A 54,450-nucleotide genomic window follows, 5' to 3' on the forward strand; every position below is an offset into this window, starting at 1 on the left:
CCTCTACGAGGTCTATATCGCGCCGGGACTGATGGCGATGATCCAGCTCTTCAACGGCATGCAGTCCTCGCTCTCGATGGTCTATGACCGCGAGATGGGAAACATGCGCACGCTCCTGGTGAGCCCGCTGCCGCGGGGGTTCCTGTTGTTCTGCAAGCTGCTCGCGGGCACCGCGGTATCGCTGCTCCAGGTCTATGCGTTCCTGCTGATCGCCTGGCTCTGGGACATCACCCCGCCGCCCCAGGGCTATCTCACCGTGCTGCCGGCGCTGATCCTGTCGGGGCTGATGCTGGGCTCGCTCGGCATGCTGATCTCGTCGGGCATCAAGCAGCTGGAGAACTTCGCCGGTGTCATGAACTTCGTGATCTTCCCGATGTTCTTCGCCTCCTCCGCGCTCTACCCGCTCTGGCGCGTGCAGGAGGGCAACCCCTATCTCTATTATCTGTGCGAGGCCAATCCGTTCACCCATGCGGTCGAGCTGATCCGTTTCGCGCTGTATGGCCAGATCAACTGGATCTCGCTGGCGGTGGTCGCGGTTTGCACAATCGTCTTCATGATCGGTGCGATCCTGGCCTATGATCCCTCGCGCGGGTTGGCGCGACGCGGGCCTGCGGGAGGCGAAGGATGATTGTTCGGGTTCTGGTCACCTCTGTACTGGTGCTCGCTGTCGCGAGCACGACGGCGCACGCCGCCGATCCGCGCTATCCGGACTGGCCGTGCACCCAGGCGAAGGTGCCCGAGATCTCGCTGGCGGCCGTGTGGGGCGGTCCGCCGCTCGACGACGTCCAGAACAAATGGAAGGACGACGCCAAGATCAGCGCGCTCGTTGCGAAACTGGCGGCGCGCAAGACGCCACTGGATGATGTGGAAAAGCTGGTGAAGGAGTTTCTCGCGGGTTCCGCTGCCGACAAGACCGCGAACGCAAAGCTGCTGTTCGCCGGCCTGTTCGACACGCTCAACGCCCAGCGCTCCCAGGTCATGAACGGACTCGAGCGCGTCAGCCGCAAGCAGCGCGATGCCGCCGACAAGATCCGCGAGGAGGCAATTCAGCTCCAGGCCCTGCAAGGGGCCACACCGCGTGACGAGGCCAAGGTCCAGGCGCTCAGCAACGAGCTGATCTGGAAGACCCGGATCTTCGAGGACCGTAACAAGGTGGTGCGCTTCGTCTGCGAGGTTCCAACGTCGCTCGACCAGCGCCTGTTCGCGCTCGGACGCGTCATCCAGCAGGAAATGGAATAGCGTCAGTTACGCTGACCGCTCACGAAAAGTTCCCGCAATCGCTCCGGCAACGTTAACCTTTCGCCGCGCTATGTGCCGGAACCAAATCGATTTATGATGGCTTGTCGACGTGAACTCAAGACGTCGGGAGGCCTCGATGGGAACCACAAGAATCATGTTTGCGGGCGCTGCGGTCCTCAGCATGCTCGCAACCAGCGCCTTTGCTGACGACATGACCGGGATGATCACGCGGATCGATCGGCTCAACGGCACGATTTCGATCCAGCAGACCCAGAAGGGCACGGTCGGCGCCAGCACAGGCAGCGCCGGCGCGCTCCAGGAGTACAAGGCCAAGGATGCGGCGATGCTGGATGCCGTCCATGCCGGCGACAGGGTGAGCTATTCTGCGACCGAGACCAACGGTACGGGCACCTTGACGAAGCTGCAGAAGCAGAAGTAACGGCGCTGGCGCCTGATCTCTCCTGCTTGCATCAATGTTGCTCCGGCCGCGGCTCCGGCTGCGCCTCTTCCGTCGGCAGCTTCGCGCCCTCCCAGCCGTCGGTGCCGTCAGGATACCAGGCGATGTTGGCATAGCCGTAAGCGAGTGCACGCTTCGCCGCGTTCCAGGACATCCAGCAATCGGCGAGGCAATAGATCACCAGCAGCGCGGCCTTGTCGCCGCGTGAGGCGCGCGCGAGGCCACGCTGAAGATAATCGTCCATGGCGGGCGGCAAGTTGCCGTAGCCGGTGTCCGGCAGCCAGAAGCTGCCCGGAATGTTCCTGCGCGGCGCGTCACGCCACACCGTGCTCACAGGAAGGTTCTTTGGTTTCGGCGCGCGCGGCATCACGTCAACGAAGGTGCCGCTGTTCGCACGCCAGATCGCCTCCGCCTCGCCGGTCGTGAGCACGCGCGCGCCAGCGAGCGTCGCCGGCACCGGCGCGCGATAATTGTCGGTACGATATCCCTCGGGCTCGAACGGCTCCTGCTGCTGCGCCGACGCCGGGGCCACGAGCAAGGCAACGACGAACGCAGCGGCAAGCGGCCGGCTCATGGCGCCTTCTTGGCCGTCTCCGCGCCGAGCGGCCGGTTGTTCTCGTCCAGCAGCGGCACGCCGAAATCGAGCAGGATCTTGTTGATCTCGCCCTGGTTCTCCTGGATCACCCGGTTGAGCTGCCGCTTCCAGTTCTGGTCGGCGGGTCGCACGCCCATGCCGATGCGATAGACCAGCTTGGACCCGGTGGTCTCCTTGACCAGCGGCATGACGTGCAGCGAGGGGCCGGCTTTCTTCGCATAATAGCCGGCCATGGGTCCCCAGAGCACGCCGGCGTCGATCTTGCCGGCAGCGAGGTCGTCGATCATCGCCTGCGCGGAATTGTCGAAGCGCGTGTCGATCATCAGCTGATAGGGCTTTGCATCGCCCATCAGGCCTGCCAACGCCATATTGGTCGCCGGCGGCGTGCCGGCGACGATGCCGATATGCTTACCTTTCAGGCGTGCGTCCTGCAGCGTGTCGACGTCCTCGAGCCCGCTGCCAGTCTTCGCAACCAGTGCATAGGTCGTGCGGTAGTAGGGATTGGTGCCCTGCACGAGGTCGTCGCCCTGCGGGTAGCCCATGATGACGTCGCAGCGATGCGCACCCAGCGTCATGCGCACGAAGCCGGCGGCCTGCGGGAAGAACACGTAGTCCAGCTTCTTCTGCAGCTTGTCCGCCAGAAACTCGGCGAGCTTGTTCTCGAAGCCCTCGCCCTTCTCGTTCGAGAACGGCAGGTTGCGCGGGTCGGCGCAGACGCGCAGCACCTTCGGGTCGACCAGCTCGAATGAGAGATCTCCGGTCTCGTTGGTCTGCGCGATGGCGAGATCGCCATAGGCACACGATGCGATCACGATCCAGAGTAAAAAGCACCAGCGACGATGTCGTCCGGCCTGCGTCATCGCGCTTCCTCCTCGTTTTGTTTGAATGTTATCCATGCAACGCATGACGCGCCACGTGTGCCAACTTTTGCCGGCTTTGCTTTGTTGCAGTGCAATGAGGCCAATCCTTTGAACTGAGGCGGAAAAGTGTCTCGCATCGCTCTCGTGATCGCAGCCTTGTCCCTGGTAGCAGCCACGCTAGCACGCGCCGGGGCGGCCGAATTGCCTGTGAGCGAAGTCGCGCCGGGAATCTTCGTACACTCCGGGGCCATCGCGCTGATGAGCCGCGAGAACGAAGGCGGCATCGCCAATGTCGGCTTCATCATCGGAGGTGACGCGGTGGCCGTGATCGACACTGGCGGCAGCCTGCGCGAAGGCGAGGCGCTGCTGGCGGCGGTACGAGCGCGCACGCAAAAGCCGATCCGCTATGTCATCAACACCCATGGCCATCCCGACCATGTCTTCGGCAATGCTGCCTTCATGGGGGAGGGAACCAGCTTCGTCGGCCACAGCAAGCTGCCGCAGGCGCTGGCGAGCCGCGGGCCCTTCTATCTCGACAATTTTAGGCGCCTCATGGGCCCCGAGCTGATCGATCCCGTGAAGATCGTACCGCCGACCCTGCTCGTAACGGACACGCTCACGCTCGATCTGGGCTCGCGCCGCTTGACCTTGCGCGCTTGGCCGGCCGGGCACAGCGACAACGATCTGACCGTGTTCGACGAGAGCACCAACACCCTGCTTGCCGGCGATCTCGTCTTTCTCGGCCACATTCCGGTGATGGACGGCAGCATTCGCGGCTGGCTCGCCACGCTGAAAGAGTTGGAGACGATCCCGGCGCTGCGCGTTGTTCCCGGTCACGGTCCTGTGAGCGACTGGCCAGCGGCGCTGAGCGATCAACGACGTTACCTGTCAACGCTGCTGTCCGACGTCCGCGCCCTGAACAAGAGGGGCGCGCCGATCCGCGCCGCTGCGGACAAGGCGGCGGCGGACGAGCGGCCGCACTGGCAGCTGTTCGAGGACTACAACGCCCGCAACGCAACTGCAGCATTTTCGGAAATTGAATGGGAATAGCGGGCGCGCTACGCTGGCAGAAGATCAGCTTCACCTAAACCGAGGAGCATGACCATGACGGCATGCACACGCCGCCTACCCCTGATTGCCCTGCTCCTCGGCATCGCCTTTGCCGTGCCGGCGCAGGCGGACGAGGCCTCCGATCCCTGGCCGGGCCTGGTGCAGGACATCTTCAGCAACCGGCCGATGAACGACGGCGCCGAGGTCATCGGCATCGAGATGCCCTATCGCGCCGAGGATCCCGCCATCGTGCCGGTGACGCTGCGCAGCAAGCTGTCGCCCGGCGACAGCAGACGCATCCGTTCGATCACGCTGGTGATCGACCGCAATCCCGCGCCGATGGCCGCGAAGTTCGAACTCGGCCCGGACGCCAATGTCACGGAAATCTCGACCCGTGTGCGCGTCAACAACTACACCGACGTGCACGCGGTCGCCGAGCTCAGCGACGGCCAGCTCTACGTCTCGAAAGTCTATGTGAAGGCCTCTGGCGGCTGCTCGGCGCCGGCTGCAAAGAACGTGGAGGAAGCCAAGAACCGGCTCGGCCAGATGCGCTACCGGCAATTCGCCCGTGAAGAAGGTCCGGCAAGCCGGTTGCGCGAAGCGCAGATCATGATCGGCCATCCTAACAATTCCGGCCTGCAGATGGACCAGGTCACGCAGCTCTATATCCCCGCCTTCTTCATCAACCAGCTCAGATTGACGCAGGACGATAGCCCCGTGCTGTCGATGGAAGGCGGCATCTCGATCTCGGAAGATCCCAACCTGCGCTTCACCTATCTCTCCAACGGCGCCAAGCGCTTCCGCGCCGAGGCCCGGGATACGGACGGGCACGTGTTCCGCAACGAATGGGACATGGAGAAGCCGGGGACGTGAGCGAGGGGCACCACCCTCCCCTGGAGGGGGAGGGTCGGCTCACATTGAGCGCAGCGAAATGTGAGACGGGGTGGGGTGACGGTCTCTCCGCATCCGACACTGCCCGAGTGGAGAGATCACCCCACCCCGCTCGCGCTGCGCGCGATCGACCCTCCCCCTCCAGGGGAGGGTGAGACACCGCGGCACAATTCAGAAACACCTCACCTCGGCTTCCGCCTGCGCGCGCCTTAAGTCGTTCACCGCCGAATTGGCCTGCTCCGAGGTGCGAAACTGCACGCCGAGATTACTGCGCACCTGCGACATGCTGAGCGCGGTCTCGGCGGTAACATAACGCTCGTAGGGCACGATCGAGGCGACCACGTCGATCGAGCAGGAACATTGCTCGATCGCGGAGCGTGTCTCGCCATTGGCCTTCATGCAGCCATAGACATATTCCGCGCGCGCCGCGGTGGGATAATCATTGGCCTCTTCGGCCCCCGCCACGCATGCGCTCGCAGCAAGCGCCGTCAATGCGGCGACAATCGGTCGTAGCCGTCCGGTCAGATTCATGCGCGTCCTCCCGCTGGTTGCGACCAAGGCTATGCTATGCGTATTGTGCTGAAAAGCACTCTGTCAGAGGAAACGGCTCACAAGGTGATGACAGTTTTGGCGCGAATATGGGCGCTCGCAACGGTCCTGGCGCTCGCCGCACCGGCCGGTGCCGCGGACACGATCCGCCTTGCGGTGCAGAAGACCGGAACATTCTCGTGGGAGCTGGCCGCGATCCGCAGCGCCGGCCTCGACAAGGAGGCCGGCCTGGCGCTGGAGGTCACCGAGCTGGCGAGCACCGAGGCCGGCAAGATCGCGATGCGCGCCGGCAGCGCCGACATCATCCTGTCGGACTGGCTTTGGGTGTCACGCGAGCGCACGCTCGGTGCCAAGCTCACCTTCTATCCCTATTCCAGCGCGCTCGGCGCCGTGATGGTGCCGGCCTCATCGCCGATCAAGAGTCTCGCCGACCTCAAGGGCCGCAAGCTCGCGGTCGCCGGCGGGGCGATCGACAAGAGCTGGCTGCTGCTGCAGGCGCGGATGAAGCAGGACGGCATCGACCTGAAGTCGGACGCAACCATCGTCTACGGCGCCCCGCCCCTGATCGCCGCCAAGGCGCTGGACGGCGAGATGGATGCGAGCCTCAACTTCTGGAATTTCTGCGCACAGCTCGAGGCCAAGGGTTTCAGGCGCCTGACCGGCATCGAGGACATCTTGCCGAAGCTGGGCGCCAAAGGCGCGGTCGCCGCGGTCGGCTATGTCTTCGACGAGAGCTGGGCCGCGAGCCATAAGGAGGCCGTCGCGCGCTTCATTGCGATGACCCGCAAGGCCAAGGAGCTGTTGGTGACCTCGGATGCGGCCTGGGACAAGGTCGCGCCGCTCACCGGCACGACCGATCCTGCCCTGCTCAAGACTTACCGCGACCGCTACCGCGACGGCATTCCGCGCCGGAGCATCGATGACGAGGAAAAGGACGCGCGCGTGCTCTACCGCGTGCTGGCCGAGATCGGCGGCCGCGATCTCGTCGGCCCCGCAGCCGAGCTGGACCCCGGTACCTTCTATCACGCAGTCCCCGGAGACTGAGGTGCTGCGCCTGCTGTCGTTCGTCCTGTTCCTTGCGATCTGGTGGATTGCCGCGCTCCTCGTCGGAGGCGCAAAGCTGCCCTCCCCGCCGGCGGTGCTTCAGGTGATGATCGCGGAAGCATCAAGCGGCGCGCTGTTCCTGCATCTCGGCGCCACGCTGGCGCGCGTCGCGCTCGCCTTCACCCTCGCGATGTCGCTCGGCAGCGCGATCGGCTACCTCATGGGCCGGGTCAAGCTCGCCGACCGGCTCGGCGATCCCTGGCTCATCCTGCTGCTTAACCTGCCCGCATTGGTCGTGATCGTGCTGGCCTATATCTGGGCTGGCCTCACCGAGGCCGCCGCGATCGCGGCGATCGCCATCAACAAGCTGCCGACCGCGATCGTCACCTTGCGCGAGGGCACGCGCGCACTCGACCGCTCGCTCGACGAGATGGCGAGCGTGTTCGCGATGCCGCGCTGGCGGGCCTTCCGCCACGTCGTGCTGCCACAGCTGGCGCCCTATATTGCGGCCTCGGCCCGCTCCGGCCTGTCGCTGGTGTGGAAGATCGTGCTGGTCGCCGAGCTGCTGGGGCGACCGAACGGCGTCGGCTTCGAGATCGGCGTCGCCTTTCAGCTGTTCGACACGCCGCGGCTGCTGGCCTATTCCCTGACCTTCGCCGCCGTCGTGCTCGTCATCGAAACCTTGCTGGTGCAGCCGTTCGAAGCCCGCGCAAACAGGTGGCGGCCCCGTGCGGCTTGAGGTCGATATCACGGGCAAGACTTTCAGGAGTGCGGCGGGCGGAACGCACGAGGTGCTGGCGCCCGTCAAGTTCGCGCTGCAATCCGGCGAGGTCGGCGTGCTGATCGGCCCCTCCGGCTGCGGCAAGAGCACGATGCTGCGTATCATCCTGGGACTGGACCACGACTTTGCAGGCCATATCGCGCGGCCGCCGGAGGCGCGGATCGGCATGGTGTTCCAGGAGCCGCGCCTGCTGCCGTGGCGTTCGGTCGAGCAGAATGTACGGCTGGCTGCGCCCGATGTCGCTGATGCCAAGCTCGCCGAGCTCTTCAGGATTTTGGAGCTGGAAGCGCATCGCGACCACTATCCCGGCGAGCTCTCGCTGGGTTTGGCCCGGCGCGTGGCGCTCGCCCGCGCCTTTGCCGTCGAGCCGGATATTCTGGTGCTCGACGAACCGCTGGCATCGCTCGATGACGCTCTCGCCGGACGCTTGCGCGATGAGATTGCAACGCTCGTCGCGAGCCGGCCGGTGATGACGCTTTTGGTGACACACAGCCTGGACGATGCAGTGCGCCTGGGCGACCGGCTGTTCTTCTTGTCGCCGCGACCAGCGCGGATCGTGGCCGAGATGCCTATCGGCATCCCGCGCGCCACACGCGGCGAAGCCGAGATTGCGGCGATCAAGGCCAGCCTCGCGCAACGAACTCAAGGCGACCGCACCGAGCGAGATGCCTCGTAGCCGGTCGCCTGGCGGACGTGCTATATTCAGGCCGGCGACGGAGCTGATGATGACACGGACAGTCGCCTTCGCAACGCGTGGTCTTGCAGCGCTCAGCCTCGCACTCGTTGCGATGCCGGCGGGCGCGCAGGACATGATGCGTGGCGTCGACCTCACCTCCCCCGCGATGGTCTCGGCCGAAATGACGAGGCCGGAGGTCGAGGCCATGTTGGCCAAAGCGAGCCCAAAGCAGCCTGCCGATTTCACCGGCAAACGCTTGTCCGGTCTCGATCTCTCGGGGCTGGACCTGTCCAATACGGTTCTCCGCGCCGCCCGGCTCAACAAGACGATACTTCGAGAGGCCAGGCTGGACGGTGCGATCCTCGATCAGGCGTGGCTGCTGGATGCGGATCTTACCGGCGCAAGCCTGAAGGGCGCCAATCTGTTCGCCTCGCAAATGGCCCGCGCGCGTCTCGACGGTGCGAACCTGTCAGGAGCGCGGATCGCTGCCGACCTCACCGGCGCAAGCCTGGTCGGCGCCTCGATCGCGGACGCGAATCTTGGCGCCGATATGCGCAACCAGTCGATGGGGCTGATGCGCGCGGTGCTGAGATCCGCCAAGCTGGAACGGCTGAACGCGCGCAACGCCGATTTGTCGCGCGTCGACCTCGAATTCGCAGTCCTCAGGGACGCCGATCTGAGCGGCGCATCACTGAAAAACGCCCAACTCGGCGGAGCCGATCTGACCGGCGCCATCGTCATCGACGCCGATTTCGACGGCGCCGATCTCGTCTCGGCGAAGCTGATCGCACCGAACGGCCTTGACCGCGCCAAGAATTTCGACAAGGCAAAGAACCGCGAGCGCCTGATCAGGGAATAACGGCGCCCTTTGGGAGGACTGGCTGATGCGTGGGGTTCTTGCTTTGACCGCGTTGTTGACGCTTGCCGGCGAAGCCGCCGCGCAGACCAAGGGCAAGGGCATAAGGCTTTGGAATCTCACGACGGAGACGATCTCCGGCTTCCAGCTCGCACCCGCAGGCAAGACCGACTGGGGTCCGAACCAGTGCTTGAATGACAAGGACAAGGAGGTCGACCACGACGAGCGGCTGCGCATCACCGGCGTCGAACCCGGCCGCTACGATGCCAAGGTCAGTTACCCCAATGCGCGGCAGTGCATCGTCCGCGATATCGAGATCAAGCCGGATGCAGTGTTCTCGATTGCGGACAAGGATCTGAAGGACTGCACCAAGTAACGTTCGAATGGTTTCTTGCAGCTCACGCCTTGTCGTTCGGGTGCGGATATTCGCAGCGCCACCGCACCGCCTGCCATTTCGGATGCTCGCCGACCCATTGCGCGATATAGGGCGGCGCGGCCATCACGCATTGGCGGGGCGATCCCGTGTAGTTGAACATCAGATGCCGCTCTTCGCAGGTCGCAGGCGAGAGCACCGCGCACACAGTCACCACCAGGTCAATCGGGTTCATGCCGGGATCCTCTCGCAAAGCGCTGGATGTTAGCACGTGGAGCTACGCTCCGAGGAGGGGGAAGTTTCAAGCGCCCGCGAGGATATGGAACTGCCGGGGCTAGAAATTCACGCCGAACACCAATCGCGCCTGATGCCGCTCGAAATTGACGAGGTCGAGATTGCCGGCTGAGCCGGCCGGACGCCCCCAGGCCTGCATGCTCCAGCTCATGGTGAGCCGGGAGCGCTCGGAGAGCTGGAAATAGGCGGTGGGGCCGACGAACAAGGCCTGGCCTGAGAACTCGCTGAGGCCGATGCCCTCATATTGCCGGAAGTAGCGCATCTCGCCGCCGAGCAGCACATTGGGCCGCACGCGCAACAGGCCGGCAAACGCAGCCCCGATCGTCGAGCTCTTCTCGGAGGCCCCTCCAATCTCGAAGCGCGCCCATTCCGGCTGGTAGATCAGATTGAGGGCGCCGATCGCGAAGTTCGGAATGAGCTCGCGGTCGAAGGCGAGCGTGAACTCCGTGCCGTACATCCGCCCTTTCGCGCCGCTGGTCTCGTCGATGCGGTCGCCGTGGAGCTCGGCCGCAATCGTGAAGCCGAATGGCGCGCGCTCGCGGTCGAGCAGGCGATAGCGCAGGTCAAGCGAGAGGCCCTGGAAGTTGAACTGGCGGCGATCGTCGATGTCAGGGACGCCGGTGATGTCGTGCAAGCTGGCGGTGCCGCCGACCTCGACACGAAAATTCGGCAGCGGCACCACCTCGATCTCGACTTCGTGCTCGAGGGCACGATAGGCGCCCCGCCTTTGCCGAAGCGCCCCGTCGTCTGAGTCTGGAATTCGCGCTCGCCGACATTGCCGATATCGGTGCCGATCATGAAACCGAAGATGTGCTCGGTATCAAAGCCTGCCTCGGCGCTGGTGCGCGCCGGCGCCAGCACGATCGCGCACACGATCACCGTCCAGAACTTGCAGGCTCTGCCGCCCATCCCGTGCCCCAAAGGCGCGCGCCGCTGTGATGCGGCAGCAGCGCTGACCGGGCGTCAGCGTAACACACTGCCGCAGAGCACGGTCGAAATTTTGCGGGGAAAGAATTGAAGCCCCTCCACGTGCGGCTTTCGCGCGATCCGCAAAGCATGGAGCACGGCGAGGCGCAGATCCGACACTGCCACGGCTCCGACGGCGTTTGCCATCGAAGCCGCGGCAGGTCGTCGGTCTTACTTGCGCGAGGCGCAGGCGTACATGTTGATTTCCATGCCGACCGGCACTTCCACGATCTTCGGAGCTTTCCAAGCCATTCGGGTCTCCCAAGGTATTGAGCGCGACATCGCGCGGCGAAAAACCTAGGGCTGCGTCGAGTGCAGTTCAAGCCTCGATTCGACTGCCGTCACGTCTGTGCCGATACTTCGCGGCCGCAATTTCTCTCTCGGACAAAGCAAGTTCCCTCCTGGTCAAACACGACCAGCGAGACACCGCCTTGTGCAATGCACCGCGCGTCCAATCGACAACGGTGCCGTCAGCAGTCCTTGTCGGCCATTTCGGCATTCGGCTTGGCGCCCGCGGCGCGCTGAGCCGCCGTCGGCTCGCTCTGCATTTGCCGCTGCGCATCCTCGGACGACGCCGGCGATTCACCGCTGGCCCGGTTCATCGTGCTGGTCGGCGGATGCTGGCTGCTATCGCTCGCCGAACCGGACGTGTGCGATTGCGCGGAGCCCACGGTGACAGGGCCAGAACCGGCATCCTTGTCGGTCTTGTCGGTGCTGGCGCTGCCGGTGTTGCAGGGACCGGCGACCGCAACCCCGGCGCTCAGCGTCAGGATTGCGCAGGCAGCAAGAAGGGAACGCTTCGTATTCATTTGCATCTCCTTTTCTCCCGCAGCGCAGCCCCGGCGCCGGCAGGACATGCGGAGAAACAGGCCGAGCAGCCCGATGTTCCCGAGCGTCAGGCCGGAATGATCGCAAACGTTACGCCCGTCATGCCCGTTCCGCTTGCGGCGCTTCACCGGAGCAATCGTACGAGCGCGCGCCCGGCACGCGAATTCAGCTCCTTCGCATCCAGCGTTCCATCCTTGTCGGGATTGGCTGCGTTGAAACGCTGCTCGACCACCGACAGATATTCGTCGAGGGTGAGGGTCCCGTCGCGGTCGGGATCTGCCGCGGCGAGTTCTTTCGCGCTCAACCGTCCACGCAATTCGCGCGCATCGAGCGTGCCGTCGCGATCGGGATCGAGCTTTGCGAACGAGGCGGCGGCCACCTTCTTCACCTCGGCAAGATCGAGCGTGCCGTCATTGTCGGTGTCGAACAACTTGACCGCATTGCCGGAGGCTGACCACGCCGGACCGGCCGAAAGTGCAATCACAAGTGCAAGGGCAATCGAGCGAGCCGAAATCATCGAGACCTCCCTGACATAGCCCCCAGATCAATGGGGCAGAGCCGAGATAAACCCGCAAGCGGCCCTCGGTTCAAGTCCGGACCTGCAACTTGCGCGCGCCACAACCGGTAGAGATGCATTGCCCTGCTCCCAATAGTGCTTCGCGTCGCGGAATTTCTCAGCGTCTGCGCACAAGTTGGAGTTGCCTTTGTCAGGTTTCCGTCAGGTGACCGCCGACGATATCGGCACGGCAGTTACGACTTTCGTATTGACGCGTTTTGGTTTCCGACGGAGTGTTGCAGCCGCAGCGTCAAAAGGCGCGCATTTTGGGAGGAACGGATGAAACGCTTTGCGATGGCCGCGAGCCTCGTCATGCTTGCGTCAACCTGTGCAAATGCACAAACCACCGAGCAGCTGGTCAAGGGTGCGACCGACACATCGAACGTTCTCAATTACGGAATGGGCTACAATCTCCAGCGCTTCTCGACGCTGAAGCAGATCAACAAGGATACGGTCAAGAATCTCGTCCCAATCTGGAATTACAGCTTCAATGACGATCGGAGCGAGGAATCACAGCCAATCGTCTATCAGGGCGTCATCTACGTCACCTCGCACAATGCCACGATGGCGGTCGATGCCAAGACCGGCAAGCAGATCTGGAAGAGCAAGATCGAATATCCGGCGGAGACGCCGCGAATCGTCTGCTGCGGCATCATTAACCGCGGCGTCGCGATTCACGAGGGCAAGCTGTTCCGTACGACGCTCGATGCCCACGTGGTTGCCATCGACGCCAAGAACGGCAAGGAGCTGTGGCGGCAGAAGGCAGCCGACATCAAGGAAGGCTATTCGATGACGGTGGCCCCGCTCGTTGCCGACGGCGTCGTCATCACCGGCATTTCCGGCGCCGAATTCGGCACCCGCGGCTTCATCGACGGCTGGGATCTGGCGACTGGCAAGCATCTCTGGCGAACCCACTCGATCCCCTCGCCGGACGAGCCCGGCGGCGACACCTGGAAGGGCGACACCTGGAAGCTCGGCGGCGGCTCGACCTGGATCACCGGCTCTTATGACCCCGAGCTGAACACGATCTATTGGGGCACCGGCAATCCCGGCCCGTTCAACTCGGCGGTGCGCCCCGGCGACAATCTCTACACCTGCTCCGTCCTGGCGTTGGATCCCAAGACCGGCAAGATCAAGTGGCACTACCAGTTCTCGCCGAACAATCCGTTCGACTACGACGCCGTGGCCGAGATGGTGCTCGCCGACGTGAACATCGAGGGCAAGCCGACCAAGACGCTGATGAATGCCAACCGCAACGGCTTCTTCTACGTGCTCGACCGCACCAACGGGAAGCTGCTCGCGGCTAATCCTTACGTGAAGGTGAATTGGGCGACCGGCATCGACATGAAGACCGGACGTCCGATCGAGACCGACATCTCGAAGGACGCACGCGAGGGCAAGAAGGTGACGGTCTATCCCTCGATCCTCGGCGGCAAGAACTGGGAGCCGATGTCGTTCAATCCGCAGACCGGCCTTGCCTATGCCAACACGCTCGCGTTCGGCGGCAGGTACAAGACCGAGCCCGTCACCTACAAGCAGGGCGAATGGTACCTCGGCATGGACCTGACCGACCTCTGGGAATACGGCGACGGGCCGCGCGGCCATCTCAAGGCTATCGATCCCATGACCGGCAAATCGAAATGGGAAGCGCCGAGCGACATTCCGCGCTTCTCCGGCGTGCTCTCGACGGCCGGAGGCGTCGTATTCTCTGGCGCGCTGACCGGCGAGTTCGAGGCCTTCGACGCCGACACCGGCAAGAAGCTCTGGCAGTTCCAGACCGGCTCCGGCATCGAGGGACAGCCGGTGACCTGGCAGCAGGACGGCGTGCAGTATGTCGCCGTGACGAGCGGCTATGGCGGCGTCTACTCGCTGTTCTCCGGCGACGAGCGGCTTGCCAACGTGCCGCCCGGCGGCTCGCTGTGGGTCTTTGCGGTCAAGCAGTAAACACGGGTACGATGCTGAAAGTGATCTCTCACAAGACGGCGGCGATGATCGCCGCCGTCGCGGTGCTCTCGGTCGCGCATGCGGCGACCGTCCGCGCCGATGACACCACCGGCAATTCCATGCAGGCGCAGATCGACCATGGTAAGTCGACCTACGCCTCGAAATGCTCCCACTGCCACGGCCCCAATCTGATGAATTCCGGCACCGTCACGCCGGATCTGCGTGCCATTCCCGACGACAAGACGCGCTTCGTCACCACGGTGAAGAACGGCAAGAACAACAAGATGCCACCCTGGGCCGACATTCTCAGCGACGACGAGATCGGAAACCTCTGGGCGTTCGTCTCCAGCCGGAGGAAGCCATGAGGGGCCGGCGCGTTGCCTGGAGCGTTGCGGCCGTTCTGTCCGCGATGGCGTCGGTCGCTCTCGCAGCCGACGATCCTCTGAAGGTCTGTCTCGACGAGGACAGGCCGCCGCTCTCGGTGCATCGCCGCGACAAGCCGGATGCCGGCTTCGACGTGCTGCTGGCGCAGGCGATCGCCGAGCGGATGGGACGCCCGCTGAAGATCCAGTGGTTCGAGAGCAGGCTAGATGAGGATTCGAGCCCGCAGCTCGAGGCCAATGCGTTGCTCTCGGACGGGCGCTGCTCGCTGGTCGGCGGCTACGCGCTGACGCAGGATTCGCTTGTCGCACCCGGGATGAAGACGGCGCGCTTGCCGGGTTTCGCCGGCGCCACGCGCGACGATCGGCGGCGCCGCGTCCCGCTCGGCGTGCTCGCGCCGAGCCAGCCCTACATCTATTCGCCGATGACGGTGGTGCTGGGGCCAAAGGCCCGCGGGCGCAAGGTCGGCGACATCGGCGATCTCGCCGGCCTTCGTCTCGCCATCGAAAGCGGATCGCTCGGCGACGCCATCCTGATGACCTTCGACAAGGGGCGCCTGATCGACAACATCACCCATCTCGTCCCCGGCCGCGACGATCTCCTCGGCGGACTCGAGCGCGGCGACCATGACGCGACGCTGATCGATCTTGCCCGCTTCGACGCCCATCGCGCCGCGCACCCGGACACGGCGATCACGGCGTCCGGCTACTATTATCCGATCGGAGCCAATCGCGGCTATGTCGGGCTCGCCAGCGATGGCGCGCTGATCGCGGCCGTCAACAAGGCGCTGACTGAGCTCACGGCTTCGGGCAAGATCGCCGAATTCGGCAAGCAGGCCGGCCTCACCTATCTGCCGCCGCGCGAGCCCGCGATCCTCGGCGATGTCTGGACGAAGATCATCCAGCGGTGAGGCTCCCGCGGCCCGAACGCAGTGCGAGCCAATGCGCCAATCTGTCTCGCCTGCGGCCCATGGCAGCGACGGCCTGATGCAGTAGGTTCGGCAAAAATCAGGGAGAGAATCATGTCCGCCAAGCTCGATCGCCGCCACTTCATCGCCGCCGGTACCGGTGCACTGGCGATGCCGTTCGTCGCGCGCGGCGCATCGGCGCAGGGTGGCTGGCCGGCGCGGCAGATTCGCATGATCTGCAGCTATCCCGCCGGCGGCCAGACCGACCTGCTCGCGCGCGCTTATGGCGAGTTCATCTCCAAGCAGGTCGGCAAGACCGTCGTCATCGAGAACAAGCCCGGCGCCTCCGGCGCGATCGGGACGGCGGAAGTCGCCCGCGCCGAGCCCGACGGCCACACCATCCTGTGCTCGATCTCGACCACCTACATCATGAACCGGGTGGTGATGAAAAATCCCGGCTACGACATGGACAAGGATCTGACGCTCGTCAGCGTCATTCCCGGCGCGGGCCTGTTGCTGGTCGCGAACCCGAAAACCGGGGTCAAGACGCTGGAGGATTTCGTCGCCTTCGCGCGCAAGAGCGGCAAGGTGAATTTCGGCACCTACAGCGCGGGCTCGGCCCCGCACATGACCGTCAACGAGCTCAACAAGCAGTATGGCCTCAACATCGAGCCGGTGCATTATCGCGGCGAGGCGCCGATGTGGACGGGAATGCTGGAAGGCACCCTCGATGCCGCGATGGGCAGCTACACGGCCGCACAGTCGGTCCTGCAAAGCGACCGCGGCACGGTGTTCGCCGTGCATTCGAAGAAGGTCGATGCGATCCCCGCGATCAAGACCCTTCCCGAGCAGGGCGCCACGTCGAAATTCTTCACCGTGAGCGGATTCACCGGCTGGGCCGTGCCCAAGGCGACGCCGCAAGCCGTGGTCGACCGCCTGGCCGAGCTCTGCGTCGCCGCCAACACCGATCCGAAAGTGAAGGAGGTTCTCTCGACTTTCGTGCTCGAGCCCGCGATCGGCTTCAAGGAGACTAATGCGCTGTACCAGCGCGAGCTGCCGATCTGGATCGAGAGCGCGAAGTCGTTGGGCCTCGAGCCGGCCTGATCAGAAAGTTGGGCGCATCAGGAGGACGGCCTCGCCGCTTCTGGAAAAACCGCGTCTAATGCTCGCCCGAGCTCGCCGCGCCCTGCTGTGCCTTGTGGATCGAGGACGGCACCACGCCGAAGTATTTTCGGAACACCCGGCTGAAATGCGATGAGCTGGAGAACCCCCAGGAGAAGGCGACGTCGGTAATGGTCTTGCCGGCGTGGGCCTCGAGCTCCTGGCGGCAGTTCTGCAACCGCGCCTGCCAGATGTAGTCGCTCACTGTGGTGCCGCGCTCCGAGAACAGCATGTGCAGATAGCGCTTGGAGCAACCGAGCTCGGCCGAGATCTGGTCGATGCACAGATCCGGGTCGCGCAAGTGCTCCCGGATGAAGAACTGCGCGCGCACATACATCGCTTCGGGCCCGACACGATCGAACATCGTGTCGGCTTCGCGCAGCGGCAGCAGCAACAGGTCGATCAGCGAATCGGCGACGCCGACCGCGCTGTTGGCCGACAGCTTTGCCGCCTCGTCGAAGGTGGCATGGACGAAATCGTGGGCGATCCGCCCGGTCCCCGTCTTCGCCGTCAATTTGCACGCCGGCATCCGCTGCGACGGGAATCCGCGGTCGCGCAGCAGCGCCTTCGGCACGATCACCACGTCGTGACGGGTAAAGGCGGGACTGATGATCGAATGTGGACAGGAGACGTCATAGGCGATGATGTCGCCCGGATTGATCTCGATGTGACGGCCTTCTTGTTCGAAATAAGACACGCCGTAGGTCTGGAAGTGGATTTTTATGTACGGGTGTTCATTGGCCTTGGCGCGCGCCAGCGTGTGCGCGATGCGATGCTGGCTGACCTCGATCTGGCAGAGCTTCAGGCGCGAGACCGTGGTGTAATCGATGCGACCTTCGAGCGAGGACGCTTCCAGCGGATCGACGTCGAAATGCCCGCACAGGCTCGTGAGCCCGTCGATCCAGCTCTGGATCTGCCGCTTCGGCGTCATTCCGGTCGTCGAGAGCGTGTGAATGGTGTCGGACATTAATCCAGCCACTGATTTGATCCGGAGGTTCGGCGCGAATCGCAACCAGCGCTGCCGGAGCCCTCAGCCGTGATTGCGTGACGTTTACCTCGCATTTGAGCGGTCTCTTGCAACGAGCGCCATCGTTCCATTGCCACTCTTGAAACTTAATCCTCCGCCTTAGTTGCAGCGCCGTCAAGGGGAACCTGAGCGCCGAGGCCGGCCTCGAGGGCGCACCGAAGCCGCTGAATTCGCTACTGCAAAATCAAAATCTTCACCTCCGTGCGCTGTCGAGCAAACCGCCTTCGCTCTTGGGCAAGTTTCCCGATGGCGAAGCCGTTAGGGATTGCGGCAGGAACAACAAGAACGGGCCGCTCCTGCACGTGGACCCGTGGCTCTCATCAGGAGGAGGAAACAGCACAGCATCGTTTCTGGTCCCCATCGTGACCGCCCTGCACGAGCAGACGCCGGACGAGAAGCCCGGCGATTGAGCAATGCTTCGGAAATAATAAACGAGACCAACGGAGGAATGACTATGCGCAAGGTGCTTCTGGCGACCTGTCTTGGTTCGGCGGCGGCTCTCGCCGTCGGCAGCGCTTCAGCAAATGACGAGCTGATCAAGATGTCGCAAAACCCGAAAGACTGGGTGATGCCGGCGGGCGACTACGCCAATACCCGCTATTCGAAGCTAAACCAGATCAACGCACAGAATGTCGGGAAACTCCAAGTTGCCTGGACCTTCTCGACTGGCGTACTGCGTGGCCACGAAGGCGGCCCGCTGATCATCGGCAACATGATGTACGTCCATACGCCGTTCCCGAACAAGGTCTACGCCATTGACCTTTCGCAAGAGAACAAGATCGTTTGGAAATACGAGCCGAAGCAGGATCCCAACGTCATCCCCGTTATGTGCTGCGACACCGTCAACCGCGGCCTGTCCTATGGCGACGGCAAGATCATTCTGCATCAGGCCGACACCAACCTCGTCGCGCTCGACGCCAAGACCGGCCAGGTGGCCTGGTCGGCGACCAACGGCAATCCCGCGAAGGGCGAGACCGGCACGTCGTCTGCGCTGGTCGTCAAGGACAAGGTCCTGGTCGGCATCTCCGGCGGCGAGTTCGGCGTGCAGTGCCATGTCACCGCATACGACCTCAAATCCGGCAAGCAGGTCTGGCGCGCCTATTCCACAGGCCCGGATGATCAGATCAAGGTCGATCCGGCGAAGACGACCTCGCTCGGCAAGCCGGTCGGCCCGGACTCTTCGCTGAAGAGCTGGCAGGGCGATCAGTGGAAGATCGGCGGCGGCTGCACCTGGGGCTGGATCTCCTACGATCCCGCTCTGAACCTCGTCTATTACGGGTCGGGCAATCCCTCGACCTGGAACCCGAAGCAGCGTCCCGGCGACAACAAATGGTCGATGGCGATCTTCGCCCGCGATGCCGACACCGGCATGGCGAAGTGGGTCTACCAGATGACGCCCCACGACGAATGGGACTATGACGGCGTCAACGAAATGATCCTCAGCGATCAGCAGATCAACGGTCAGAACCGCAAGCTGCTGACGCACTTCGACCGCAACGGCCTCGCCTACACGATGGACCGCGAGAGCGGCGAACTGCTGGTCGCCGAGAAGTACGACCCGAAGGTGAACTGGACCAGCGGCGTCGACATGGACAAGAACTCGCCGACCTACGGCCGTCCCAAGGTCGTCGCACAATACTCGACCGAGCACGGCGGAGAGGACAAGAACACAAAGGGCATCTGCCCGGCCGCGCTCGGCACCAAGGACCAGCAGCCGGCAGCCTACTCGCCGGACACGCAGCTGTTCTACGTTCCGACCAACCACGTCTGCATGGACTATGAGCCGTTCAAGGTGAGCTACACCGCGGGTCAGCCCTATGTGGGTGCGACGCTCTCGATGTATCCGCCGCAGGGCGAAAGCCACATGGGCAACTTCATCGCCTGGGACAACAAGACCGGCAAGATCGTCTGGTCGAACAAGGAGCAGTTCTCGGTCTGGTCGGGTGCGCTCGCAACCGCCGGGGGCGTGGTGTTCTACGGCACGCTCGAAGGCTACCTGAAGGCGGTCGACGCCAAGACCGGCAAGGAGCTCTACAAGTTCAAGACTCCCTCGGGCATCATCGGCAACGTCACCACCTATGAGAACAATGGCAAGCAATACATTGCCATTCTCTCCGGCGTGGGCGGCTGGGCCGGCATCGGACTGGCGGCAGGCCTGACCGACCCGACCGCAGGCCTCGGTGCGGTCGGCGGCTACGCGGCCCTCAGCAACTACACGGCGCTCGGCGGTACCCTGACCGTGTTCTCGCTGCCGAACTAAACCCGTCAGCATCGCTCCGGCGCGTGGATCGCTTCACGCGCCGGCTCGTCTCCACCGAATGCCGACCGAGGAACAATCTCTTGCGTCAAATCTGCTCTGTCATTGCTGTGATGATGATCTTCGTTGTGTCCGGAGGAAGCGCGGTCGCAGAGGGTCCGGGCGACCCGACCGCCGTGAAGAAGGAAGACGACGGAAAGTGGCTCGATAAGGACGGAAACCCGACCTACAAGATTTCGGCCGACGGCACCGTGGACTGGTTCACCTATTCCGGATACCGCCGCTATCATTCGGACTGTCACGTGTGTCACGGCCCCGACGGCATGGGATCGACATACGCGCCGGCGCTGAGGGATTCCGTGAAGTCGATGAGCTACGGCGACTTCCTCGGCGTGGTCGCCTCCGGCCGCAAGAACATCTCGGCCGCGCAGGAGAACGTCATGCCGGCCTTCGGCGACAACCCGAACGTCGCCTGCTACATGGACGATCTCTACGTCTATCTCCGCGCGCGCTCCACCGACGCCTTGGGCCGGCAGCGTCCTGCGAAAAAGGAGGAGAAGACGGAGGCCTATACCCAGGCTGAAGACGCCTGCATGGGCAAGAAATGAACGTTACGAGGGCTGCCAGGACTACTTCTTGGCGCCTGATGAGAATTTGAGGAGCTACCCATGAAGACACGTGCCGCCGTTGCTTTCGAAGCCAAGAAGCCGCTCGAGATCGTCGAGGTCGATCTGGAAGGCCCGAAGGCCGGCGAAGTCCTGGTCGAGATCAAGGCGACGGGCATCTGCCATACCGACGCCTACACGCTCGACGGCTTCGACAGCGAGGGAATCTTCCCGTCGATCCTGGGACATGAGGGAGCCGGCATCATCCGCGAGATCGGCCCCGGCGTGACCTCGGTGAAACCGGGCGATCACGTCATCCCGCTCTACACGCCGGAATGCCGGCAGTGCAAAAGCTGCCTCAGCCAGAAAACCAATCTCTGCACCGCGATCCGCGCGACGCAGGGCAAGGGCGTGATGCCCGACGGCACCAGCCGTTTCTCCTACAAGGGCAAGCCGATCTACCACTACATGGGTTGCTCGACCTTCTCGAACTTCACCGTGCTGCCCGAGATCGCGGTCGCCAAGATCCGCGAGGACGCGCCGTTCGACAAGAGCTGCTACATCGGCTGCGGCGTCACCACCGGCGTCGGCGCCGTCGTCAACACCGCCAAGGTGACGCCGGGCTCCAACGTGGTCGTGTTCGGCCTCGGCGGCATCGGCCTCAACGTCATCCAGGGTGCCAAGATGGCCGGCGCCGACAAGATCATCGGCGTCGACATCAACGATTCCAAGGAGGAATGGGGTCGCAGGTTCGGCATGACCGACTTCGTCAACCCGAAGAAGATCACCGGCGACATCGTTCAGCACCTCGTCGGCCTCACCGACGGCGGCGCCGACTACACCTTCGACTGCACCGGCAACACCACCGTGATGCGCCAGGCACTGGAGGCCTGCCATCGCGGCTGGGGCACCTCGATCATCATCGGCGTCGCCGAGGCCGGCAAGGAGATCGCCACCCGCCCGTTCCAGCTCGTCACCGGCCGCAACTGGCGCGGCACGGCCTTCGGCGGCGCGCGCGGGCGAACCGACGTGCCGAAGATCGTCGACTGGTACATGAACGGAAAGATCCAGATCGATCCGATGATCACCCACGTGCTCAAGCTCGAGGAGATCAACAAGGGCTTTGACCTCATGCACGAGGGCAAATCCATCCGTTCAGTCGTCGTGTTCTAGCTCGAAAACGTCACACCAAGGAGGATCGACCATGACTGTTGCACTCCATCCCTCGATCGACAACGGCATCAAGCAAGGCAGCGGCAGCTTCGCCGGCGGCACGCTGGCCTGCAAATGCAGCGACCACCCGGTGAAGGTCGGCATCAAGGGCGACGTCGCCCACAATCACGCCTGTGGCTGCACCAAGTGCTGGAAGCCGCAGGGCGCGACCTTCTCCGTCGTCGCCGTCGTGCCGCGCCAGAACGTCACCGTGCTCGAGAACGGCGACAAGCTCCAAATCGTCGACCCCTCCGCGGTGATCCAGCGTTACGCCTGCAAGGCCTGCGGCACGCACATGTACGGCCGGATCGAGAACAAGAACCATCCGTTCTACGGCCTCGACTTCATCCATCCCGAACTGTTCCAGGAGCAGGGCTCGCAGGCGCCGCAATTCGCCGCCTTCGTTTCCTCCGTGATCGAATCGGGTGTGAAGCCCGAGCAGATGGCCGGCATCCGTTCGCGGCTGAAGGAGATCGGCCTCGAGCCCTATGACTGCCTGTCCCCGCCCCTGATGGACGCGATCGCGACCCATGTCGCGAAGGCCAAAGCCGCTTAGGAAGACTGCCTGGACGCCCGCCTGAACTGGCCGGCCGCCGGATCTTGGCTACACCATCTGCAACTCGCTGGCGTTCGTTGCCGCCAGCGAGCCTCACGGGTCCCCGCTGCCGGGACCACCGCGGCGCGATGCCGCCGCTTCTGCACCACGCGTGGGTGAGGACCATCGGCTCCTCAGTCCTGGTCTCTGAATGACTGCGCAGGACCGTCCGCTTCCTGCTTGAAGTTCGCGGTGCTCTGCGTTCTCCCTCCCTCGACTGAGGCCTACTGCTTCGTCCGTTCGGTGCAGCCGGCGGACGAAGCTTTTTTCGTTGCGTCCATTTGATAGGCAACGTGGCGGATGACGCGCCCTGCTTTTGACAAACCGTCGATGCAATCTTTTCCCGGTGAGAACACTCGGCTGTGAACGCCGGGTCGGCGCGATCTCTGCTAGGGTCGCGCCGTCACGATGCCGCACGACGTACAATCAATTAAGAAGAAAACGGGAGGTATCGAGCACATCCAGACATCGCTACCTGCGTTCCTGCCTCCTTCCGGGATTTGCCCGCGCGGGACTACGGCGGGATGTGGCGAGACGACGCACGAGCGGTCGCCGACCGGCGTCGGCGGACTTTGAATTTGGCATGCTTATGAAGAGCGAGGCACGATCATGATCAAGGTGAAGATCAACGGCCAGGAACAGAGCTGGGACGGTGACCCGGATCTCCCGCTACTCTGGTTCCTGCGTGACGAGGCCGGTCTCACCGGCACCAAATACGGCTGCGGCCAGGCCCTGTGCGGCTCCTGCACGGTCATCGTCGACAAGCAAGCGGTGCGCGCCTGCATCACGTCCGTCAACGACGTCGCCGGACGCGAGGTCACCACGATCGAAGGCCTGCATCCGAACGGCGATCACCCGGTGCAGAAGGCGTGGCGCCAGGTCAACGTGCCCCAATGCGGCTTCTGCCAGGCCGGCCAGATCATGCAGGCCGCGGCGCTTCTGATGGAGAATCCCAAACCCTCGCACGACCAGATCCGCGAGGCGATGTCCGGCAACATCTGCCGTTGCGGCTGCTATCAGCGCATCGAGAATGCCGTCCATCTCGCATCGACGGGAGTGTGACATGAACTTCATCGACAATCCCCGCAAGCTTCGCGGCTTCGAAAAGCACATCAAGGTCGAGAAGGTGTCGCGCCGCAGCATCCTGAAGGGGCTCGGCGTCACCGGCGGCTTCGTGCTCGCCGCCCCCGTGATGTCGCGCCAGGCGCTCGCCTATGAGACCGGCGCCGGCAAGATGCCGCATGGCGTCGTGGTCGATCCGCGCGTGTTCGTTTCGGTAGGCGCGGATGGCATCGTCACCATCGTCGGGCATCGTTCGGAAATGGGCACCGGCGTGCGCACCAGCCTGCCGCTGATCGTGGCCGAGGAGATGGAGGCCGACTGGTCCAGGGTCAAGGTGCAGCAAGCCCATGGCGACGAGGTCAAGTTCGGCAACCAGGACACCGACGGCTCGCGCAGCACGCGGCATTATCTGATCCCGATGCGCCAGATCGGCGCTTCGGCCCGCACAATGCTGGAGCAGGCCGCGGCCAAGCGCTGGGGCGTGCCGGCGACCGAGGTCAAGGCGGTCAACCACGAGGTCGTGCACAGCGCCAGCGGGCGCAAGCTCGGCTTCGGCGAGCTCGCTGCCGACGCCGCCAAGGAATCGGTGCCCAGCATCGAGGGCCTCAAGCTGAAGGACCCCAAGAACTTCCGTTATCTCGGCAAGGGCCAGATCGGCATCGTCGATCTCCACGACATCACCACCGGCAAGGCGAACTACGGCGCCGACGTGCGGCTGCCCGGCATGAAATATGCCGTGATCGCCCGTCCGCCGGTGACCGGCGGCAAGCTGGTCAAGTTCGAGCCGGCGGAGGCGCTGAAGGTCCCCGGTGTCGAGAAGGTGATGCAGGTGCGCGGCTGGCCGTGGCCCTCGAAATTCCAGCCGCTCGGCGGCGTCGCGGTGATCGCGCGCAACACAGGCGCGGCGATCAAGGGCCGCGACGCGCTGAAGCTGACCTGGGACGACGGTCCCAACGGCAAATACGACTCCGTCGCCTACCGCAAGGAGCTCGAGGAGGCCTCGCGCAAGCCGGGGCTCGTGCTGCGCAAGGAGGGCGATGCGGACGCTGCCCTGAAGAGCGCCGACAAGGTGATCGTCGGCGAATACTACCTTCCGCATCTCGCCCATGTCGCCATGGAGACGCCGGTGGCGGTCGCGGACGTCAAGGGCGACAAGGCCGAGATCTGGGCGCCGGTTCAGAGCCCCGGCGGCACCCGCGAGGACGTCGCCAAGACGCTCGGCATTCCCGAGGCCAACGTCACGGTCAACGTGACGCTGCTCGGCGGCGGGTTCGGACGCAAGTCGAAATGCGACTTTGCGCTCGAAGCCGCGCTGCTCTCGAAGGAGCTCGGCGCGCCGGTGAAGGTGCAGTGGACGCGGGAGGACGACATCCACAACGGCTTCCTGCACACCGTCTCGGTCGAGCGGATCGAGGCCGGCCTCGACAAGAGCGGCAAGGTGATCGCCTGGCGCCACCGCAGCGTGGCTCCCAGCATCGCCTCGACCTTTGCCGCCGGCACGGTGCATCAGGCGCCGTTCGAGATCGGCATGGGCCTGGTCGATATGCCGTTCGAGATCGCGAACATCTCGTGTGAGAACCCGGAAGCCGCGGCGTTCACCCGCATCGGCTGGTTCCGCGCGGTCTCGAACATCCCGCGCGCCTTCGCCGTCCAGTCGATGGTCGGCGAGATCGCGCAGGCAACGGGCCGCGACCAGAAAGACATGCTGCTCGAGCTGATCGGCTCGCCTCGCATCGTCAAGCCCAACGTGAAGGACCTCTGGAATTACGGCGAGCCCCAGGACAGCTACCCGATCGACACCGCGCGCCTGCGCAAGGTGGTCGAGCTGGTCGCCGAGAAGGGCGAATGGGGACGAAAGGTGCCGAAGGGCCACGGTCTCGGCATCGCCGTGCACCGCAGCTTCGTCAGCTACATCGCGACCATCGTCGAGGTCGCCGTCGACGACAAGGGCAAGCTGACGGTGCCGCGGGTCGACACGGCGATCGATTGCGGCACCTATGTCAACCCCGAGCGCATCGCTTCGCAGATCGAGGGCGCGGCGATCATGGGGCTCAGTCTCGCCAAATACGGTGAGATCACCTTCAAGGACGGCAAGGTGCAGCAGAAGAATTTTGACGACTTCCAGGTCGTCAGGATGGACGACTCGCCTGTGGTGACCAACGTGTACATCGTGCCGCCCGGACCCGACACGCCGCCGAGCGGCGTTGGCGAGCCCGGCGTTCCTCCGTTCGCGCCAGCCCTGATCAACGCGATCTTCGCAGCGACGGGAAAGCGCATCCGCGCGCTTCCGATCGGCAAGCAATTGGAGGCGTGAGACGGAACCGAAGCGCGAGGCGGAACACAAGGCGCCTCGCGCCGTTTCCATCGATCTGACAGGAGACAGATCGATGACCAACATCTCAAGGGCGCTCGCGGTCTCGCTGTCGGGCGCCTTTCTTTTGACCGCCGCGGGCGCATTCGCCCAGAGCAACACGACGCCGCCGACCACCGCGACGCGCCCCACCGGCCCCGACCAGACTTCGCTGCCGAACGCCAATGCCCCGCCCGCCACCACCAACCAGACCACCGGGCAGCACAATCCGGATCCCAAGATTCGCGAGATGAACCAGAAGGAGAAGGATAAGGTCGAGCGCGAGGGGAAGTAGCTATCTGGCGCTGCGCAAACAAATGCGGCGGATGTTGCCATCCGCCGCATTCGCCACCCCCCGCTGCTCCGCTTCTTTCGATCCGCCCGCGGAGCTATTTCTTCAGCGCGAAGACCCAGACGACGCCGCCCTGCGGCACGTTGGCTTCGATGCCGATATTGTTGGTCACGAGTGCATCCTGGATGCGCTGCGCGTCGACGCCCCAGCCCGACTGGATCGCGATGTATTGCGTGCCGTCGATCTCATATGACACCGGCATGCCGACGATGCCGGAGTTGGTCTTCTGCTCCCACAACAGTTCGCCCGTCTTGGCGTGGAAGGCGCGGAAATAGCGGTCGTTGGTCCCGCCGACGAAGACGAGATCGCCCGCAGTCGCCGTGACCGATCCGAACAGATGCGACTTGGGGAAGTTGTGCTGCCAGACCTTCTTTCCGGTTGCGGGATCCCAGGCCTGCAGCTCGCCAAAATGATCCGCACCCGGCTTTACCTTCAGGCCGATGTCTTCCGGCTTGGTGCCGAGCCAGAGCTCGCCCGGCTTGAGTGGCACTTTCTCGCCGGTAAAGCCGCCGCAGAAATTCTCGTTGGCAGGCACGTAGACGAGGCCGGTCCTCTGGCTGTAGGCCGCCGATGGCCAATCCTTGCCGCCCCACAGCGAGGGACAGAACTCGACGCGCTTGCCGATCACCGGCTTGTGCGCTGGATCCACGATCGGCTTGCCGGTCTCGTCGATGCCCTTCCAGACGTCAGTGAAGACGAACGGCCATCCGGCGACGTAATTGATCTTGGTCGGAGTCCGCTCCAGCACCCAGAAGATCGCGTCGCGGCCGGGATGGACCAAGCTCTTGATGGTGCGGCCGTTGCGTTGCAAATCGATCAGCATCGGCGCGTCGACCTCATCCCAATCCCAGGAATCGTTCTGGTGGTATTGGTGATAGGCCTTGATCTTGCCAGTGTCGGGATCGAGCGCGAGCACCGATGCTGTGTAGAGATTGTCGCCGGGATGCGAGTCGCCGGGCCATGGCGCGGCATTGCCGACACCCCAATAGATCGTCCTGGTCTCCTTGTCGTAATTGCCTGTCATCCAGGCCGACCCGCCGCCGTTTTTCCAGTCGTCGCCTTGCCAGGTGTCATGACCGGGCTCGCCTTCACCGGGGATGGTGTAGGTCCGCCACAACTCTTTTCCCTCCTTGGCATCATAAGCAACGATATAGCCACGCACGCCGAACTCGCCGCCGGAGCCGCCGACAATGACCTTACCGTCGACGATCAAGGGCATCAGGGTGAGGTACTGCCCCTTCCTGTAGTCCTGCACCTTCGTGTCCCACAGCACCTTGCCGGTCTTGGCATCGAGCGCGACCACGTGGTCGTCCGTGGTGGCGAGGTAGAGCTTGTCCTCCCACAGACCAACGCCGCGGTTGGTCGGATGCAGCTGGAACAGATCGTCAGGAAGCTGCCGCTTGTAGCGCCAGTATTCGTCGCCGGTCTTCGCATTCAGCGCGATCACCTGGCCCATTGGGGTCGTCACGAACATCACGCCATTGTTGACGATCGGCGGGGCCTGATGGCCTTCGACCACGCCAGTGGAAAAGGTCCAGACCGGTGTGAGGTTCTTCACGTTGGAGGTGTTGATCTGATCGAGCGGGCTATAGCCGTGCCCGTCATAGGTGCGCCGGTAAAGCATCCAGTTGTGGGGCTCGGGGTTTTCCAGCCGCTGCGCGGTGACCGGAGAATAACTCTCGATCGGCCCCGATAGAGCGGCGGTTGAGGCAAGACACGTGAAGGCGACCAAGCCGGACAGTAACCATTGCTTCCTGATCATGGAAGTTTTCATGGACGTTCCCCTTTTTCATCCGCTTGAATTCTTTTTGTGATTTCTTGTCGTTCGTCCCGTCTTCCGCCCTTCGGCGGTGGCGGCTAGTCGTGAGGCGGGCCCAGCCCGCAACCGTCCATCATCCTGGCTGTGTGCCACCTACCTTTCCCATGAAATTGCCGGCGACGCTGAGCGAACCGTCAGCGAGCGCCAGCGGCAGCGCTGCTAGCCGCCGCGGCGCCGGCCCGAACACGACCTGCGCGCCCGCGCGGGGATCGAATTCGGAGTTGTGGCACATGCACTTGAAAACCTCCTTGTCGCCGACATCGCTCTTCACCCAGGCGGTGACGGGACAGCCGGCATGCGAGCAGATCGCCGAATAGGCGATGATGCCGTCGACGGCGCGCGCGCGGGTCTTCTCGTCGAGGTCGGCGGGATCGAGCTTGATGATCAGGATTTCGTTGAGCCGCGAGGCGCTGCGCACCACCGATGTGGTGGGGTCCTTCGGCCAGGCATGGATCGGCGGTCCACCGACCCGTAGATCAGCCGCAGTGATGAGCTTTCCCTCCTGGTCACCTTCGGAGAAGACGAGCAGATCGCCTTTCTGCGGCCGCTCATCCGAGCCGGGCGGATCCTCACCTGCGCGGGCCCTGGTTGAACAGCCGAGACACGCCGTCGTGGCCATCGCACCGAGCAGCAGGGATCGCCGTGTCTGTTCGGTGCCCGCTTCGACGTCGGGTTCCGTAGCATTTTCGGAAGATGATGAATGGGTATCGAACGATGCGCGAGCCATGCCCGCTAGCAGGCGCTGGAACTCTGCCGAAAACAAGGCGAAGACTTGGCGCCGCAGTGCATCAATATGGCTTTGCTCGCGCTGATTGCGTCGGAGTAAATGCGTTCAAGCGCGTTTTCGCGATTTCTACATGGCGTTGCGCGAATGGCATGATGATTTCGCAGATCAGATCCGATGATGGAGGAATTGCTGCGACGCCACGATGCGATGCGGAATCCCAGGCAGGCATCGTGTCCTTCACGACCTGAGCACGTGACGCGGCGAAGCGATGCGGCCCGCAAGTGTTGCCGACGCCATCTCAAAGCTGTCGGCGATACGACGCGCCTTGTCGATGAACAGTGCAGCCGCCGCCGGCGGGCAGACCTCGCGCGCGGTCTGCTCGAACAGGTCGAGCCAGCGATCGAAATGGCCGCCGGCCAGGCTGAGCGGCAGGTGTGCCCGCATCGGTGAGCCATGATAGCGGCCGCTCATCAGCACGACCGACGACCAGAAATCCCTGAGCTTGGCGAGATGCTCGTCCCAATTCTGCACGACGCCGAAGACGGGCCCCAACAGCGCGTCCTCTCGCACGCGTCCGTAGAAGCGGGTGACGAGTTCTCCAATCATCTCCTCGGTGATCCCGGTTCGCTCGATCGCATCCTGGGTCAACAGGCTCCGGCGCGCGGCCGCAGCTTCCCGCTCGGCCTTCAGTCGATCCGACATGTCCTTTGCTATCCGTTCCGTTATCCCCGCAGGCCGCCCGTTCGACATTGTCGGGCCTATCGCACGCGGCGTCTTTGTCGCAGCGCAAATTGCGGGATCTGGCGGCGGACGCTGGGCGCCCGCCGCCAATGCCTTCGTCAGGCGGAATAAGTGTAGAAGCCCTGCCCGGTCTTGCGGCCGAGATGGCCGGCATCGACCATCTCTTTCAGCAGCGGCGCTGGCCGATATTTAGGATCGTTGAAGCCCTTGTAAAAGACCTCCATCACCGAAAGCATGGTGTCGAGCCCGACGAGATCGGCAAGTGCGAGCGGCCCGATCGGATGGTTGCAGCCGAGCTTCATGCCCGCGTCGATCTCTTCCGCCGTCGCGATGCCCTCCTGGAGCGCGAAGATCGCCTCGTTGATCATCGGACACAGGATGCGGTTGACGGCGAAGCCCGGGCTGTTCTTGGCCGTGATCGCCACTTTGCCGACGCGCTTGGCGAAATCCAGCGCCTTGGCATGGGTGTCGTCCGAGGTCTGCAGGCCGCGGATGAGTTCGAGCAGCGCCATCACCGGCACCGGGTTGAAGAAGTGCATGCCGATGAAGCGGTCGGGACGGTCGGTCGCGGCGGCGAGCTTGGTGATTGAGATCGAGGAGGTGTTGGTCGCGACCAGCGTGCGCGGCGACAGGGTGGCGCAGAGATCCTTCAGGATCTTGACCTTGAGCTCCTCGTTCTCGGTCGCGGCCTCGATGACGAGGTCGCAATCCGACAGCTTCGCCCGGTCCGTGGTGCCGGTGATGCGCTTGAGCGTCGCCTCGCGGTCGGCCGCCGACATCTTCTCTTTTTTGACCAGCCGCTCGAGGCTTCCGCCGACGGTCGAAAGGCCGCGGTTCACCGCCGCATCGGAAATATCGACCATTACGACCGAGAGGCCGGCGGCCGCGCAGACCTGCGCGATGCCGTTACCCATGGTCCCTGCCCCGATGATGCCAACGGTCTGGATCATTGCGTCACATCCTTCATCCTTGCGGGCGCGCCAGTCGCAGCCCGGCTCCATTGTTCCTGCATTAGGGTCTAGCACCGCCATTGGGCCGGCGCGACCCGATCCTGTTCCTTAGCGCATCCGAGGCCGGAAGAAAGCCGCCCGCGGGGCCGCCAGGCGCCTCGATTGTCGGTCCCTGGCCGCGTCTATCGATCATCCTGAGCCCTTCTCCAACGGCTCCGGCGGGGTTGCCCACCCCCTGGCCCCTTGATTATGGCAGCGGCAGCAGCGAGAAGGGCGGCGCGGGGCTACCGCGGAACAGGGGCTTGCCCGAGACCGGATGAACGATTTCGCACGATCTATCGGTGCCGCCTTTGCGCTGATCGGCGACGCCGACACCGAGCTATTGGGCATCGTCGCCCTGTCGTTGCGGGTCAGCCTGACCGCCAGCATCCTGGCGCTCCTGATCGGCGCCCCCTTTGGAGCCCTGCTTGCGATCACCCGCTTCCGGGGACGCCAAATCATCATCATTCTGACCAATGCCCTGCTCGGGCTTCCGCCGGTCGTGGTCGGGCTCGCGCTCTATCTCTTGCTGTCGCGGTCCGGCCCGTTCGGGGCGGCGGGCTTGTTGTTCACGCCGGCCGCCATGGTGATCGCGCAGACGCTGCTGGCGACGCCGATCGTGGTGGCGCTGGTGCACCGGCCGGCAAGCCTGTTGTGGGCGGAGTATGGCGACCTGGCGCGGATCGACGGGCTGTCGGCCCTGCGCAGCATGGCCCTGCTGTTCGCGCTCGGCCGGACCTCGTTGCTGACGGCCTTTCTCGCCGCGTTCGGACGTGCCATCGCAGAAGTCGGTGCCATCATCATCGTCGGTGGCAACATCCGTGGCTTCACCCGCACGATGACGACGGCGATCGCGCTGGAAACCAGCAAAGGCGAGCTGCCGCTGGCGCTCGGACTCGGGCTGATCCTGCTCGCTCTCAGCGTCGCGGTCTCGACCGTCGCCTTCGTCCTAGTTGGGCGCGTTGGGGAAAAATAGCTGCTCGCCGCCGACCTTGTACCCGGCGATCGCCTGCTGCCCTTGCGGCGAAACCAGCCAGTCGACGAAGGCCTGTCCCTCCTTTGCCTTCACGTTCGGATGCTTTGCAGGATTGACCAGCATGACGCCGTACTGGTTGAAGAGCCGCTTGTCACCCTCGGTCAGGATGGCGAGTTCGCCACGGTTCTTGAACGACAGCCAGGTGCCGCGGTCCGACAGGAGGTAGGCATTCGACGACGAGGCCATGTTCAGCGCCGGACCCATGCCCTGGCCGATCTCCCGGTACCAAATGTCCTTGCCGGCACTGAGGTCGACGCCAGCCTCCTTCCATAGTCTCAGCTCGGCCGCATGCGTGCCGGACTTGTCGCCGCGCGAGATGAACGGCGCCTTCTGCGTCGCGATCTTGCGCAGCGCATCGACCACGTCCTTGCTGCCCGAGATCTGCGCCGGATCGCTCTTGGGGCCGATGATGACGAAGTCGTTGTACATGACGTCGAAGCGCTTCACGCCCTGCCCTTCGGACATGAACTTGTCTTCGGCCGCCCGGTCGTGAACGAACACGACGTCGGCATCGCCACGCCGCCCGATGTCCAGCGCCTGGCCGGTGCCGACGGCGACGACCTTCACGCCGATGCCTTCGGCCTTCGCGAACAGCGGCAGCAGATGACCGAACAGCCCCGACTGTTCCGTCGAGGTGGTTGAAGCCACGGTGATGGTGCGATCCTGTGCGGATGCGATTGTGGACCAGAGCAGGACCGCTCCGATGGTGACAAGCTTCCTCATGCGACGTCCCGGGCTGGGCAATGACGGTTCTGAATAGCGGCTCGCGAGGATGGCGGGAGCCCCAAGCTTCGGATCGCAACGAGAGTTGATGCGGGCGGTGCACCTCGTCTGACAGAAAAAACGCGCCGGCGCGGGCTAGGCACGCCTGCAAAACAAGAAGTGAAAAAACAACCCCATGCACAGTAGCGATGGGGTTGAAACGCCTGAGCATTTTCGGTATTACCGAAGGCACGCTTGCGGCGTCGGGCAAAACAGGGGTATTATTGCATCATCGGCTGCTGTGCGGGTTGCGTAACTCGGGCGGATGCGCGCTGGATGCGTGGATGTTCTGCAATTGGTCCTGCCTACGTTGACACGGATGTGACGGCCGGGGCAGGTTTTCACATTGCTGGCGAATCAGCGATTGCCTCACGCCGAGTACCTCTTGGACAACTCCCAGTGCTTTCGAGACTGATATCGTTGCTGCGCCGCATCCCTGCGGTGAACTGGGCGTTTTCCCGACTCCGGCCTATGCCGCACAGCGGCAACATTGAGGTCGCGCCGACCGTCACGGACGCTGCGCCCGCCATCATCGAAGACGTCGCGGTCCCGGCTCAAGCTCCAAGCGCCGAGATCAGCACCGCCCCGGTGCGCGACGACGCTGCCCCCGCCACCCAGGCTCTGGTCGCGGAGAACGATGCGGCTGTGTCTGTCGTCGCGGAGAATCCGTCCGACGAAATCCGTATCAGCGGGGACTCCTCTCCGGAGACCGTGACGGAAATCGAGGCGCCCGCGACGCCGCCAGTCTCCGAGGAGGTGCTGACTGCATCGGTCGGTGCGGAGAGTGGGCCAGTTGCAGCCTCTGATCTCGCCATCGTTGACGACGATGCATCGCCTGCTGAGATTCCTGCAGAGATCGACTCCGCCGTCATAGAGGAGGTTGTGATTTCGTCAGCGGACGTCACGACCGCCTTGACTGATGTCCCTGATGTCATCATCGAGGCAGCCTCCTCGCCCGACGTTTCCGCCGCCGTCGATCCGGTCGCTGTCGAAGAAGTCGAGCTTCTCCGCGCCGAGGCCGATAGCGTCACGACTGATGCCTCTGAAGCCAGCGCCGACAGCGAACCGGCGCCCGTTGTCGAAAGCCCGCAAGTCCCTACAAACGATGTTCCGCTCGCTGCGGCAACTAACGACTCATTGAGCGGCGTCACCGCCATCGAGCCGGTTCAGCCTCTCGCGTCTCCCCCTTCCGAGCTCCGCCGCGTACCGAAAGTTCGCGCGAGAGCCGCAGAGCCCGCCGACCGCGCGGCGCTGATCCGGCAGCGCTGGGCGGAGAGCGGAATCAGGATGTGGAATCCGCGGCTGCACGGCACCGGCGAAGCCGCGCTGAACATCCAGGGAAGCATCGGGCTGCTGCCCCCGGCACCCGGCGAGACAATGCCGCGCTACGACAAGCTGGAATTCAGGATGCTCGGCGGACAGATCGTCTGTGAGGGCGTGATCGTCGAGGCACCGGTTCAGGCGAGCCATCGGAGCTTCACGCAGCTTGCCGAGCCGCGGACCAGCGAGCGCGTCCGCGAACCGGCGCGCGAGCGCCAGGCCGTCCTCGCCTGATCCGACCGTGGCCATGTGCTAGGCTGATGTCGCGCATGGGCGATAGCAGGCGGTAGCTGCAGCGATTTCGGGCGACCTGTGCCTGAGACGTGCGCACGCTGCGGCCGGATATCCTTAACGGGACCTCACCAATGCACGCGATCGGAAAATCGTAAGGCAGCGCGCAACCAGTGCTGGCCTGCCCGGGCCAGAATTGATCTAACGGCCCCTTTACCCCTGCCGTGCAAGATTGCCCACGTTTTTCAGGGGATCTGGGGCTCGTATTGCAATGCCTATTGCCGATTTGAAATCTCATCTTGCCGCCGCGATGCGATTGTTTCGCGTTCCCGCCGACAATCCGGACCTGACGCGGGCGCAGTTCGACGCCTTCTCCAAGCAGATCCCGCTGCTCTACTTCATCCTCATCAGCAACACGATTGCGGTCGCCTACACCTATGTGAACGTGGCGCCGGACTGGCTGACGATGATCGTGCCGGCCGTGCTGACGGTGCTCGCGGGCTTGCGGACCTTCTGGTGGCTACGCCAGCGCCGGCTGGTGCGCAGCGATGCCGACATCCTGCGCAATCTGCGCGCCACCAACTGGCTGACCCTGCCGATCGGTGCCGGCTTCACCGCCTGGTCCTTCGCGCTCTACCCCTACGGCGATCCCTTCGCCAAGAGCCAGGTCGCGTTCTACATGGCGGTCACCGTGATCGGCTGCATCTTCTCGCTGATGCATCTGCGCTCGGCGGCGCTGATCGTGACGCTGATCGTCGACGTGCCCTATGTGCTGTTCTTCTTTGCCACGGGCGAGCCGACGCTGAAGGCGATCGCGGTCAACAACCTCCTGGTTTCCGCCGCGATGGTGACGGTGCTGTTCATCTACTACCGTGACTTCGCCGATCTCGTCGCCAGCCGCAAGTCGCTGCTCGCGCAACAGGCGGCGACGCAGGCGCTCTCTGACGAGAACTTCCGCCTTGCCAATCTCGATTCACTCACCGAGCTGCCGAACCGCCGCCGCTTCTTCGCCGAGCTGTCGAGCGCCTTCACCGATGCCGAACGCAGGAAAGTTCGGATCGCGGTCGGCATCATCGATCTCGACGGTTTCAAGCCGATCAACGACAATTACGGCCATTCGGTCGGAGACCGCGTCCTGATCGAGGCCGGCCGGCGCATCCGCGAGGTCTGCGAGGGCTTTGGTCCGCAGCGGGTCGAATTCGCCCGATTAGGCGGCGACGAGTTTGGCCTTGTCGTTTGCGGCGACCCCGACGATGCGGACCTGCTGCGGCTGGGCCAGCGCATTGGCGACCAGGTCAGGCTTCCCTACCAGCTCGACACCGCCCATACCGGGCTGTCCTGCTCGATCGGCTTTGCCTCGTTTCCCCAATCGGCAACGACCGCGGAAGCACTCTATGAGTGCGCCGACTATTCACTTTATCACGCCAAGCGCCATCTGCGCGGCCGCACCGTGATCTTCTCGAGCGAGCTCGAGGCCGAGATCCGCAGTCGCGGAGTCATCGAGAATCTGCTGCGCACCGCCGATTTCAGCACCGAGATGGACCTGGTGTTCCAGCCGATCGTCGATGCCATGAGCGAGCACACCGCCGGATTCGAGGTCCTGGCGCGCTGGCGCAGCGCCCGCCTCGGCCTGGTCTCCCCGGCCGATTTCATTCCGGCCGCCGAGCGCATCGGACTGATCCGGCCGCTGACGCAGGCGCTGCTGGTGCGCGCGCTCGCCATCGCCAGGACATGGCCCGATCACATCCGCCTGTCGTTCAATCTCTCAGCCCACGATGTCTGTGCGGCGGAGGGCATCCTGCCGCTGATCTCGATCATCGAGAAGAGCGGGCTGCCGCCGCGCCGGATCGATTTCGAGATCACCGAGACCGCCGTCACCTTCGACTTCGTCCGCGCACAGCAATCGATCGCAACGCTGAAGGCAATGGGCTGCGGCATTTCGCTGGACGATTTCGGCACCGGCTATTCGTCGCTGAGCCACGTGCACCGGCTGCCGCTCGACAAGATCAAGGTCGACCGCAGCTTCGTTTCCGACATCAACGAGAATCCCGTCAGCCACAAGATCATCAAATCGCTCACCGGTCTCTGCGACGACATGGAGATCGCCTGCGTCGTCGAGGGCGTCGAGACGCGTGCTCAGCTCGACACCCTGCGCCGCCTGGGATGCGACTTCATCCAGGGTTACTATTTCGCCAAGCCGATGCCTGCCGATGCGATTGGCGACCATCTTGCGAAGGAGAGCCGGCGCCTCGACGGCACCGGGGCCAGGGTCGTGGCCTAAAGCGCGATGCGCGCTTTAGGTTATTGTTTGAGCATAATCTTTTCGGAAAACCGCTACGCACTTTTCCGGATCATGCTCTAAAGCCTCGTCTACTCCGCCAGGCTCGGCAGATCGAGCCCCTTGTCACGAGCGCACTCGATCGCGATGTCGTAGCCTGCATCGGCGTGGCGCATGACGCCGGTGGCGGGATCGTTCCACAGCACGCGCTCGATCCGCTTCGCAGCCTCGGGCGTGCCGTCGGCGACGATCACCATGCCCGCGTGCTGCGAGTAACCAATGCCGACGCCGCCGCCATGGTGCAGCGACACCCAGGTCGCACCGCTGGCGCAATTGAGCAGCGCGTTGAGCAGGGGCCAGTCGGAGACGGCGTCCGATCCATCCTTCATCGCCTCGGTCTCGCGATTGGGGCTCGCCACCGAGCCACTATCGAGATGGTCGCGGCCGATCACGATCGGCGCTTTTAGCTCGCCACGCGCCACCATCTCGTTGAAGGCAAGACCGAGGCGATGGCGATCGCCGAGGCCGACCCAGCAGATGCGTGCCGGCAGGCCCTGGAATTTGATGCGCGCCTTTGCCATGTCGAGCCAATTGTGCAGATGCTTGTCGTCAGGCATCAGCTCCTTGACCTTGGCATCGGTCTTGAAGATGTCCTCGGGATCGCCCGACAGCGCGGCCCATCGGAACGGACCAATACCGCGGCAGAACAGGGGACGGATATAGGCGGGCACGAAGCCGGGGAAATCGAACGCGTTCTTCAGGCCCATGTCCTGCGCCATCTGGCGGATGTTGTTGCCGTAGTCGAGCGTCGGAATGCCCTGGGCGTGGAAATCCAGCATGGCCTGGACATGCGCGACCATCGACGTCTTCGAGGCACGCTCCACTGCCTTCGGATCGGACGCGCGCTTGGCTTCCCATTCGGCAAGCGTCCAGCCCTTCGGCAAGTAGCCGTTGATGGGATCGTGCGCGCTGGTCTGGTCGGTGACGATGTCGGGCTTGACGCCGCGGCGCACCAGCTCAGGGAAGATCTCCGCGGCGTTGCCGAGCAGGCCGACCGAGACCGCCTTGTTCGTCTTCGCAGCGTCCGCCATGATCGCGAGCGCTTCATCAAGCGTTGCGGCCTGCCGGTCGAGATAACCGGTCCGCAGGCGCATCTCGATGCGGCTCGGCTGGCATTCGACCGCAAGCATCGAAGCGCCGGCCATGGTCGCCGCCAGCGGCTGCGCGCCGCCCATGCCTCCCAAGCCGGCCGTGAGAATCCATTTACCGGCGAGGCTGCCGCCGTAATGACGCCGACCGACCTCGACGAAGGTTTCATAGGTGCCCTGCACGATGCCCTGGCTGCCGATATAGATCCAGGAGCCGGCCGTCATCTGGCCGTACATCATCAGGCCTTGGCGATCGAGCTCGTTGAAATGATCGAGCGTCGCCCAATGCGGCACGATGTTGGAATTCGCGATCAGCACGCGCGGTGCATCGGCATGGGTGCGGAACACGCCGACCGGCTTGCCGGACTGCACCAGCAGCGTCTGGTCGGCTTCGAGCTTGCGCAAGGCCGCAACGATCCGGTCAAAACTCTCCCAGTCGCGCGCGGCGCGGCCGATGCCGCCATAGACGACGAGCTCGCTCGGGCGTTCCGCGACGTCAGGGTCGAGATTGTTCATCAGCATGCGCAGCGGCGCTTCCGTGAGCCAGCTCTTGGCGCTGATGTCGCTGCCGCGGGGAGCGCGGATGGTACGGTCATTGTCCAGACGGCGGTTCATGCGGGCCTCTTCAGACGAGTCTCGGAAACGGATCGGTGGGAAGCTGGGCGAGCGCAGCAGCTGGAAGCGCATCGGCTTCGATCAATGCAGCGGCCTTGGCCAGATCACCGGCCATGTAGCGATCGGCGCCCAGTGCGGGCACCTGCTCACGCAACGCGGCAATGACGGCGACCAGCGGCGCACTGGTTGCGTGCGGCGCGCGCAGCGTGATGCCCTGAGCGGCGACCAGAAGCTCGATGCCGAGGATGGCGGCGAGATTGTCGGCCATGTCGGACAGGCGCCGCGCAGCATGCGCGGCCATCGAGACATGATCTTCCTGATTGGCGCTGGTCGGCGTCGAATCGATCGAGCAGGCGAGCGCACGCTGCTTGTTCTCGGCATAGAGCGCGGCCGCCGTCACCTCGGCGATCATGAAGCCGGAATTGAGGCCGGGATCGGGGGTGAGGAACGGCGGCAGTCCGAAATTGAGCGCGGGATCGACCAGCGTCGCGATGCGCCGCTCGCTGATTGCACCGATCTCCGACAGCGCCAGCGCCAGCGCATCTGCGGCAAACGCCACCGGCTCGGCGTGGAAATTGCCGCCGGAGACGATCTCTCCGGTCTCGACCAGCACCAGCGGGTTGTCGGTGACGGCATTGGCCTCCACGATCAGCGTGCGCGCGGCCTGCGTGATCAGATCGAGCGCAGCACCGGCAACCTGTGGCTGGCAGCGCAGGCAATAGGGATCCTGCACGCGCTCATCACCCTCGAGATGCGACATACGGATGTCGCTGCCGTCGAGCAACGCATTCAGCGTCGCAGCCGCCGCGATCTGGCCGGCATGGCCACGCAGCGCCTGGATTTCGGGCCGGAACGGTGCCGTTGACGCCATCGCCGCGTCCACCGACAGCGCACCGGTCACGAGCGCGGCGCGGGCGAGGCGAAATGCGCGCAGCACGCCCGATAGCGCGTAGGCGGTCGAGAATTGCGTGCCGTTGATCAGCGCGAGGCCTTCCTTGGGCCCAAGGGTCAGCGGCGTGAGGCCGGCGGCGACGAGTGCCTCGCTGCCGGACACGATCTTGCCATCGATGATCGCCTGCCCTTGGCCGATCATCACGGCCGTCATATGCGCAAGCGGTGCCAGATCGCCGGAGGCGCCGACCGAGCCCTGCTGCGGCACCAGCGGATAGACGCCACGGGCCAGCATGTCCTGCAACTGCTCGATCACCGCGCGGCGCACGCCGGAAGCGCCGCGGCCGAGCGAGACGATCTTGAGCGCCATCATCAGGCGGACGATGGGCTCCGGCGTCGGCTGGCCGACGCCGCAGCAATGCGAGACGATGAGGTTGCGCTGAAGCAGCGCGGTCTGGTCTGGCGGAATGCGCTTCGACGCGAGCTTCCCGAAGCCGGTGTTGATGCCATAGACGGGGACGTCGGCCTGCGCGGCCTGCGCAACGATCAGCGCAGCCGCATCGACACGCGGCCAGAACGAAGGATCGAGCACGACGGGAGCACCTTCGAGCACGCGCGCGAGATTGTCGAGGCTCACTGTTCCCGGCTTGACGACGATCGCTGTCTCCTGCTCCGTCACTGCCCCCTCCATACCCGCTTGTGCAGCGGATTGAAGCCGATGCGGTAGACCAGCTCGGCCGGCCGCTCGATCTCCCAGATCGCGAGGTCGCACCATTTGCCGGTTTCCAGTGTGCCGATCTCGTTCAGCAGGCCGAGCGCCCGCGCGCCTTCACGGGTAACGCCGGCGAGGCACTCGGCCACATTCATCCGGAACAATGTCGCGCCCATGTTCATCGCGAGCAGCAGCGAGGTCAGTGGCGAGCTGCCGGGATTGCAGTCGGTCGCCAGCGCCATGGGAACGTTGTGCTTGCGGAACGTCTCGACCGGCGGCTTCTGCGTCTCGCGAATGAAGTAGAACGCGCCGGGCAACAACACCGCCACCGTGCCGGCCCTCGCCATGGCGGCGGCACCGGCTTCGTCAGTGTGCTCGAGATGATCGGCCGAGAGCGCCGAGAATTTCGCGGCAAGCGCGGCGCCGCCGAGATTCGAGAGCTGGTCGGCATGGAGCTTGACCGGCAGTCCAAGTCCCCTCGCCGTTTCGAACACCCGCGCAGTCTGCTCGGCGGAGAATGCGATGCCCTCCATGAAGGCATCGACGGCATCGGCGAGGCCCGCGTTTGCGATCGCCGGCAGCATCTCCTTGCAGACGAGATCGATGTAACCATCCTTGTCGCCCCCCGCCTCGACCGGCAGCGCATGCGCGCCCAAGAACGACGTGCGGATCGTAACAGGCCGCTCACGGCCGAGGCTGCGCGCAGCCGCGAGCTGGCGCATCTCGGTTTCTGTGTCGAGGCCGTAGCCGGACTTGATCTCGACCGTAGTGGCGCCCTCAGCCGTCAGCGCGTCGAGCCGCGGCAGCGCGCCTGCGACGAGCTCGGCTTCGCTCGCCTTGCGCGTTGCCGCCACAGTCGAAACGATGCCGCCGCCGGCGCGCGCGATCTCCTCGTAGCTCGCCCCTTTCAGGCGCAGCTCGAATTCATGCGCGCGGTTGCCGCCATAGACCAGATGGGTATGGCAGTCGACGAGACCAGGCGTGATCCAGCGCTCCTTGCAATCGATCCGCTCGATAGCGTCTGCATCGGCGGGAAAATCCGCTTTCGCGCCCGCATAGGCGATGCGACCGCCGCGTGCGGCGATGAGACCATGCTCGATCTCGCCAAGATCGGGACGATCGACCCGCATCGTCGCGAGGCGGGCATTGTGCCAGATCCGGTCGAAGCGCTCTGCCATGCGGGTATCCCTTCGCCCTGGGGATGCTTGACTTATATGTCTAGACATATAATCGTAAGACGGTTCTGTCCAGCCGGCGTGTAGATCATGACCCGACTGCATTTCGCTTCCGCGCTCCTGCCTTCCGGCTGGGCCAATGACGTGCAGGTGGTGATCGCCGCCGGCGCGATCGCCGCGGTGACGCCGGGCGTGGCGCCGTCCGCCGGCGACGAACGCCATGCCATCGCGCTTCCCGGACTTGCGAGCCTGCACAGCCACGCCTTCCAGCGCGGCATGGCAGGCCTTGCCGAATTGCGCGGCGATTCCACCGACACGTTCTGGACCTGGCGCGAGACGATGTATCGCTTTGCGCTGGCGATGACGCCCGACGACGTCGCGGCTGTGGCGACGCTGCTCTATGTCGAGATGCTCGAGCAGGGTTTTACCCGCGTCGGCGAATTCCACTATCTGCACCACGACCGCGACGGCTCGCCCTACGCTGACCCCGCCGAGATGGCCACGCGGATTGCACAGGCGGCCGAAGCCTCGGGCATTGCGCTGACGTTGTTGCCGACTTTCTATGCGCATGGCTCGTTTGGAGGCGCAGCGCCGCATGCCGGGCAGCGCCGCTTCATCTGCTCGGTCGATCAGTTCGCCGCATTGATGACGGCCTCGCGCCAGGCGATCAGCGCCTTGCCCGGCGCCAATATCGGCATCGCTCCGCACAGTTTGCGCGCGGTCACGCCGGACGATCTCGCCGCGATCCTTCCGCTCGCCGAGGGCGGGCCGGTGCACATCCATGCCGCCGAGCAGGTGAAGGAGGTCGAGGATTGCCTCGCCTGGTCGGGCCGGCGTCCGGTGCAATGGCTGCTGGAGCACGCGCCTGTCGATCGGCGCTGGTGCCTCATTCACGCGACCCACATGACGAGTGAGGAAGTGACGGCTTTCGCCAAGACGGGCGCGGTCGCCGGCCTTTGCCCGATCACGGAGGCGAGCCTCGGCGACGGCACTTTCTCGGCGCGGGAGTTTGTTGACGCCGGCGGCTTTTTCGGCGTCGGTACCGATTCCAACGTGTTGATCGGCGCCGCAGACGAGTTGCGCCAGCTCGAATACGGCCAGCGGCTCAAGCACCGCCAGCGCAACGTCCTCTCCGGCGGCGCAGGTCGCTCTACGGGACGCTCGCTGTTCGACGGGGCGCTCGCCGGCGGCGCGCGGGCGCTGGCGCAGCCGACGGTCGGCCTCACACCCGGCGCGCGCGCCGACATCATCACGCTCGACACGGCGCATCCATCGCTGGCGGGACGCGCGCAGGATGCCGTCATCGACGGCTGGATTTTTTCTGCCGGCGGCGCCGCCATCGATTGCGTCTGGGCCGGGGGCAACAAGGTGGTCGAGCGCGGTCAGCATGGATTGCGCCAAGCCGCACGCGAACGCTTCAACGCATCGATGCGGAGGCTCGTGGCATGAGCCTCGTCACCGATGCCGACAGGCCGACGCTCTACAAGCGCATCCGCGCCGACATCGAGCAGCGCATCCTGACCGGCGAATGGCCGCCCGGCCATCGCATTCCCTTCGAGCACGAGCTGGTCGCGCGCTACGGCTGCTCGCGCATGACCGTGAACAAGGCACTGTCTGAGCTGGCGCAGGCCGATCTGATCGAGCGGCGGCGCCGCGCCGGCTCGTTCGTGCGCCGGCCGCAGCATCAGTCGGCGGTACTCAAGATCGCCGACATCCGCGCCGAGATCACCGCGCTTGGCCGCAGTTACGGCTACGAGCTGATCGGCCGCAAGCTGCGCGCGGCGACGGCCGCCGACCGCGACCGGCTCGGCGTGAAGAAGGCCAACAAGGTGGTCGCGATCACCTGCCGGCACAGCGCCGACAAGGTCCCGTTCGCGGTCGAGGACAGGCTGATCGATCTCTCGTCCGTTCCTGACGCCGCAACCGCGGATTTCTCGCGCGAGCCGCCCGGCTCCTGGCTGCTTCACCATGTCCCATGGACCGAGGCCGAGCACACGATCAGCGCCATCGTCGCGGACGACCGCGCGGCGGAAGCGCTCGCGATCGCCGTCGGCGCCCCCTGTCTCGTGATCGACCGCTATACCTGGCGCAGCGCACGCACGATCACCGCCGTGCGCCTGCTCTATCCCGGTGACTCTCACCGCCTTGTCGCGCGATTCAAGGGTGGCTGAGAGGATATGTCGGCACAAATCGTGCAACGCTTCGCGGAACCGCCCATATGGGCCGGCAGAGATCAACAGGACGTCAAACCATCGATCGGCAAGAGGACGATAATCATGCGTAGTTCGACAGTATTTGCGACAATCATTGCTCTCGCGGCCTCCACTCCGGCGCTCGCCCAGGACGTCAAGGTCGGCATCGGCATTTCCGGGTGGACCGGCTTCGCGCCGCTGACGCTGGCGAAGGAGGCCGGCATCTTCAAGAAAAACGGCCTCGACGTCACCATCAAGAAGATCCCGCAGAAGGACCGCCATCTCGCCATCGCCTCCGGCGACATCCAGTGTGCGGCGACCACGGTCGAGACCTGGATCTCCTGGAACGCCAACGGCGTCGCCACCAAGCAGATCTTCCAGCTCGACAAGAGCTATGGCGCCGACGGGATGGCCGTGCGCAACGACATCGCCGCGATCAAGGACCTGAAAGGCAAGACCGTCGCCGCCTCCGCGCCGGGCACCTCGCCCTACTTCGCGCTGGCCTGGATGCTGAAGAAGAACGGCCTCACCACGAAGGACGTGACGGTGGTGAACCTCGAGCCGGCGGCTGCGGCGCAGGCCTTCGTCTCCGGCCAGAACGATGCGGCGATGACCTATGAGCCATACTTGTCGACCGTGCGTGCCGCGCCCGACAAGGGCAAGATCATCGCCACCACGCTGGACTATCCGATGGTCATGGACACGTTCGGCTGCACGCCGAAGTTCCTCACCGACAATCCCAAGGCCGCCAAGGCGCTCGCCGACAGCTATTTCGAGGCGCTCGAGACGATCGCCAAGGACCAGGCCAAGTCCTACGAGATCATGGGCGCCGACGTGAAGCAGACCGGCGAGCAGTTCGGCAACTCGGCGAAATATCTGCGCTGGCAGGACAAGGCCGCGAACCAGAAGTTCTTCGCGGGCGAGTTCCTGACCTTCAACAAGGAGGCCGCCGAGCTCCTGCTCGAGATCGGCATCATCAAGGCCGTGCCAAAGGTCGAGGACCTCTACGACGCGAGCTTCATCAAGTAACGTTCTCCAAGCTGCCGGTTCCGCCTCAGGCGGAGCCGGCGCACCATTCGGATACAGTTTGATGCGTCCCCTGGATCCCGTGACATCGAAGCAACGTGCGGCATATGGCCTGGCGTTCTTCGTGCTGTTCGTCGCCCTCTGGTCGTGGGCGACGTTCGGCGGCCATGTGTCGAAGACCTTCCTCGCCAATCCGCTCACCATGATGCAGGAAGGCCTTGAGCTGCTCACCAAGCACGGCTTCCTGTTCGACATCGGCATGACGATCTGGCGCGTCGTCGGCGGCTTCGCACTCGCGGCGGTCATTGCGGTGCCGCTCGGCGTGCTGATGGGCGCCTACAAGCCGGTCGAAGCCTTCCTCGAACCCTTCGTCTCATTTGCACGCTATTTGCCCGCCTCGGCCTTCATCCCGCTGCTGATCCTTTGGGCCGGCATCGGCGAGCTGCAAAAGCTGCTCGTCATCTTCATCGGCTCGGTGTTCCAGGTGATCCTGATGGTCGCGGTGACGGTCGGCGCCACCCGGCGCGATCTGGTCGAGGCCGCCTATACGCTTGGCGCCAGCGACCGCGGGATCATCCGCCGCGTGCTGCTGCCTTCCTCCGCGCCGGAGATCGCAGAAATCCTGCGGCTGGTGCTGGGCTGGGCCTGGACCTACGTCATCGTCGCCGAGCTGATCGGCTCGTCCTCGGGCATCGGTCATATGATCACCGACAGCCAGGCGCTGCTTAACACCGGCCAGATCATCTTCGGCATCATCGTGATCGGCTTGATCGGCCTGATCTCGGACTTCCTGTTCAAGGCGTTCAATGCCTGGCTGTTTCCCTGGAAGCTCGCATGACCATTCTTAAGGTTGAGCAGGTCTCGCGCACCTTCCCCGCGCGTCACGGCAACGCGCCGACCAGGGCGCTGGAGCCGACCGATCTCACCATCGGCAACAACGACTTCGTCACCATCCTCGGTCCCTCCGGCTGCGGCAAGTCCACGCTGCTGCGCATCGTCGCCGGCCTCGACCGTCCGACCGGCGGCCGTGTCACGCTCGACGGACGCGAGGTGACCGGCCCGGGCGCCGATCGCGGCATGGTGTTCCAGTCCTACACGCTGTTTCCCTGGCTGACGGTGCGCGAGAACATCGCCTTCGGCCTGCGAGAGCGCGGCGTGTCCGAGGCGGAGCGACACAAGATCGCCGATGCCTTCATCCGCCAGGTCGGCCTGTCCGGTTTCGAAAACCATTGGCCCAAGCAACTCTCCGGCGGCATGCAGCAGCGCACCGCGATCGCACGCGCGCTCGCCAACGACCCGAAGATCCTGTTGCTCGACGAGCCGTTCGGCGCGCTCGACAACCAGACCCGCGCCCTGATGCAGGAGATGCTGCTCGGGATCTGGGAACGCGACCAGAAGACCGTGCTGTTCGTGACCCACGATATCGAGGAAGCCATCTTCCTCGGCAGCCGCGTCATAGTCATGAGCGCGCGCCCCGGCCGCATCAAGGCGGACATTCATGTAGACCTGCCGCATCCCCGCTCCTACAAGATCAAGACCACGCCGGAATTCGTCCAGCTGAAGGAACGGCTGGTCGAGGAGATCCGAACCGAGGCGCTGAAGGTTGCCGAACATGCCTGACGCTCGTGCCGACGGACATCGCGTTCTCGCCGACCTCCATGCACTGCGTGCCTTCGGCGCCTACAAGACCGGCGTGCACAAGCCGACCTTCTCCGAGCCGCACAAGCTGTCGCTGGAGTGGCTCGTCCAGAAGCTGCCCGAGGCCGAGCTCTCCGCGACGATTGACGGCATCGGCAATGTGTTCGGGACGAGCTCGAAGTCCGGACCGAAACTGCTGGCGGGCTCGCACCTGGAAAGCCAGAACTATGCCGGCTGGCTCGACGGCCCGCTCGGCGTCGTCTATGCGCTGGAGGCGGCGCGCGTGCTCAATGCCGACGCTTCGGTGAACGGCGCGGTCGAGGTCGCCGCCTGGTGCGACGAGGAGGGACATTTCGGTAATTTCCTCGGCTCGCGCTCCTATGTCGGACAGGTGACCGAGGCCGACATCGACGCCGCGCGCGACCGCACCAGCGGCCGCAGCATGCGCGATGCCCTTGCCGACATGGGGCTGGCGGGGCGTCCGCGCATCACCGCCGAGCCGGGACGGCACGTCGGTTATCTCGAGGCGCATATCGAGCAGGGCGACACGCTCGAAAGCGGGCGCCTGGCGATCGGCGTCGTGACGTCCATCGTCGGCATCTGGCAGTACCAGATCAACTTTGCCGGCGAGCAGAACCATGCCGGCACCACGCGCATGGCGGTGCGCAAGGATGCCGGCCTTGCGCTGGCCAAGTTCTGCGTCGCGATCGACGAGCGTTTCCCCGCCGCCTGCGGCCCGCGCACGGTCTGGACCACCGGCCGCATCACGCTCGATCCGGGCGCGCCGAGCATTATCCCCGGTGGCGCCGAGATGCTGTTCCAGATCCGCGACGACGACCCGCCTGTGATCGCGCGGCTGGAGCAATTGCTGCGGACCATGGCGGACGAGGCCAGTGCCAACGGCACCTGCACGGTCAGCGTGACGAAGCTGCGCACCGGCGCACCCGCGATGATGAACGCGAGCTTTCAGGACGCGATCGAGGCCGCGAGCAAGGCCGTCGCCGGCGGCCGGTCCATCCGCATGCCGAGCGGCGCCGGCCACGATGCGCAGATGCTGGCGACCGTCATGCCCGCCGGCATGCTGTTCGTGCCGTCGATCGGCGGCATCAGCCATCACTGGACCGAGAACACGGCGGATGCCGATATCGTGACGGGCGCAGAGGTGTTCGTCGAGGCGTGCCGGCGGATCCTCGGGGGCTAGGTCGAGGCATGCAGCCGTTGAGCGCCTGCCACGACCATTCGAGCAGGGCTCTGCCATAAAGCCGCGGCAATCCTCGGGCCTGTCGACCGTCTCCTCCCCTGCTTTCCCGGAGTTCCCATGTCTTCTGCCGACCGGCCGGCAACCCGCCTTGCCACCCGGCTTGCCTTCCTCGTTGCGGGCTTCGGCATCGCGTGCTGGGCACCCCTGGTGCCGTTCGCGAAGGCGCGGCTCGCCGTCGACGACGGAGTTCTCGGCCTGCTCCTGCTCAGCCTCGGCATCGGCTCGGTCGTGGCGATGCTGCTGACCGGCGTGCTCAGCGCGCGCTATGGCAGCCGGCCGATCATCGTCGCGGGCGGGATCGGTCTGACGCTGGTGCTGCCGCTGCTGGCGGTCGCAAGCTCGCCGCTGTCGCTGGCGCTGGCGCTGCTTGCGTTCGGCGCCGCGCTAGGCTCGATCGACGTCGCCATGAACATCCACGCCGTGGAGGTGGAGCGCGCCGCGCGACGCCCGCTGATGTCCGGCTTCCACGCCCTGTTCAGCATCGGCGGCTTCGCCGGTTCCGCGCTGATGACGGCGCTGCTCTCTCTGCAGCTCGGCGCGCTCGCCTCGACGTTGATCTGCTCCGTGCTGATGCTGATCGCGATGCTCGTGACCTGGCCGCGCCTGCTTCGATCGGTGCAGGTGCAGGAAGGCCCATTGTTCGTGCTGCCGCATGGATCGGTGCTGCTGCTGGCGCTGCTCGGCGCCATCACCTTCCTGGTCGAAGGCGCGATGCTCGATTGGGGCGCGCTGCTCGTGATCGGCGCCGGGCTCGTCAGCGAGGCCCAAGGCGGCATCGGCTACATCGTGTTCTCGATCGCGATGACGATCGGCCGGCTTAGCGGCGACGCCATCGTTGCGCGCATCGGAGACCGCACGACATTGCTGTGGGGCAGCCTCATCGCGATCGCCGGCTTCGTGGTGCTGCTCACCGCGCCCGTGGCGGCGGTCGCCATCGCCGGATTCCTGCTGATCGGGCTCGGCGCCTCGAACCTCGTGCCCGTGCTATTCCGCCGGGCGGCGCAACAAAAGGTGATGCCCACGGGACTTGCGGTCGCGGCGATCACGACGGCCGGCTATGCAGGCGTCCTGCTGGGCCCTGCCGGCGTCGGCTTCGTCGCACAGCTCGGCGGACTGCCGCTGGCATTCTGGCTGCTCGCTGCCTTGATGGGTCTCGTCACGTTGACCGCCCGGACCGTCACCGCGGAGCAGCGCCGGACCTTGCATGTCGATGCGTGACCGGACTCGCGTCGGCTTTGACCGATGAGGAGGTGGACCGCCACAGCCGGCGAGCCACCTTCTTCAGGCTCTAGCCTCCGACTGCCGCAGCGCGCCGCGGCAGCTTCCAGCCCGGCCGGATGAAGTGGCAGGTGTAGCCGTCAGGATAACGTTCGAGATAATCCTGATGCTCGGGCTCGGCCTCCCAGAACTCGCGCGCGGGCGCGACCTCGGTCACCACCTTGCCGGGCCACAGGCCGGACGCCTCGACGTCGGCGATGGTGTCTTCGGCAATCCGCTTCTGCTCCTCGCTGGTGTAGAAGATCGCCGACCGATAGCTCGTGCCGATATCGTTGCCCTGACGGTTGAGCGTGGTCGGATCATGGATCTGGAAGAAGAACTCCAGCATGGTCCGGAAGCTGGTCCTGGCCGGATCGAACACGATCTCGATCGCTTCGGCATGGCCTTCGTGATTGCGGTAGGTGGCGTTCTTGACGTGCCCACCGGTGTAACCGACGCGGGTGGAGATCACGCCCGGCTGCTTGCGGATCAGATCCTGCATGCCCCAGAAGCAGCCGCCGGCCAAAACTGCGCGTTCCGTCGTCATGTGATGTGCTCCCAATGATCGCTCAACAGCTTGTCCATCATATAGGCTTTCGGCCGCCCGGCCGAAAGCCGCGCGTTGACGCCCACGCGGTGGCCTGGACCGGATGGACCGGAAGCAGGCGCGCGCCCTAGACCAGCTTGGCGTCGAGCGTGATGGCGGCGTTGAGCACCTTGGACACCGGGCAGTTCTTCTCGGCCTCGCCGGCGAGCCGGGCGAAGCCGGCATCGTCGAGACCAGGCACCTTCGCCCGCAGGGTCAGGGCGGATTTGCTGATCTTGAACCCTTGCCTTCGGGCTCGAGCGTAACGGCGGCTTCGGTCGACAGCTCGTCCGGCGTGAAACCCGCCATCTGCAGGCCGAAGGCTAGCGCCATGGTGAAACAGCCGGCATGGGCCGCGGCGATCAACTCTTCGGGATTGGTGCCCTTCTCGTTCTCGAAGCGGGTCTTGAATGAATAGGGCGTCCCGGCGAGCACGCCGGATTCGCTCGACAGATGGCCCGTGCCATCGCGACCAGTGCCCTTCCAGACTGCTGTTGCCTTGCGGATCATCTAAAGGTCTCCTTGCTTTGCCCAAACCGGATCGAACGCGCGGATCGGCGGTAGATTGCCGGTGAACTTCTCCACCTCGACGGTCGTCAACTGGCCGGTGCAGCCCTGCGCCAGGGACGAGGTGCCGACGTCGCGGGTCAGCACGTTCGGATTGCCGTGAACGCAGAGCGGCGCCTCGTCTTCCGGATCCATCGGATCGTACCACGCGCCGGTCGGCAGCTGAACCACGCCGGGCGCGATGCCATCGGTAACGCGGACCGCGGCGAGGCAGGCACCGCGCTCGTTGAACAGGCGGATGATGTCGCCGTCCTTGATGCCGCGCGCCTGTGCATCGACCGGGTTCATGCGCGCGACCTCGCGGCCGCGATGCTTCGAGCCCAGCGAATGTCCGCCGAAATCGAGCTGGCTGTGCAGGCGCGTCACGGGCTGGTTGGCGACGAGGAAGCACGGTGCCCCCGGCTTGGGAACATCGCTCTTGTCGAGCCAGACCGGATGTCCGGGACAATCCGCATCACCGTGCCCTGCGATCTTGGCCGAGTAGATCTCGATGCGTCCGCTCGGCGTCGGCAAAGCGTGATTGATGGGATCCTCGCGAAAGCGGCGTAGCCGGCCGCCGTCATCGGGCTGCTGCGGCACGACCAGGCTGCCGCGCGCCCAGAATTCTTCGAAGCTCGGCGCTTCGAGGCCGCGCTTGGCAAGCGATGCGCGGGTCGGCTCGTAGAGATGCTCCAGCCATTGCCGCGACGTGCGCCCTTCGGTGAACGACTCGCGCGCCCCAAGACGCTCGGCGAGATCGGCGAAGATATCGTAATCGTCACGCGCGAGCCCGAACGGCTCGGCGATCCGGTGCATCGCGACCATCAGGGGATCGTTGGTGGAATAGCCGATGTCCTCGCGCTCCAGCGTCATCGTCGCGGGCAGCACGATATCGGCGTGGCGGGCGGTGGCGGTCCAGGCGAGCTCGTGCACGACCAGCGTGTCCACCTTCGCGAAGGCCTTGCGCAGGCGGTTGATGTCCTGATGGTGATGGAAGGGATTGCCGCCCGCCCAGTAGACCAGACGAATATCCGGATAGGTGCGCGTCTCGCCGTTGTAGCGATATGTGGTGCCGGGATTGAGCAGCATATCGGCGATGCGCGCCACCGGAATGAAATCGGCAACGCCGTTGCGGCCCTGCCCCAGCGTCGGTCCCGGCACGTCGTTGACGCGGCGGCCGTAATAGCCGATCGCACCCAGCGAATAGGCATAGCCGCCGCCGGGAAGGCCGATCTGGCCGAGGGCCGCCGCCAGCACCATGCCCATCCACACCGGCTGCTCGCCATGCTCGGCGCGCTGCAGCGAATGGGAGACGGTGACGAGCGCGCGCTTTCCGGCGAGACGCCGCGCCAGCTTGCGGATCGCATCCGCACTGACGCCTGAGATCGCGGCGGCCCATTCGGCGTGCTTGGCTTGCCCGTCGCTCTCACCGTTGAGATAGCGCAGGAAGATTGCCCAGCCCTCGGTGTAGCGGTCGAGGAAGGCCTGGTCGTGCAGCTTCTCACTGACCAGCGTATGGACGATGCCGAGCATCAGGGCGGTGTCGGTGCCGGGCACGCAACTCATCCATTCGGCGCCGGCCTCGACCGGCAGATCGTCGCGCAGCGGGCTGACCAGGATGAACTCGCAGCCGCGCGCCCGCGCCGCCGCCATGGCGCCGCGCTCGACATGCTTGCTGATCGAGCCGCCGGCCACCATGGAGTTCTTCAGCGCCATGCCGCCGAACGCCAGCACGATGTCGGTCTCGGCCGCGATCTGCTCCCAGGTGACGTTGCGCTTGGTGATGTCCTCGTAGCCGGCCAGGATCTGCGGCAGCAGCATCGAGGACGCACCGGACGAATAGGTGTTGACCGAGCGCACATAGCCGCCCAACGCGATATTGAGGAAGCGATGCACCTGGCTCTGGGCGTGATGGAAGCGCCCGGCACTCGACCAGCCATAGGAGCCGCCGAACACGGCGCCGGGTCCGCGGTTGTCGCGAATGCGGCCAAGCTCGTCGCCGAGGAGATCCAGTGCCTTCTCCCAGCTGACGGAGACGAACTCGTCACGGCCGCGGCGATCGTCCGGGCCCGGCCCGCGCTCGAGCCAGCCGCGGCGGATTGCCGGCTGGGCGATGCGCGCCTGGTGGCGGAGCGCGCCCGGAAAATTGTCGATGATGCCGTTCGGATCGGGATCGCCCGCATAGGCCCTGACCTCCAACCCGGCCGCGCTCTGGCGCGCGGAGAACACGCCCCAATGCGAGGTGTGCGGCTTGAAGCCGTCCGACAGGTCAAGACCGGGGTCGGGGAAGCCAATCGTATCGTCCATCTCTGATCCTTGTTCCGGCGGCGTCGGCAGGGTGGTAATATACCGATCCGCTCCGGACGTCGTCGAGATCAGGGTTGACGGGAACGCTGGCCTGCCCCGCGCAAAGCCAGCCTCAAGGCCGTTGACACTCCCGAGCGCCGTCGAGCGCGTCATGTCGCTCGTTTTGGCGCCGACGCTGCATCATCCACGTGCGCAGCAATCGACCAGCAGATTCCAGATCCGCTGCGTCTCTTCTCTCTTGTTCGCCTCCGGCACGTTCTCCGCGCTCGACCGATCGAACGCGGCGATGGTGTGGGGTTGGCGAGGCACGATCCACCGCTCCGAAATCGGGTCGTACCATTTGCCGATATTCTCAGTCACGTCGGTCGACTCACAGGTTGACAGGCTCGGGCGATGCGCCCCGCGCGGTCCTCGTTGGAGCCCGTGTGGCGCCACCCGATTCACCAATCAGGAGATCGCATGTTCGTTCCCAGCCCGCCGGCGTCAGCCCGGCCGGGCCGGATGCAGCGTGCGCGGATGCCGCTCGTGCAGCAATCGCGCCAGCTCCTCACGCTCGGTGTCGCGGCCCTTCATCGCGGTCTCGAACAGTGCCTCCTGGATGTCGCGAGGCATGTCGCCCCATACGTCCATCGCCGCACGTCCGAGCAGGCCCACAAAATGATCCACTCCATCGCTCATTCGGCTCTCCCGATCTGCACACGGGAATGGAACAGCGGCGGCAGCTCCGCGTTCCACTGCCATCATTGTGAAAAGGAGACGTCTTTTATGGGATTCTTCACCAAGGACATCCAGTCGATGGAAGACCTGCTGCTGCACGGGCTCCAAGACATCCACTACGCGGAACAGCAGATCCTGAAGGCGCTGCCGAAGATGATCGACAAGGCCACCAACAGGGATCTCGTCGCTGGGCTGAAGGCGCATCTGGAAGAGACCAACAAGCAGGTCGAGCGCCTCGACAAGGTCTTCGCCAAGCTCGGCAAGGAGCCGAGCGGCACGCATTGCCCGGCCATCGACGGCCTGATCAAGGAAGCCGACGAGACCGCCGGCGAGATCGAGGACAAGGCCGTGCTGGACGCCGCGATCGTCGCCAACGCACAGGCGGTGGAGCATTACGAGATGTGCCGGTACGGCACGCTGATCGCCTGGGCGGAAGAGCTCGGCCACGACGACATCGTGCGCTTCCTCACCACCAATCTGAACGAAGAGAAGGCCGCCAACACCAAGCTGAACACGGTGGCCCTGCGCAAAGGCGTCAACGCCAAGGCGTCCAGCGCTGCGTGATTGAAAGCGACTGATTGAGAGTGGCGGCGCCGGTAGTGCGGTGCCGCCACGGTGCTCGCCTGGATCAGATGAACGGCTTGCCGCCGGTGACGGGCAACGTCGCCCCCGACGTGTAGCTCGAAAGCGGATCGGCCAGCATGACATAGGCCGTCGCGAGCTCGGCCGGCTGGCCGGCGCGCTGCATGGGCACCTGCTTGCCGAAGTTCTTGACCCTTTCCTCCGACATGGTCGAGGGAATCAGCGGCGTCCAGATCGGCCCCGGGGCCACCGCATTGACCCGAATGCCCTTCTCGGCCAGCATCTGCGCAAGCCCGCCAGTGAAATTCTGGATCGCACCCTTGGTCGTGGCGTAGGCCAGCAGGCTCGGATTCGGCATGTCGGAGTTCACCGAGGCCGTGTTGATGATCGCGGAGCCCGGCCGCATGTGGGGGACGGCGGCTTTGGCCAGATAGAACATGGCGTGGATGTTGATCTCGAATGTCCGCCGCCATTCGTCGTCGCTGATATCCGCGATGTCCTTGAACGTCGCCTGATGGGCAGCGTTGTTGACGAGGATGTCGATGCCGCCGAGCTCCTCGACGGTGCGACGCACGATGGCGCTGCAATGTTCGGGATTGCTGATATCGCCCGGGATCAGGACGGCCTTGCGTCCCTCCCGCTCGACCAGCGCCTTGACCTCGGCCGCATCCTCGTCCTCGTTCAAATAGGAGATGACGATATCCGCGCCTTCACGCGCATAGGCGATCGCCACCGCGCGGCCGATGCCGCTGTCGCCGCCCGTGATGATGGCCTTCTTTCCGGCAAGACGGCCGGAGCCCTTGTAACTCTCCTCGCCGTGATCCGGTCGCGGCTGCATGGCCCGCGTCGAGCCCGGCATCGGCTGCTGCTGCGCAGGATAAGGCGGCTTTGGATAATTGGTCATGGACAACTCCCGGCGTTTGCTGCGCTAACGGAGCGCCGCCGGAAGTGTTCCTGGCGTTGATTCCGTCATCGCACAGCGTGGCCGCACCCCCAGAGATCCGATTACGACGTCATCTCTCACACACCGTCCGAGCGGGTGTGACGATAGGCTTGCCGGGCTCCGCCCACAGGAACCCATTCGAGAACGGCGCGCCCGGATAGGCTGCAGCAAGCCGGCGGTTGCCGCCGTCGACGTCGTCGCGACCATCCAATGCCTGGCGATCGTTCAACGCACCCTCCTGTTTCTCGCGAATGCCGGGCTGCCCCAGCGGCTTGCGGAACTCTCGGCTAGAAAAACTCCCGCGGATCGCTCACCATGGCGTCACCCTTGAGGACCATGTTGCGGAGAGCATCTTGAAACTCGCAGGTGTTTTAAAGTGCGCTAAGATATCTCAAGCAATCGGACACGGGCTTGACACCTGTAGCCAAATCGAACGAGCGGATTTTCGGTCTCCTGAGCGCAGCCGGCGTGTTCTGCATCTGGTCCGGCTTTCTCGTCTTCTCGAGGGCCGGCATGCAATCCGGCCTGACACCCTTCGATTTGACCGCACTTCGGTCCCTGGTCACCGGCCCCCTGGTTCTTCCGTTCGCCAAGGCCTGGTGACCGCGCCACCTGCCGCTGCACGCAATCCTGTCGATGTCAATTTGTGGTCCCGGCGCGCTATAGAGCATTCTGATGTACTTTGGGTTGAAGGGGGCGTCGGCGGCATACGGGGGAGCGTTCGCCAACGGCTCGCTGCCGATCTTCACCATTCTGCTGGGATTGCTTGTCGCACGGCGCGTGCCGTCCCAGCGGCAACTCATTGCAGTTCTCATTCTGCTCGTCGGCGCAGTGCTCGTTGCCATTCCGGGCATGCGCGCCGGCGGCAACAGCGTGGCATCGGCCATCGGGTTCTTCCTCGCAGCGTGACGATGCCGCTTCCGTTCGGATTCGTCGCGTCTGTGCGCTCAGTGCTGCCGCTCGCTACCTACCTCGCAGACATTTCACGGCGGCAGGCTGCGAGCATATAGCGTATCGTCGAAACTTTCTGCAGGGCGGACCGCTAGATCAGATTGGTCATTCTCAGTAGAGCCTCGTGCGGTA

Annotated in this window: 58 protein-coding genes and 2 pseudogenes (2 of these 60 running past the window's edge); 35 read left to right on the forward strand and 25 right to left on the reverse strand. The window is 64.6% G+C overall.

The features are described 5' to 3' along the window. The 3 genes from GA0061099_RS31545 to GA0061099_RS31555 all read left to right on the forward strand — a co-directional run. Positions 1 to 628: the 3' portion of an ABC transporter permease gene (locus tag GA0061099_RS31545; protein WP_036029401.1), read on the forward strand. 221 nt of this gene lie to the left of the window's left edge; the window shows 628 of its 849 coding nt (coding positions 222–849); the start codon falls outside the window, past its left edge; its stop codon occupies positions 626 to 628. Further along, complete coding sequence (locus GA0061099_RS31550) at positions 625 to 1,239, forward strand: BAR domain-containing protein (RefSeq protein WP_036029399.1); 615 nt, start codon at positions 625 to 627, stop codon at positions 1,237 to 1,239. Before GA0061099_RS31545 ends, GA0061099_RS31550 begins: the two co-directional genes overlap by 4 nt. Positions 1,240 to 1,375: 136 nt before the next feature. Further along, complete coding sequence (locus GA0061099_RS31555) at positions 1,376 to 1,678, forward strand: copper-binding protein (RefSeq protein ID WP_036007909.1); 303 nt, start codon at positions 1,376 to 1,378, stop codon at positions 1,676 to 1,678. A gap of 31 nt (positions 1,679 to 1,709) precedes the next feature. Here the strand turns inward: GA0061099_RS31555 and GA0061099_RS31560 are convergent, their stop codons facing one another. Together GA0061099_RS31560 and GA0061099_RS31565 are read right to left on the reverse strand one after the other, a co-directional pair. After that, positions 1,710 to 2,270, reverse strand: coding sequence for a PQQ-dependent catabolism-associated CXXCW motif protein (locus GA0061099_RS31560; RefSeq protein ID WP_036029396.1), 561 nt, complete (start codon positions 2,268 to 2,270; stop codon positions 1,710 to 1,712). Next, on the reverse strand, positions 2,267 to 3,151 hold the full coding sequence (locus tag GA0061099_RS31565) for a substrate-binding domain-containing protein (RefSeq protein ID WP_036029394.1): 885 nt from the start codon (positions 3,149 to 3,151) through the stop codon (positions 2,267 to 2,269). Before GA0061099_RS31565 ends, GA0061099_RS31560 begins: the two co-directional genes overlap by 4 nt. Before the next feature lie 126 nt (positions 3,152 to 3,277). On the opposite strand from GA0061099_RS31565, the gene GA0061099_RS31570 reads away from it, so the two are divergent. Beyond that, entirely contained in the window at positions 3,278 to 4,201 is a 924-nt protein-coding gene (locus GA0061099_RS31570) for a quinoprotein relay system zinc metallohydrolase 2 (protein ID WP_036029391.1), read from the forward strand. A 54-nt stretch (positions 4,202 to 4,255) separates the two neighbouring features. Further along, entirely contained in the window at positions 4,256 to 5,074 is an 819-nt protein-coding gene (locus tag GA0061099_RS31575) for a quinoprotein dehydrogenase-associated SoxYZ-like carrier (RefSeq protein WP_074448235.1), read from the forward strand. Positions 5,075 to 5,263: 189 nt separating this feature from the next. Here GA0061099_RS31575 and GA0061099_RS31585 read toward each other — a convergent pair whose 3' ends face one another. Next, a complete protein-coding gene (locus tag GA0061099_RS31585; RefSeq protein ID WP_036029388.1) occupies positions 5,264 to 5,623 on the reverse strand; it encodes a hypothetical protein in 360 nt (119 codons plus the stop codon). Between the two features lie 87 nt (positions 5,624 to 5,710). On the opposite strand from GA0061099_RS31585, the gene GA0061099_RS31590 reads away from it, so the two are divergent. From GA0061099_RS31590 to GA0061099_RS31610, 5 genes are read left to right on the forward strand one after another with little or no spacing between them, the layout of a single operon-like run. Then, positions 5,711 to 6,685 (forward strand): ABC transporter substrate-binding protein, encoded by a 975-nt coding sequence (locus tag GA0061099_RS31590; RefSeq protein WP_036029386.1) that lies wholly within the window; start codon positions 5,711 to 5,713, stop codon positions 6,683 to 6,685. A gap of 1 nt (position 6,686) precedes the next feature. Further along, positions 6,687 to 7,424: an ABC transporter permease gene (locus tag GA0061099_RS31595; protein ID WP_036029383.1), complete on the forward strand. Its 738-nt coding sequence runs from the start codon at positions 6,687 to 6,689 to the stop codon at positions 7,422 to 7,424. Next, positions 7,414 to 8,142: an ABC transporter ATP-binding protein gene (locus GA0061099_RS31600; protein WP_036029381.1), complete on the forward strand. Its 729-nt coding sequence runs from the start codon at positions 7,414 to 7,416 to the stop codon at positions 8,140 to 8,142. The genes GA0061099_RS31595 and GA0061099_RS31600 overlap by 11 nt, the downstream gene beginning before the upstream one ends. 49 nt (positions 8,143 to 8,191) lie before the next feature. Then, positions 8,192 to 9,001: a pentapeptide repeat-containing protein gene (locus GA0061099_RS31605; RefSeq protein ID WP_036029424.1), complete on the forward strand. Its 810-nt coding sequence runs from the start codon at positions 8,192 to 8,194 to the stop codon at positions 8,999 to 9,001. A 25-nt stretch (positions 9,002 to 9,026) separates the two neighbouring features. Beyond that, positions 9,027 to 9,374, forward strand: coding sequence for a hypothetical protein (locus tag GA0061099_RS31610; RefSeq protein ID WP_085972387.1), 348 nt, complete (start codon positions 9,027 to 9,029; stop codon positions 9,372 to 9,374). Between the two features lie 22 nt (positions 9,375 to 9,396). On the opposite strand, the gene GA0061099_RS31615 is transcribed toward GA0061099_RS31610, so the two are convergent. Both GA0061099_RS31615 and GA0061099_RS31620 read right to left on the reverse strand, forming a co-directional pair. After that, entirely contained in the window at positions 9,397 to 9,606 is a 210-nt protein-coding gene (locus tag GA0061099_RS31615) for a hypothetical protein (RefSeq protein ID WP_036029373.1), read from the reverse strand. Between the two features lie 99 nt (positions 9,607 to 9,705). Continuing rightward, positions 9,706 to 10,544: pseudogene (locus GA0061099_RS31620) on the reverse strand (hypothetical protein). Between GA0061099_RS31620 and GA0061099_RS42210 the strand changes: the two are divergent. Next, positions 10,462 to 10,683, forward strand: coding sequence for a hypothetical protein (locus GA0061099_RS42210; RefSeq protein WP_244620999.1), 222 nt, complete (start codon positions 10,462 to 10,464; stop codon positions 10,681 to 10,683). The pseudogene GA0061099_RS31620 and the gene GA0061099_RS42210 sit on opposite strands and share 83 nt — an antisense overlap. 119 nt (positions 10,684 to 10,802) lie before the next feature. Here GA0061099_RS42210 and pqqA read toward each other — a convergent pair whose 3' ends face one another. The 3 genes from pqqA to GA0061099_RS31635 form a co-directional block, all read right to left on the reverse strand. Then, entirely contained in the window at positions 10,803 to 10,883 is an 81-nt protein-coding gene (gene pqqA, locus GA0061099_RS31625; RefSeq protein ID WP_008562446.1) for a pyrroloquinoline quinone precursor peptide PqqA, read from the reverse strand. Positions 10,884 to 11,101: 218 nt separating this feature from the next. Then, the gene (locus GA0061099_RS31630; RefSeq protein WP_225127670.1) at positions 11,102 to 11,587 is read right to left on the reverse strand and encodes a hypothetical protein; all 486 of its coding nucleotides are present in this window, start codon (positions 11,585 to 11,587) and stop codon (positions 11,102 to 11,104) included. After that, on the reverse strand, positions 11,584 to 11,976 hold the full coding sequence (locus GA0061099_RS31635; RefSeq protein ID WP_036007934.1) for a penta-EF hand family protein: 393 nt from the start codon (positions 11,974 to 11,976) through the stop codon (positions 11,584 to 11,586). Before GA0061099_RS31635 ends, GA0061099_RS31630 begins: the two co-directional genes overlap by 4 nt. 318 nt (positions 11,977 to 12,294) lie before the next feature. Here GA0061099_RS31635 and GA0061099_RS31640 point away from each other — a divergent pair, with 318 nt between their 5' ends. The 4 genes from GA0061099_RS31640 to GA0061099_RS31655 all read left to right on the forward strand — a co-directional run bounded on the left by GA0061099_RS31640 (position 12,295) and on the right by GA0061099_RS31655 (position 16,351). Further along, positions 12,295 to 13,959 (forward strand): methanol/ethanol family PQQ-dependent dehydrogenase, encoded by a 1,665-nt coding sequence (locus GA0061099_RS31640; RefSeq protein WP_036029366.1) that lies wholly within the window; start codon positions 12,295 to 12,297, stop codon positions 13,957 to 13,959. An 11-nt stretch (positions 13,960 to 13,970) separates the two neighbouring features. Then, positions 13,971 to 14,324, forward strand: coding sequence for a c-type cytochrome (locus GA0061099_RS31645; protein ID WP_036029363.1), 354 nt, complete (start codon positions 13,971 to 13,973; stop codon positions 14,322 to 14,324). Next, positions 14,321 to 15,250: a substrate-binding periplasmic protein gene (locus GA0061099_RS31650; RefSeq protein WP_036007940.1), complete on the forward strand. Its 930-nt coding sequence runs from the start codon at positions 14,321 to 14,323 to the stop codon at positions 15,248 to 15,250. The genes GA0061099_RS31645 and GA0061099_RS31650 overlap by 4 nt, the downstream gene beginning before the upstream one ends. A 111-nt stretch (positions 15,251 to 15,361) precedes the next feature. After that, positions 15,362 to 16,351: a Bug family tripartite tricarboxylate transporter substrate binding protein gene (locus tag GA0061099_RS31655; protein ID WP_036029360.1), complete on the forward strand. Its 990-nt coding sequence runs from the start codon at positions 15,362 to 15,364 to the stop codon at positions 16,349 to 16,351. A 55-nt stretch (positions 16,352 to 16,406) separates the two neighbouring features. Here GA0061099_RS31655 and GA0061099_RS31660 read toward each other — a convergent pair whose 3' ends face one another. After that, entirely contained in the window at positions 16,407 to 17,375 is a 969-nt protein-coding gene (locus GA0061099_RS31660; protein WP_025037738.1) for a helix-turn-helix domain-containing protein, read from the reverse strand. 514 nt (positions 17,376 to 17,889) lie between these two features. On the opposite strand from GA0061099_RS31660, the gene xoxF5 reads away from it, so the two are divergent. The 7 genes from xoxF5 (at position 17,890) to GA0061099_RS31695 (ending at position 25,811) form a co-directional block, all read left to right on the forward strand. After that, positions 17,890 to 19,695, forward strand: coding sequence for a lanthanide-dependent methanol dehydrogenase XoxF5 (gene xoxF5 / locus GA0061099_RS31665; protein ID WP_036029357.1), 1,806 nt, complete (start codon positions 17,890 to 17,892; stop codon positions 19,693 to 19,695). 113 nt (positions 19,696 to 19,808) lie between these two features. Further along, a complete protein-coding gene (locus GA0061099_RS31670) occupies positions 19,809 to 20,300 on the forward strand; it encodes a c-type cytochrome, methanol metabolism-related (RefSeq protein ID WP_036007993.1) in 492 nt (163 codons plus the stop codon). Between the two features lie 60 nt (positions 20,301 to 20,360). Continuing rightward, entirely contained in the window at positions 20,361 to 21,470 is a 1,110-nt protein-coding gene (locus tag GA0061099_RS31675) for an S-(hydroxymethyl)glutathione dehydrogenase/class III alcohol dehydrogenase (RefSeq protein ID WP_027574628.1), read from the forward strand. Positions 21,471 to 21,501: 31 nt separating this feature from the next. Further along, the gene (gene gfa, locus GA0061099_RS31680; protein WP_036007953.1) at positions 21,502 to 22,065 is read left to right on the forward strand and encodes an S-(hydroxymethyl)glutathione synthase; all 564 of its coding nucleotides are present in this window, start codon (positions 21,502 to 21,504) and stop codon (positions 22,063 to 22,065) included. A gap of 648 nt (positions 22,066 to 22,713) precedes the next feature. After that, on the forward strand, positions 22,714 to 23,166 hold the full coding sequence (locus GA0061099_RS31685) for a (2Fe-2S)-binding protein (RefSeq protein ID WP_024342565.1): 453 nt from the start codon (positions 22,714 to 22,716) through the stop codon (positions 23,164 to 23,166). 1 nt (position 23,167) lies between these two features. Beyond that, entirely contained in the window at positions 23,168 to 25,480 is a 2,313-nt protein-coding gene (locus GA0061099_RS31690) for a xanthine dehydrogenase family protein molybdopterin-binding subunit (protein ID WP_036029355.1), read from the forward strand. Positions 25,481 to 25,553: 73 nt separating this feature from the next. Further along, a complete protein-coding gene (locus tag GA0061099_RS31695; protein WP_036029352.1) occupies positions 25,554 to 25,811 on the forward strand; it encodes a hypothetical protein in 258 nt (85 codons plus the stop codon). A 94-nt stretch (positions 25,812 to 25,905) separates the two neighbouring features. On the opposite strand, the gene GA0061099_RS31700 is transcribed toward GA0061099_RS31695, so the two are convergent. The 4 genes from GA0061099_RS31700 to GA0061099_RS31715 all read right to left on the reverse strand — a co-directional run bounded on the left by GA0061099_RS31700 (position 25,906) and on the right by GA0061099_RS31715 (position 30,105). After that, positions 25,906 to 27,630, reverse strand: a complete 1,725-nt coding sequence (locus GA0061099_RS31700; protein ID WP_085972394.1) for a methanol/ethanol family PQQ-dependent dehydrogenase — start codon at positions 27,628 to 27,630, stop codon at positions 25,906 to 25,908. Positions 27,631 to 27,760: 130 nt separating this feature from the next. Beyond that, positions 27,761 to 28,414: a QcrA and Rieske domain-containing protein gene (locus tag GA0061099_RS31705; protein ID WP_036007969.1), complete on the reverse strand. Its 654-nt coding sequence runs from the start codon at positions 28,412 to 28,414 to the stop codon at positions 27,761 to 27,763. Positions 28,415 to 28,651: 237 nt separating this feature from the next. Further along, complete coding sequence (locus tag GA0061099_RS31710; protein ID WP_036029348.1) at positions 28,652 to 29,116, reverse strand: group III truncated hemoglobin; 465 nt, start codon at positions 29,114 to 29,116, stop codon at positions 28,652 to 28,654. 137 nt (positions 29,117 to 29,253) lie between these two features. Next, positions 29,254 to 30,105 (reverse strand): 3-hydroxybutyryl-CoA dehydrogenase, encoded by an 852-nt coding sequence (locus GA0061099_RS31715; RefSeq protein ID WP_036007996.1) that lies wholly within the window; start codon positions 30,103 to 30,105, stop codon positions 29,254 to 29,256. Between the two features lie 316 nt (positions 30,106 to 30,421). On the opposite strand from GA0061099_RS31715, the gene GA0061099_RS31720 reads away from it, so the two are divergent. After that, positions 30,422 to 31,120: an ABC transporter permease gene (locus tag GA0061099_RS31720; protein WP_036007971.1), complete on the forward strand. Its 699-nt coding sequence runs from the start codon at positions 30,422 to 30,424 to the stop codon at positions 31,118 to 31,120. Here GA0061099_RS31720 and GA0061099_RS31725 read toward each other — a convergent pair. Continuing rightward, positions 31,094 to 31,903 carry an ABC transporter substrate-binding protein gene (locus GA0061099_RS31725; protein ID WP_036029345.1) on the reverse strand — a complete coding sequence of 270 codons (810 nt, stop codon included), beginning with the start codon at positions 31,901 to 31,903 and terminating at the stop codon, positions 31,094 to 31,096. The genes GA0061099_RS31720 and GA0061099_RS31725 overlap by 27 nt on opposite strands. A gap of 438 nt (positions 31,904 to 32,341) precedes the next feature. Here GA0061099_RS31725 and GA0061099_RS31730 point away from each other — a divergent pair, with 438 nt between their 5' ends. Beyond that, positions 32,342 to 33,496 (forward strand): hypothetical protein, encoded by a 1,155-nt coding sequence (locus tag GA0061099_RS31730; protein WP_050996092.1) that lies wholly within the window; start codon positions 32,342 to 32,344, stop codon positions 33,494 to 33,496. A gap of 268 nt (positions 33,497 to 33,764) precedes the next feature. Continuing rightward, complete coding sequence (locus tag GA0061099_RS31735; protein WP_074448224.1) at positions 33,765 to 35,774, forward strand: putative bifunctional diguanylate cyclase/phosphodiesterase; 2,010 nt, start codon at positions 33,765 to 33,767, stop codon at positions 35,772 to 35,774. 89 nt (positions 35,775 to 35,863) lie between these two features. Here GA0061099_RS31735 and hutU read toward each other — a convergent pair whose 3' ends face one another. The 3 genes from hutU to hutI are packed head-to-tail and all read right to left on the reverse strand — an operon-like array spanning position 35,864 to position 40,315. Continuing rightward, the gene (hutU, locus tag GA0061099_RS31740; RefSeq protein WP_036029338.1) at positions 35,864 to 37,534 is read right to left on the reverse strand and encodes a urocanate hydratase; all 1,671 of its coding nucleotides are present in this window, start codon (positions 37,532 to 37,534) and stop codon (positions 35,864 to 35,866) included. Positions 37,535 to 37,544: 10 nt separating this feature from the next. Beyond that, complete coding sequence (gene hutH / locus GA0061099_RS31745) at positions 37,545 to 39,104, reverse strand: histidine ammonia-lyase (protein WP_036029422.1); 1,560 nt, start codon at positions 39,102 to 39,104, stop codon at positions 37,545 to 37,547. Next, on the reverse strand, positions 39,101 to 40,315 hold the full coding sequence (gene hutI / locus GA0061099_RS31750) for an imidazolonepropionase (RefSeq protein ID WP_036029336.1): 1,215 nt from the start codon (positions 40,313 to 40,315) through the stop codon (positions 39,101 to 39,103). Before hutI ends, hutH begins: the two co-directional genes overlap by 4 nt. 87 nt (positions 40,316 to 40,402) lie before the next feature. Here hutI and GA0061099_RS31755 point away from each other — a divergent pair, with 87 nt between their 5' ends. The 7 genes from GA0061099_RS31755 (at position 40,403) to GA0061099_RS31785 (ending at position 47,647) form a co-directional block, all read left to right on the forward strand. Beyond that, entirely contained in the window at positions 40,403 to 41,761 is a 1,359-nt protein-coding gene (locus GA0061099_RS31755; RefSeq protein WP_036029335.1) for a formimidoylglutamate deiminase, read from the forward strand. Then, positions 41,758 to 42,483: a histidine utilization repressor gene (gene hutC / locus GA0061099_RS31760; protein ID WP_074448225.1), complete on the forward strand. Its 726-nt coding sequence runs from the start codon at positions 41,758 to 41,760 to the stop codon at positions 42,481 to 42,483. The genes GA0061099_RS31755 and hutC overlap by 4 nt, the downstream gene beginning before the upstream one ends. Positions 42,484 to 42,588: 105 nt before the next feature. Continuing rightward, positions 42,589 to 43,533, forward strand: coding sequence for an ABC transporter substrate-binding protein (locus tag GA0061099_RS31765; RefSeq protein ID WP_036029324.1), 945 nt, complete (start codon positions 42,589 to 42,591; stop codon positions 43,531 to 43,533). A 61-nt stretch (positions 43,534 to 43,594) separates the two neighbouring features. Next, positions 43,595 to 44,368 carry an ABC transporter permease gene (locus tag GA0061099_RS31770; protein ID WP_036029322.1) on the forward strand — a complete coding sequence of 258 codons (774 nt, stop codon included), beginning with the start codon at positions 43,595 to 43,597 and terminating at the stop codon, positions 44,366 to 44,368. Continuing rightward, positions 44,365 to 45,150, forward strand: coding sequence for an ABC transporter ATP-binding protein (locus tag GA0061099_RS31775; RefSeq protein WP_036029320.1), 786 nt, complete (start codon positions 44,365 to 44,367; stop codon positions 45,148 to 45,150). Before GA0061099_RS31770 ends, GA0061099_RS31775 begins: the two co-directional genes overlap by 4 nt. Next, the gene (locus GA0061099_RS31780; protein WP_036029318.1) at positions 45,143 to 46,369 is read left to right on the forward strand and encodes a Zn-dependent hydrolase; all 1,227 of its coding nucleotides are present in this window, start codon (positions 45,143 to 45,145) and stop codon (positions 46,367 to 46,369) included. Before GA0061099_RS31775 ends, GA0061099_RS31780 begins: the two co-directional genes overlap by 8 nt. Positions 46,370 to 46,486: 117 nt before the next feature. Further along, complete coding sequence (locus GA0061099_RS31785) at positions 46,487 to 47,647, forward strand: MFS transporter (RefSeq protein ID WP_036029316.1); 1,161 nt, start codon at positions 46,487 to 46,489, stop codon at positions 47,645 to 47,647. Positions 47,648 to 47,717: 70 nt separating this feature from the next. Here GA0061099_RS31785 and msrA read toward each other — a convergent pair whose 3' ends face one another. From msrA to GA0061099_RS31810, 5 genes and pseudogenes are all read right to left on the reverse strand, one after another. After that, positions 47,718 to 48,233, reverse strand: coding sequence for a peptide-methionine (S)-S-oxide reductase MsrA (gene msrA, locus GA0061099_RS31790; RefSeq protein ID WP_036008049.1), 516 nt, complete (start codon positions 48,231 to 48,233; stop codon positions 47,718 to 47,720). A gap of 127 nt (positions 48,234 to 48,360) precedes the next feature. Beyond that, positions 48,361 to 48,782: pseudogene (locus GA0061099_RS31795) on the reverse strand (OsmC family protein). Beyond that, positions 48,783 to 51,125 carry a molybdopterin guanine dinucleotide-containing S/N-oxide reductase gene (locus tag GA0061099_RS31800; protein ID WP_036029312.1) on the reverse strand — a complete coding sequence of 781 codons (2,343 nt, stop codon included), beginning with the start codon at positions 51,123 to 51,125 and terminating at the stop codon, positions 48,783 to 48,785. A gap of 180 nt (positions 51,126 to 51,305) precedes the next feature. Further along, positions 51,306 to 51,485, reverse strand: a complete 180-nt coding sequence (locus GA0061099_RS31805) for a hypothetical protein (RefSeq protein ID WP_036008060.1) — start codon at positions 51,483 to 51,485, stop codon at positions 51,306 to 51,308. A 123-nt stretch (positions 51,486 to 51,608) separates the two neighbouring features. After that, positions 51,609 to 51,803 carry a hypothetical protein gene (locus GA0061099_RS31810; RefSeq protein ID WP_036029310.1) on the reverse strand — a complete coding sequence of 65 codons (195 nt, stop codon included), beginning with the start codon at positions 51,801 to 51,803 and terminating at the stop codon, positions 51,609 to 51,611. A gap of 87 nt (positions 51,804 to 51,890) precedes the next feature. Between GA0061099_RS31810 and GA0061099_RS31815 the strand changes: the two genes are divergently transcribed. Continuing rightward, positions 51,891 to 52,406, forward strand: a complete 516-nt coding sequence (locus GA0061099_RS31815) for a YciE/YciF ferroxidase family protein (RefSeq protein WP_036008066.1) — start codon at positions 51,891 to 51,893, stop codon at positions 52,404 to 52,406. A 64-nt stretch (positions 52,407 to 52,470) separates the two neighbouring features. Here GA0061099_RS31815 and GA0061099_RS31820 read toward each other — a convergent pair whose 3' ends face one another. Both GA0061099_RS31820 and GA0061099_RS39445 read right to left on the reverse strand, forming a co-directional pair. Then, complete coding sequence (locus tag GA0061099_RS31820; protein WP_036029308.1) at positions 52,471 to 53,328, reverse strand: SDR family oxidoreductase; 858 nt, start codon at positions 53,326 to 53,328, stop codon at positions 52,471 to 52,473. A gap of 109 nt (positions 53,329 to 53,437) precedes the next feature. Next, a complete protein-coding gene (locus tag GA0061099_RS39445) occupies positions 53,438 to 53,596 on the reverse strand; it encodes a hypothetical protein (protein WP_193375209.1) in 159 nt (52 codons plus the stop codon). A 182-nt stretch (positions 53,597 to 53,778) separates the two neighbouring features. Between GA0061099_RS39445 and GA0061099_RS40470 the strand changes: the two genes are divergently transcribed. Beyond that, positions 53,779 to 53,970: a hypothetical protein gene (locus GA0061099_RS40470; protein WP_141697698.1), complete on the forward strand. Its 192-nt coding sequence runs from the start codon at positions 53,779 to 53,781 to the stop codon at positions 53,968 to 53,970. A 72-nt stretch (positions 53,971 to 54,042) separates the two neighbouring features. Beyond that, positions 54,043 to 54,276 carry a hypothetical protein gene (locus GA0061099_RS31825; protein ID WP_036008072.1) on the forward strand — a complete coding sequence of 78 codons (234 nt, stop codon included), beginning with the start codon at positions 54,043 to 54,045 and terminating at the stop codon, positions 54,274 to 54,276. A 153-nt stretch (positions 54,277 to 54,429) separates the two neighbouring features. Here the strand turns inward: GA0061099_RS31825 and GA0061099_RS31830 are convergent, their stop codons facing one another. Continuing rightward, positions 54,430 to 54,450 carry the 3' portion of a pyridoxamine 5'-phosphate oxidase family protein gene (locus tag GA0061099_RS31830; RefSeq protein ID WP_036029306.1) on the reverse strand. 615 nt of this gene lie beyond the right edge of the window, so 21 of the gene's 636 nt are visible here — the last part of the coding sequence; its start codon lies off the right edge, out of view — the gene reads right to left on this strand; it ends in the stop codon at positions 54,430 to 54,432.

The organism is Bradyrhizobium yuanmingense (assembly GCF_900094575.1).
GTDB classification, from domain to species: Bacteria; Pseudomonadota; Alphaproteobacteria; order Rhizobiales; family Xanthobacteraceae; genus Bradyrhizobium; species Bradyrhizobium yuanmingense.

Excerpts from the sequence above, each read along its gene's own strand:
- GA0061099_RS31550 (WP_036029399.1), top strand. The coding sequence starts at position 625 with ATGATTGTTCGGGTTCTGGTCACCTCTGTACTGGTGCTCGCTGTCGCG.
- GA0061099_RS31555 (WP_036007909.1), top strand. The coding sequence starts at position 1,376 with ATGGGAACCACAAGAATCATGTTTGCGGGCGCTGCGGTCCTCAGCATG.
- GA0061099_RS31560 (WP_036029396.1), bottom strand. The coding sequence starts at position 2,270 with ATGAGCCGGCCGCTTGCCGCTGCGTTCGTCGTTGCCTTGCTCGTGGCC.
- GA0061099_RS31565 (WP_036029394.1), bottom strand. The coding sequence starts at position 3,151 with ATGACGCAGGCCGGACGACATCGTCGCTGGTGCTTTTTACTCTGGATC.
- GA0061099_RS31575 (WP_074448235.1), top strand. The coding sequence starts at position 4,256 with ATGACGGCATGCACACGCCGCCTACCCCTGATTGCCCTGCTCCTCGGC.
- GA0061099_RS31585 (WP_036029388.1), bottom strand. The coding sequence starts at position 5,623 with ATGAATCTGACCGGACGGCTACGACCGATTGTCGCCGCATTGACGGCG.
- GA0061099_RS31590 (WP_036029386.1), top strand. The coding sequence starts at position 5,711 with ATGACAGTTTTGGCGCGAATATGGGCGCTCGCAACGGTCCTGGCGCTC.
- GA0061099_RS31605 (WP_036029424.1), top strand. The coding sequence starts at position 8,192 with ATGACACGGACAGTCGCCTTCGCAACGCGTGGTCTTGCAGCGCTCAGC.
- GA0061099_RS31610 (WP_085972387.1), top strand. The coding sequence starts at position 9,027 with ATGCGTGGGGTTCTTGCTTTGACCGCGTTGTTGACGCTTGCCGGCGAA.
- GA0061099_RS31615 (WP_036029373.1), bottom strand. The coding sequence starts at position 9,606 with ATGAACCCGATTGACCTGGTGGTGACTGTGTGCGCGGTGCTCTCGCCT.
- GA0061099_RS42210 (WP_244620999.1), top strand. The coding sequence starts at position 10,462 with ATGAAACCGAAGATGTGCTCGGTATCAAAGCCTGCCTCGGCGCTGGTG.
- pqqA (WP_008562446.1), bottom strand. The coding sequence starts at position 10,883 with ATGGCTTGGAAAGCTCCGAAGATCGTGGAAGTGCCGGTCGGCATGGAA.
- GA0061099_RS31635 (WP_036007934.1), bottom strand. The coding sequence starts at position 11,976 with ATGATTTCGGCTCGCTCGATTGCCCTTGCACTTGTGATTGCACTTTCG.
- GA0061099_RS31640 (WP_036029366.1), top strand. The coding sequence starts at position 12,295 with ATGAAACGCTTTGCGATGGCCGCGAGCCTCGTCATGCTTGCGTCAACC.
- GA0061099_RS31645 (WP_036029363.1), top strand. The coding sequence starts at position 13,971 with ATGCTGAAAGTGATCTCTCACAAGACGGCGGCGATGATCGCCGCCGTC.
- GA0061099_RS31650 (WP_036007940.1), top strand. The coding sequence starts at position 14,321 with ATGAGGGGCCGGCGCGTTGCCTGGAGCGTTGCGGCCGTTCTGTCCGCG.
- GA0061099_RS31655 (WP_036029360.1), top strand. The coding sequence starts at position 15,362 with ATGTCCGCCAAGCTCGATCGCCGCCACTTCATCGCCGCCGGTACCGGT.
- GA0061099_RS31660 (WP_025037738.1), bottom strand. The coding sequence starts at position 17,375 with ATGTCCGACACCATTCACACGCTCTCGACGACCGGAATGACGCCGAAG.
- xoxF5 (WP_036029357.1), top strand. The coding sequence starts at position 17,890 with ATGCGCAAGGTGCTTCTGGCGACCTGTCTTGGTTCGGCGGCGGCTCTC.
- GA0061099_RS31670 (WP_036007993.1), top strand. The coding sequence starts at position 19,809 with ATGATCTTCGTTGTGTCCGGAGGAAGCGCGGTCGCAGAGGGTCCGGGC.
- GA0061099_RS31675 (WP_027574628.1), top strand. The coding sequence starts at position 20,361 with ATGAAGACACGTGCCGCCGTTGCTTTCGAAGCCAAGAAGCCGCTCGAG.
- gfa (WP_036007953.1), top strand. The coding sequence starts at position 21,502 with ATGACTGTTGCACTCCATCCCTCGATCGACAACGGCATCAAGCAAGGC.
- GA0061099_RS31685 (WP_024342565.1), top strand. The coding sequence starts at position 22,714 with ATGATCAAGGTGAAGATCAACGGCCAGGAACAGAGCTGGGACGGTGAC.
- GA0061099_RS31690 (WP_036029355.1), top strand. The coding sequence starts at position 23,168 with ATGAACTTCATCGACAATCCCCGCAAGCTTCGCGGCTTCGAAAAGCAC.
- GA0061099_RS31695 (WP_036029352.1), top strand. The coding sequence starts at position 25,554 with ATGACCAACATCTCAAGGGCGCTCGCGGTCTCGCTGTCGGGCGCCTTT.
- GA0061099_RS31700 (WP_085972394.1), bottom strand. The coding sequence starts at position 27,630 with ATGATCAGGAAGCAATGGTTACTGTCCGGCTTGGTCGCCTTCACGTGT.
- GA0061099_RS31705 (WP_036007969.1), bottom strand. The coding sequence starts at position 28,414 with ATGGCTCGCGCATCGTTCGATACCCATTCATCATCTTCCGAAAATGCT.
- GA0061099_RS31710 (WP_036029348.1), bottom strand. The coding sequence starts at position 29,116 with ATGTCGGATCGACTGAAGGCCGAGCGGGAAGCTGCGGCCGCGCGCCGG.
- GA0061099_RS31715 (WP_036007996.1), bottom strand. The coding sequence starts at position 30,105 with ATGATCCAGACCGTTGGCATCATCGGGGCAGGGACCATGGGTAACGGC.
- GA0061099_RS31720 (WP_036007971.1), top strand. The coding sequence starts at position 30,422 with ATGAACGATTTCGCACGATCTATCGGTGCCGCCTTTGCGCTGATCGGC.
- GA0061099_RS31725 (WP_036029345.1), bottom strand. The coding sequence starts at position 31,903 with ATGAGGAAGCTTGTCACCATCGGAGCGGTCCTGCTCTGGTCCACAATC.
- GA0061099_RS31735 (WP_074448224.1), top strand. The coding sequence starts at position 33,765 with ATGCCTATTGCCGATTTGAAATCTCATCTTGCCGCCGCGATGCGATTG.
- hutU (WP_036029338.1), bottom strand. The coding sequence starts at position 37,534 with ATGAACCGCCGTCTGGACAATGACCGTACCATCCGCGCTCCCCGCGGC.
- hutI (WP_036029336.1), bottom strand. The coding sequence starts at position 40,315 with ATGGCAGAGCGCTTCGACCGGATCTGGCACAATGCCCGCCTCGCGACG.
- GA0061099_RS31755 (WP_036029335.1), top strand. The coding sequence starts at position 40,403 with ATGACCCGACTGCATTTCGCTTCCGCGCTCCTGCCTTCCGGCTGGGCC.
- hutC (WP_074448225.1), top strand. The coding sequence starts at position 41,758 with ATGAGCCTCGTCACCGATGCCGACAGGCCGACGCTCTACAAGCGCATC.
- GA0061099_RS31765 (WP_036029324.1), top strand. The coding sequence starts at position 42,589 with ATGCGTAGTTCGACAGTATTTGCGACAATCATTGCTCTCGCGGCCTCC.
- GA0061099_RS31770 (WP_036029322.1), top strand. The coding sequence starts at position 43,595 with ATGCGTCCCCTGGATCCCGTGACATCGAAGCAACGTGCGGCATATGGC.
- GA0061099_RS31775 (WP_036029320.1), top strand. The coding sequence starts at position 44,365 with ATGACCATTCTTAAGGTTGAGCAGGTCTCGCGCACCTTCCCCGCGCGT.
- GA0061099_RS31780 (WP_036029318.1), top strand. The coding sequence starts at position 45,143 with ATGCCTGACGCTCGTGCCGACGGACATCGCGTTCTCGCCGACCTCCAT.
- GA0061099_RS31785 (WP_036029316.1), top strand. The coding sequence starts at position 46,487 with ATGTCTTCTGCCGACCGGCCGGCAACCCGCCTTGCCACCCGGCTTGCC.
- msrA (WP_036008049.1), bottom strand. The coding sequence starts at position 48,233 with ATGACGACGGAACGCGCAGTTTTGGCCGGCGGCTGCTTCTGGGGCATG.
- GA0061099_RS31800 (WP_036029312.1), bottom strand. The coding sequence starts at position 51,125 with ATGGACGATACGATTGGCTTCCCCGACCCCGGTCTTGACCTGTCGGAC.
- GA0061099_RS31810 (WP_036029310.1), bottom strand. The coding sequence starts at position 51,803 with ATGAGCGATGGAGTGGATCATTTTGTGGGCCTGCTCGGACGTGCGGCG.
- GA0061099_RS31815 (WP_036008066.1), top strand. The coding sequence starts at position 51,891 with ATGGGATTCTTCACCAAGGACATCCAGTCGATGGAAGACCTGCTGCTG.
- GA0061099_RS31820 (WP_036029308.1), bottom strand. The coding sequence starts at position 53,328 with ATGACCAATTATCCAAAGCCGCCTTATCCTGCGCAGCAGCAGCCGATG.
- GA0061099_RS31825 (WP_036008072.1), top strand. The coding sequence starts at position 54,043 with ATGTACTTTGGGTTGAAGGGGGCGTCGGCGGCATACGGGGGAGCGTTC.